Annotated in this window: 33 protein-coding genes; 12 read left to right on the top strand and 21 right to left on the bottom strand. The window is 70.1% G+C overall.

What is annotated here, in order from left to right:
* The first annotated feature begins 177 nt into the window (after positions 1 to 177).
* Entirely contained in the window at positions 178 to 855 is a 678-nt protein-coding gene (locus OXQ95_RS16770; RefSeq protein WP_267382636.1) for a response regulator transcription factor, read from the top strand.
* A gap of 7 nt (positions 856 to 862) precedes the next feature.
* Complete coding sequence (locus OXQ95_RS16775) at positions 863 to 2,161, top strand: HAMP domain-containing sensor histidine kinase (RefSeq protein ID WP_267382637.1); 1,299 nt, start codon at positions 863 to 865, stop codon at positions 2,159 to 2,161.
* Here OXQ95_RS16775 and OXQ95_RS16780 read toward each other — a convergent pair.
* The 7 genes from OXQ95_RS16780 to OXQ95_RS16810 all read right to left on the bottom strand — a co-directional run bounded on the left by OXQ95_RS16780 (position 2,139) and on the right by OXQ95_RS16810 (position 14,500).
* Entirely contained in the window at positions 2,139 to 5,204 is a 3,066-nt protein-coding gene (locus OXQ95_RS16780; RefSeq protein WP_267382638.1) for an efflux RND transporter permease subunit, read from the bottom strand. The genes OXQ95_RS16775 and OXQ95_RS16780 overlap by 23 nt on opposite strands.
* A complete protein-coding gene (locus OXQ95_RS16785) occupies positions 5,204 to 6,232 on the bottom strand; it encodes an efflux RND transporter periplasmic adaptor subunit (protein WP_267382639.1) in 1,029 nt (342 codons plus the stop codon). The genes OXQ95_RS16780 and OXQ95_RS16785 overlap by 1 nt, the downstream gene beginning before the upstream one ends.
* Positions 6,229 to 7,554, bottom strand: a complete 1,326-nt coding sequence (locus OXQ95_RS16790; protein WP_267382640.1) for a TolC family protein — start codon at positions 7,552 to 7,554, stop codon at positions 6,229 to 6,231. The genes OXQ95_RS16785 and OXQ95_RS16790 overlap by 4 nt, the downstream gene beginning before the upstream one ends.
* Before the next feature lie 112 nt (positions 7,555 to 7,666).
* A complete protein-coding gene (locus OXQ95_RS16795; RefSeq protein ID WP_267382641.1) occupies positions 7,667 to 9,541 on the bottom strand; it encodes a glycoside hydrolase family 2 TIM barrel-domain containing protein in 1,875 nt (624 codons plus the stop codon).
* A gap of 56 nt (positions 9,542 to 9,597) precedes the next feature.
* The gene (gene uxuA / locus OXQ95_RS16800) at positions 9,598 to 10,788 is read right to left on the bottom strand and encodes a mannonate dehydratase (RefSeq protein WP_267382642.1); all 1,191 of its coding nucleotides are present in this window, start codon (positions 10,786 to 10,788) and stop codon (positions 9,598 to 9,600) included.
* A gap of 8 nt (positions 10,789 to 10,796) precedes the next feature.
* The gene (locus OXQ95_RS16805) at positions 10,797 to 12,092 is read right to left on the bottom strand and encodes a dienelactone hydrolase (RefSeq protein WP_267382644.1); all 1,296 of its coding nucleotides are present in this window, start codon (positions 12,090 to 12,092) and stop codon (positions 10,797 to 10,799) included.
* A gap of 65 nt (positions 12,093 to 12,157) precedes the next feature.
* The gene (locus tag OXQ95_RS16810) at positions 12,158 to 14,500 is read right to left on the bottom strand and encodes a TonB-dependent receptor (RefSeq protein ID WP_267382645.1); all 2,343 of its coding nucleotides are present in this window, start codon (positions 14,498 to 14,500) and stop codon (positions 12,158 to 12,160) included.
* A 197-nt stretch (positions 14,501 to 14,697) separates the two neighbouring features.
* Here OXQ95_RS16810 and OXQ95_RS16815 point away from each other — a divergent pair, with 197 nt between their 5' ends.
* On the top strand, positions 14,698 to 15,483 hold the full coding sequence (locus OXQ95_RS16815) for a FadR/GntR family transcriptional regulator (protein WP_267382646.1): 786 nt from the start codon (positions 14,698 to 14,700) through the stop codon (positions 15,481 to 15,483).
* 155 nt (positions 15,484 to 15,638) lie between these two features.
* Here the strand turns inward: OXQ95_RS16815 and OXQ95_RS16820 are convergent, their stop codons facing one another.
* The 4 genes from OXQ95_RS16820 to glpD form a co-directional block, all read right to left on the bottom strand.
* Positions 15,639 to 18,032 (bottom strand): TIM-barrel domain-containing protein, encoded by a 2,394-nt coding sequence (locus tag OXQ95_RS16820; protein WP_267382647.1) that lies wholly within the window; start codon positions 18,030 to 18,032, stop codon positions 15,639 to 15,641.
* Positions 18,029 to 19,309, bottom strand: a complete 1,281-nt coding sequence (locus OXQ95_RS16825; protein ID WP_267382648.1) for an MFS transporter — start codon at positions 19,307 to 19,309, stop codon at positions 18,029 to 18,031. Before OXQ95_RS16825 ends, OXQ95_RS16820 begins: the two co-directional genes overlap by 4 nt.
* Positions 19,310 to 19,393: 84 nt before the next feature.
* Entirely contained in the window at positions 19,394 to 20,170 is a 777-nt protein-coding gene (locus OXQ95_RS16830; protein WP_267382649.1) for a DeoR/GlpR family DNA-binding transcription regulator, read from the bottom strand.
* A gap of 10 nt (positions 20,171 to 20,180) precedes the next feature.
* A complete protein-coding gene (gene glpD / locus OXQ95_RS16835; RefSeq protein WP_267382650.1) occupies positions 20,181 to 21,686 on the bottom strand; it encodes a glycerol-3-phosphate dehydrogenase in 1,506 nt (501 codons plus the stop codon).
* Positions 21,687 to 21,774: 88 nt separating this feature from the next.
* Here glpD and glpK point away from each other — a divergent pair, with 88 nt between their 5' ends.
* A complete protein-coding gene (gene glpK, locus OXQ95_RS16840) occupies positions 21,775 to 23,259 on the top strand; it encodes a glycerol kinase GlpK (protein WP_267382652.1) in 1,485 nt (494 codons plus the stop codon).
* Positions 23,260 to 23,385: 126 nt separating this feature from the next.
* Here glpK and OXQ95_RS16845 read toward each other — a convergent pair whose 3' ends face one another.
* Positions 23,386 to 24,306, bottom strand: a complete 921-nt coding sequence (locus tag OXQ95_RS16845; RefSeq protein ID WP_267382654.1) for a sugar kinase — start codon at positions 24,304 to 24,306, stop codon at positions 23,386 to 23,388.
* A 74-nt stretch (positions 24,307 to 24,380) separates the two neighbouring features.
* Here OXQ95_RS16845 and uxaC point away from each other — a divergent pair, with 74 nt between their 5' ends.
* The gene (gene uxaC / locus OXQ95_RS16850; protein ID WP_267382655.1) at positions 24,381 to 25,793 is read left to right on the top strand and encodes a glucuronate isomerase; all 1,413 of its coding nucleotides are present in this window, start codon (positions 24,381 to 24,383) and stop codon (positions 25,791 to 25,793) included.
* 2 nt (positions 25,794 to 25,795) lie between these two features.
* Positions 25,796 to 27,178, top strand: coding sequence for a mannitol dehydrogenase family protein (locus tag OXQ95_RS16855; RefSeq protein WP_267382657.1), 1,383 nt, complete (start codon positions 25,796 to 25,798; stop codon positions 27,176 to 27,178).
* 37 nt (positions 27,179 to 27,215) lie between these two features.
* Here OXQ95_RS16855 and OXQ95_RS16860 read toward each other — a convergent pair whose 3' ends face one another.
* The 5 genes from OXQ95_RS16860 to OXQ95_RS16880 form a co-directional block, all read right to left on the bottom strand.
* Positions 27,216 to 28,271, bottom strand: a complete 1,056-nt coding sequence (locus OXQ95_RS16860; protein WP_267382659.1) for an NAD(P)-dependent alcohol dehydrogenase — start codon at positions 28,269 to 28,271, stop codon at positions 27,216 to 27,218.
* Positions 28,272 to 28,345: 74 nt separating this feature from the next.
* Entirely contained in the window at positions 28,346 to 30,565 is a 2,220-nt protein-coding gene (paoC, locus tag OXQ95_RS16865) for an aldehyde oxidoreductase molybdenum-binding subunit PaoC (protein ID WP_267382661.1), read from the bottom strand.
* Positions 30,562 to 31,515 carry a xanthine dehydrogenase family protein subunit M gene (locus OXQ95_RS16870; protein WP_267382664.1) on the bottom strand — a complete coding sequence of 318 codons (954 nt, stop codon included), beginning with the start codon at positions 31,513 to 31,515 and terminating at the stop codon, positions 30,562 to 30,564. The genes paoC and OXQ95_RS16870 overlap by 4 nt, the downstream gene beginning before the upstream one ends.
* Entirely contained in the window at positions 31,512 to 32,147 is a 636-nt protein-coding gene (gene paoA, locus OXQ95_RS16875) for an aldehyde dehydrogenase iron-sulfur subunit PaoA (RefSeq protein WP_242098443.1), read from the bottom strand. The genes OXQ95_RS16870 and paoA overlap by 4 nt, the downstream gene beginning before the upstream one ends.
* Before the next feature lie 169 nt (positions 32,148 to 32,316).
* Entirely contained in the window at positions 32,317 to 32,697 is a 381-nt protein-coding gene (locus tag OXQ95_RS16880; protein WP_242098442.1) for a helix-turn-helix domain-containing protein, read from the bottom strand.
* A gap of 99 nt (positions 32,698 to 32,796) precedes the next feature.
* Here OXQ95_RS16880 and OXQ95_RS16885 point away from each other — a divergent pair, with 99 nt between their 5' ends.
* Positions 32,797 to 33,858 (top strand): SDR family oxidoreductase, encoded by a 1,062-nt coding sequence (locus tag OXQ95_RS16885; protein ID WP_267382667.1) that lies wholly within the window; start codon positions 32,797 to 32,799, stop codon positions 33,856 to 33,858.
* A gap of 16 nt (positions 33,859 to 33,874) precedes the next feature.
* On the opposite strand, the gene OXQ95_RS16890 is transcribed toward OXQ95_RS16885, so the two are convergent.
* On the bottom strand, positions 33,875 to 35,074 hold the full coding sequence (locus OXQ95_RS16890) for a multidrug effflux MFS transporter (RefSeq protein ID WP_242098475.1): 1,200 nt from the start codon (positions 35,072 to 35,074) through the stop codon (positions 33,875 to 33,877).
* Between the two features lie 135 nt (positions 35,075 to 35,209).
* On the opposite strand from OXQ95_RS16890, the gene OXQ95_RS16895 reads away from it, so the two are divergent.
* Entirely contained in the window at positions 35,210 to 37,603 is a 2,394-nt protein-coding gene (locus OXQ95_RS16895) for a glycoside hydrolase family 127 protein (protein WP_267382669.1), read from the top strand.
* Here the strand turns inward: OXQ95_RS16895 and OXQ95_RS16900 are convergent.
* Genes OXQ95_RS16900 through OXQ95_RS16910 form a run of 3 tightly spaced genes read right to left on the bottom strand, consistent with a single transcriptional unit; the run spans position 37,558 to position 40,567 of the window.
* On the bottom strand, positions 37,558 to 38,814 hold the full coding sequence (locus OXQ95_RS16900; RefSeq protein WP_267382672.1) for an adenosylmethionine--8-amino-7-oxononanoate transaminase: 1,257 nt from the start codon (positions 38,812 to 38,814) through the stop codon (positions 37,558 to 37,560). The two genes, OXQ95_RS16895 and OXQ95_RS16900, sit on opposite strands and share 46 nt — an antisense overlap.
* On the bottom strand, positions 38,811 to 39,437 hold the full coding sequence (gene bioD, locus OXQ95_RS16905) for a dethiobiotin synthase (protein WP_267382674.1): 627 nt from the start codon (positions 39,435 to 39,437) through the stop codon (positions 38,811 to 38,813). The genes OXQ95_RS16900 and bioD overlap by 4 nt, the downstream gene beginning before the upstream one ends.
* Positions 39,434 to 40,567 (bottom strand): 8-amino-7-oxononanoate synthase, encoded by a 1,134-nt coding sequence (locus OXQ95_RS16910; RefSeq protein ID WP_267382676.1) that lies wholly within the window; start codon positions 40,565 to 40,567, stop codon positions 39,434 to 39,436. The genes bioD and OXQ95_RS16910 overlap by 4 nt, the downstream gene beginning before the upstream one ends.
* A 212-nt stretch (positions 40,568 to 40,779) precedes the next feature.
* On the opposite strand from OXQ95_RS16910, the gene OXQ95_RS16915 reads away from it, so the two are divergent.
* From OXQ95_RS16915 to OXQ95_RS16930, 4 genes are all read left to right on the top strand, one after another.
* Positions 40,780 to 42,162, top strand: coding sequence for a diaminobutyrate--2-oxoglutarate transaminase (locus tag OXQ95_RS16915; RefSeq protein WP_267382678.1), 1,383 nt, complete (start codon positions 40,780 to 40,782; stop codon positions 42,160 to 42,162).
* Entirely contained in the window at positions 42,152 to 43,672 is a 1,521-nt protein-coding gene (locus tag OXQ95_RS16920; protein WP_267382680.1) for an aspartate aminotransferase family protein, read from the top strand. The genes OXQ95_RS16915 and OXQ95_RS16920 overlap by 11 nt, the downstream gene beginning before the upstream one ends.
* Positions 43,669 to 46,914 carry an Npt1/Npt2 family nucleotide transporter gene (locus OXQ95_RS16925; protein ID WP_267382683.1) on the top strand — a complete coding sequence of 1,082 codons (3,246 nt, stop codon included), beginning with the start codon at positions 43,669 to 43,671 and terminating at the stop codon, positions 46,912 to 46,914. The genes OXQ95_RS16920 and OXQ95_RS16925 overlap by 4 nt, the downstream gene beginning before the upstream one ends.
* A gap of 134 nt (positions 46,915 to 47,048) precedes the next feature.
* On the top strand, positions 47,049 to 50,534 hold a 3,486-nt coding region (locus OXQ95_RS16930; RefSeq protein ID WP_267382685.1), incomplete at its 3' end, for a filamentous hemagglutinin N-terminal domain-containing protein.

Below are 50,534 nucleotides of genomic sequence, written 5' to 3' on the forward strand. Positions count from 1 at the left end.
CGCATCGGACGACTCCGTGAGGCAATGCGCCGCCTTTGCGCGGTGCCTGCGCGCCGCACCAGCGCCGCGTGCGGACATTGGCGAAATACAATTCGAGCCGTCCGCGTCGACCGCGCATGCGTGGCTCGTTTGCGTCCGCGATCGGCGCTAGGGTGTCCGGCACGGGGGGCGGAGCCGATGCGTATTCTTCTGGCGGAAGACGATCCGGACATCGCGGCGTTCGTCGAGCGCGGCCTTCATGAGCGCGGCCATGCGGTGACGCGGGTGGCCGACGGTGAGGATGCCTGGCGTCTGGGCGTGCGCGAGACGTTCGACGCGGTGATCCTCGATCGCATGCTGCCGCGGATCGAGGGGCTCGACGTGCTGCGGCGGCTGCGTGCGGCGGACGTGCGCGTGCCGGTGCTGGTGCTGACGGCGAAGGGCGGCGTCGCCGATCGGGTCGACGGGCTCGATGCCGGTGCCGACGATTATCTGGTGAAGCCGTTCGCCATGACCGAGCTGGTCGCACGGCTGAACGCGCTCGCGCGGCGCCCGCCGATCAACGCGGTGGTGACGCGGCTGGAGGTGGGCGACATCACGCTCGACGTGCTGCGCCGCGAGGTGTCGCGCGCAGGGCGCACCGTGCATCTCCAGCCGCGCGAATATGCCCTGCTCGAACTGCTGATGCGCCATGCCGGGCGGATCGTCACCCGCACGATGTTCCTCGAGGAGGTCTGGGGCTTCCATTTCGACCCGCAGACCAACATCGTCGAAAGCCATCTCAGCCGGATGCGCGCGAAGCTGCGCGAATGTTCCGCCTTCGATCCGATCGAGACCGTCCGCGGCGCGGGCTATCGGATGCGGACCGATGGCTAGGCTGCGGATGAGCGCTGCCTACCGCATCGCGTTCACCTATGCGCTGGCGTTTGCGGCGGCGATCCTGCTGCTGGGCGTGGCGGTGTATTTCGCGGCGGATGCCGAGTTCCGCCGCCAGCGCGACGACCAGATCAGCGCCGAACTCGCCGATGTGGCGCGGCAGCCGGGCAGGATCGGCCGCGCGATCGCCGAGCGGGAGCGTGGCCGCACCACCGGCTCCTTCGCCTATGCGCTGTTCGATCCCCCGGGCCGCCGGATCGCCGGCCATCTGGATACGCCGCGCCCGCCCGTCGGCTTCGGCATGATCGTCTTCCAGGATCCTGACGAGGGCCCCGATAGCGCGCGTGCCAGGGCGGTGGACCTGCCGGGCGGCGACCGGCTGGTCGTCGCGGTCGATACCGAGACGATAGAGGCGATCGACGCGACGATCCTGACGCTGTTCGGCATCGCCTTTGCGGCTGTGCTGGTGATCGGATTCGTCGGCGCGCTGCTGCTGGGGCGTTATCTGCGGCAGCGGCTCGGCACGATCAGCCGCACCGCCAACGCGGTCGTGGCGGGCGACCTGCGGCTGCGCATGCCGGTCAGCGCCGATCTGGACGAGTTCGACGGCGTCGCGCTCGCGCTCAACGCCATGCTCGACCGGATCGCCGGACTGATGGAGAATCTGCGCCAGGTGTCGAGCGACGTGGCGCACGATCTGCGCACGCCGCTGCTGCGGCTGCGGGGGCGGCTGGAATCGGTGGGCGTGGTCGAGGGGGCGGCGGAACGGGCGATCGAGCAGGGCGACGCGATCCTGGCGCTGTTCGCCGCGATCCTGCGTATCGCCGAGGTCGAGGGCGGCGGACTGGCCGACGGCTTCGTCGCGGTCGATCTGTCCGCGCTGGTCGCGGATGTCGGCGACAGCTTCCTGCCCGCGCTCGGCGACAGCGGGCATCCGCTGTCCTGGCTGGTCGAGCCGGGGATCGTCGTGCGCGGCCATCGCGAGCTGCTCGCGCAGGCGATTGTCAATCTGCTCGACAATGCACGGGTGCACACGCCCGAAGGAACCGCCGTCGCGCTGACCCTGCGCGCCGATGCCGGACGCGCGCGGATCACCGTCTCGGACGACGGGCCGGGCGTGGACGCGGCGGAACGGGCCGCGATCCTGCGCCGCTTCTACCGCGCCGAGGCGAGCCGGACGACGCCGGGCAACGGCCTGGGCCTCAGTCTCGTCGCGGCGGTGGCGGCGGCGCACCGCGGCGACGTGACGGTCGCGGCGAACGATCCCGGCCTCGCGGTGACGATCACGCTGCCGCAGGGCGGCTGAGCCCGGGCGCGTCGCGCGGGAGGGTGAGCCGCACGAGGATCGGCATGGCGAGCAGCACGAGCGGATATTGCAGCAGCAGCCCGGCGATGATCGCGATGGCGAGCGGTTGCTGGATGCCGGACCCCGCGCCGATCGCGAGCGCCAGCGGGAGCAGGGTCAGGATCGTCGCGAGCGTCGTCATCGTGATCGGGCGGAGGCGGCTGCGACTCGCCGCGCGCGTCGCCTCGGCGGGCGGCATCGTGCGGCACAGTTCCTCGAACTCGGAGACGTAGAAGATCGCCATCTCGGTGCCGATGCCGATAATCATCGTCATGCCCATCAGTGCGGTGATGTTGAGATCGACGCCCGCCAGCCAGAGGGCGGTGAACACCGACGTGGTCGACAGCAGCGAACAGCCGATGATGATGACGGGCAGCCAGAAGCGGCGATAGAGGATCAGCAGCAGCGCCAGTTCGGCCACCAGCGCCGCGCCGAACACCTTGATGAGGCCGGCGAACGCGATCTGCTGCTGCTGGTAGAGGCCGCCCAGTTCGTAGCGGATGCCGGGGCCGAGCGTGCCGGGCCTGTCGAGAACCCGCTGCACGTCGCCGACCGCAGCGCCGATGCCGCGCCCCTGGATGCGGCCGGTGACGGCGACCATCGGCTCCAGATTGTCGCGCGCGATCTGCGGCTGGCCGGTCACCGTCTCCACGGTCGCGACGCGCGACAGGGCAAAGACATGGCCGTCGGTGGCGCGGATCGGCAATCGCGCGAGATCGGTCTGGCTCAGGGTCAGCGCATCGGGCAGCCGCACGCGCACGTCGACCGCCTTGGTCGCCTGCGCCAGCGTGGTCGCGACGCTGCCGGTCAGCGCGGTGGCGAGCTGCGCCTCGACATCGGCGGGTGCCACGCCCTCCAGCCCGGCGCGCACCGGATCGACATGCACGTCGAGCGCATCGCCCGCGAGCTGGACGCCGTCCTTCACCTCGACGACGCCGTCGATCCGCGCGATCAGCGCAGCGACCTTCTTCGCTTCGCCCTCCAGCACGGCGGGATCGGCGGCGTAGAGCTTCACCTCGATCGGCTGCGGCACCGCGGTCAGGTCGCCGATCAGATCCTCGATCAACTGCGCCACCTCGACCTGGACGCCGGGCACCTGCGCGGTCACCCGGTCGGCGACGGCGCTCGCGACGTCCTCGGTCGGCTTGTGGTGATCGGGCTTCAGCCGGACGAAATAATCGCCGTGATAGCTTTGCCCGAGATCGCCGCCGAGCCCGGTGCCGAGCCGCCGCGAGAAGGTCTCGACATCGGGATCGGCCTTCAGCATCGCGTCGATCTGGCCGATCTGGCGGCTGGACTCGTCGAGCGAGGTGCCGGGCGTGGTGTAATAGTCCATGATGAACCCGCCCTCGTCCACCTTGGGCATGAAGCCGCTCGGCACGTTCGAATAACCGACATAGCCGACGACGAGCAGCGGCACCGCGATCGCGGCGAGCAGCCAGGGCCGCGTCGACAGCGCGCCGAGCGCGCGATCATGCGCGCGCGCGGCGGCGCCCTGGCCGGGCTCGCCGGGATCGTGCCACGCGTCGAAATCGACCAGCCACCGCACCAGCACGGGCACGACGAACGCCGTCATCGCCCAGGAGATCGCAAGCGCCGTCGCCATCGTCAGCGACAGCGCTTTCGAGAAGGCGCCGGTCACGCCGCTGAGGAAGGACAGGGGGATGAACACGATCAGCGTGGCCAGACTCGATCCGGTGAGCGGCGCCATGAACTCGCGCGCGGCCGGGATGACCGCGGCATCGCCCACCGGCATGCCGTCCGCGCCCCGGGCGCCCGCGCGGCGGGCGATATGCTCGACCATCACGATCACGTCGTCGATCAACAGGCCGACCGCCGCGGCGATGCCCCCCAGCGTCATGATGTTGAAGCTCATGCCGAGGATGGCGAGCACCAGCACCGTCGTCGCCAGCGTCGCCGGCACGACGATGACGGCCACCAGCGTGACGCGCCAGCTGCGCAGGAACCACAGCAGCACGAGCCCGGCGAGGACGAGGCCGATCAGCACGGCATCGCGCACGCTCGCCACCGATTGCGTGACCAGCACGCTCTGGTCGTACCAGCACACCAGTTTCACGCCGGGCGGCAGGGCGACGCCGGCGAGCTTCTGTTGCACGGCCTCAGCGATCCGCACCGCGTTGCCGTCGGGCTGTTCGTAGATGTTGAACAGCACGGCTGGGCGGCCGTCCTCGACGATACGCTGCCACACCGGCACCGCGCCGCTCCGCACGGTCGCGACGTCGCGCACGCGCACCACGCCGGCCGGATCGGCGGCGACGACGATGTCGCCGACCTGCGCCGCGCTCCCCACGCTGCGATCGGCGATCACCAGCGACAGCCGCCCGCGATCCTGCACCTGGCCGACCGCGCTCAGCACGTTGCCGCCCCGGATCGCGGTCGCCAGGTCGCTCAGCGCGAGGCCGTGATCGGCCAGGCGGTGGGCGTCGGCCAGCACCTCGATCTCGCCCGTATCGCCGCCCTGCACGCCGACGCGGGCGAGGCCGGCGATCGAGGACAGCAGCGGCGTGATCTGATAGCGCGCGAAATCCTGCAGCGCGACGGGATCGGCGCGATCGGACACCAGCGCATAGGAGATGATCGGAAAGACCGTCGGGTCCATCCGCCGCACGCCATATTGGGTGCCGGCGGGCAGCGAGGGCAGGATGCGCGCGATCGCGGAATCGACCAGCAGCGTGCTCGCCACCATGTCGCGGCCCCAGCCGAAATCGATCGAGATCTGCGCCGAGCCCCGACTCGTCGCCGAACGGACGTCCTGCACGCCGGGGATCGCGCGGATCGCCTCCTCGACCGGGCGGGTGACGGTGAGCGCGGTCTGGTCGGCCGGGCGGCTGCCGGAATCGAGATCGACCACGACGCGCGGGAACGAGACCTGCGGGAACAGGCCGATCGGCAGCGACAGCGCCGCGAAGGCGCCCGCGATCGCCAGCGCCAGCGCGATGAGGACGAACGCGCGCGACTGTTCGCGCAGCAGCCGTTCGAGCATCAGCGCGACCGCCGCACGGCATCGCCGTCCTGCACCTGATAGGCGCCGTCGACGATCAGCGGCCGCTGCCGGTCGATCGCGCCGGTGACGACATCGCCGTCGTCGGAGGCGAGCGCGACCGCGACGGGCACCGCCTTGGCCTTGCCGCCGGCGATCTGGAAGACGTGCGCCGGGCCGCCGGCGGTGACCACCGCGCGGTGTGGCACCACCCAGCCCGACACCTGTCCGGTGGCGATCGCGACCCGCATGCCCTCGCCGGGCAGCAGGCTGCCGCGTGGAAAGGCGATGTCGACGTCCACCAGCCGCGTCTTCGCGTTGAGCGCGCTGTCGACGCGCAGCACATGTCCCGCGAGCGGTGCCCCCCCTGAGAGCCGCACCAGCGACGCGGGCTGGCCGACCGCGACCGCGCCGCGTTCGGACGGATCGATGCCCACCGTCACGACGACGCCGCCCGCCTTCACCAAAGTGAGGATCGCCGCGCCGGCCGGGGTGCGGTCGCCCTGCGCCACGGTGACGGCGGTGACGATGCCGTCGAACGGTGCGGTCAGCAGATGGCCGTCGGTCCCCGCCCCTTCGGCCCGCAGTGCGGCGAGCGCGGTCTGTGCGTCGGCGACCGCCCTGTCCGCCTGCACGAGCTGGTCCTGGGTGGCGAATTGCTGACCCAGCAATTGCGCGGTGGTGGCGCGTTGCTTCTGCGCGGCCTTCAGCGCGTCGACCGCCTGCGTGTAGCTGCTGCGCGCGGACGGCGCGGTGACGAAGCGCGCGAGCGCCTGCCCGGCATGCACCGCCGCGCCCGGCGTGACCATCAGCCGGGTCACTTGCCCCGGCTGCGCCTCGCTGAAGGTCCGCGTGCCGTCGAGTGCGGGCGCGACCGACCCGTAAGCGGTGACGGTGCGCGGCAGCGATCCCGGTATCGGCGCGGCGGTGGAGACGAGCACGCTGGGCGTCGGCGTCGGCGCGACATCGGGCGTCCCGCCGCCACATCCGCTTAGCAGGATCGTGGCGGCGAGCGCCGTCCGCGCCCTCATCGCGGCGCCACCGGCAGGTCGACGGTCGGCAGGCCGTCGCCGACCAGCGTCTGCAGCGCGATCCGCCGATCGAGCAACGCCAGTTCCAGCGTCATGATGTCCTGTTCCTTGGTGAAGCGGTTCGAGACGAGATCGATATAGCTGCGCTCGTCGATGTTGGACTGGCCGAACGCGGTTTGCGCGCGAGCGGCGGCGAGGCGCGCTGCGGGCAGGTCGCGGCGCTGCGCGGCGAGCTGCGCCGAGAGCTGCTCCATCTCGCGCAGCATCGCGCCGACCGTGCCCGTTGCTGTCGCCAGCCGCGCCGCATAATCGGCGTGGAGCTGCGCACGCGTCGCCTCGGCGATCGCGATATTGCTCCGGTTGCGATCGAACAGCGGCAGGCCGAGCGTCGCGCCGGGGCCGCCATTTACGACCTTCGAACTGTCGCTGGTGGCGCTGCCGCCCAGCACCAGATCGGGGAATTGCGAGAGGATCGCCTGCCGCACCTGCTCGTCGGCGGCGGCATAGCCCATCTGCAACGCGATCAGATCGGGCCGTCGGCTGGGCAGGGCGCCGAGCCCGGCGCGGATCGCAGCCGGATCGAACGGCGGCAGATCGGGCTCGGCGGCGAGCGGCACGACCACGTCGGGCGCAAGCCCCAGCAGCGCATCGAGTTGATGCATCGATGCCAGTTGCTTCTGGTCGAAAGCATCGAGCGCCGTGCGCGCGGCCTGCAGCGCGATCCGGTCAGGCGCGACGATCACCAGCGTGGTGTTGCGCGCGGCGAGCGCCTGTTCGAGCTTGGCGTTGCGATCGGCGAGCAGGCGATAGGCCGCCGCATAGCTGGGCCGGGTGCGGGCGCCGACGATCAGATCCGCCGCGATCTGCCGCGCCTGCCCCGCCACCTGCCACTCCTGCCAGACGATCTCGGCGGCCACCTGCTGCTCGCCATCGGCAGCGGCGCGGCGTTTCGACCGATAGGTGACGAGTGCCTTGATATCCTGGCCGATGCCGATGTTCCACGCCGGCACGGTGCCGGGGCCCGACAGCAGCGGCAGGAACGCGCCGGTCAGCGCCGGATTGGGGAGGATGCCGGCCTGCCGGGTACGCCCGGCGGCGACCGCGCGGTTGCGCCGCGCGGCCTGGAGATCGGGGTTGTTCGCCAGCGCGAGGCCGACCACCTGCGCGATCGACAGCGGCGTGCCCGGCGCCGCGGCGCCGGCCAGCGCATCGATGCGCGGGGCGAGCGGCGCGGCCGGTGCCAGCGGCAGCGCGCCGTAATGGGCGCACCCGCCGAGCAGAAGCGCGGCGAGCGCGCCGACCGCGTTCGGCAAGGTCTTCATGCCACGTCTCCCGAGCGGATCTGCTCCCCGTGCTGCGCCCGCCGCACTAGCTCGCCCCTCGGTGGTTGCGGAAATTATATATCCCCAACCCGCGACCGGCCGGGGCCCCGCTTCACCGGGGCGTCGCCTCCTTGCCGTGATAATAGGCCGCCAGCACGTCGAACGCGGCCTTGCGCTCGCCCGTTTCGGAGATCAGCCCCTTGCGGTTCCAGCCCTGCTGGAAATCGGGGTTCTGCCGGCGCGGCGAGCGGAAATCCTTCAGGATCCAGGGCGACAGGCCCCGCAGCGTCGGCAGCCGGTCCGCCATGGCCAGCGTGGCGCGGTAATAATCCGCCTGGAACTCCTCGGAGAATTTCTGTTCGTGAACGGGATCGTGGAAGCCCGCGCGCGCGTCCGCGCCCAGCTCGGAAAAGATCAGCGGCCGGTTCGGGGGCACGTGCCAGATGCTCCCCGGCAGATCGGCGAGGCGATCCTGCGTGTACCAGCCATTATAAGTGTTGATCGCCAGCACATCGAGCGAGTCGGCGAGCGGATCGGCCAGCGTCATCACCGGATGGCCGCCCGCGTCCGATCCCTCCACCAGCAGGGCGGCGCTGACGAGCCGCGTGTCGTCGAGCCGGCGGGCATCGGCCACCAGCGTGCGCAGGAACGCGTTGCGCGCGTCCGTCACCGGCGTTTCGTTGGCCACGCTCCAGATCGCCACCGCCGCGCGGTTGCGATCGCGCAGGATGTTTTCGGCCAGCATCGTCCGCGCGCGCGCCAGCGTCGCCGGGTTCGACCAGGCGACGCGCCAATAGACCGGCACCTCGCTCCAGACGAGCAGGCCCATCTCGTCGGCGAGGCGCAGTGTCACCTCGCTGTGCGGGTAATGCGCCAGGCGGACGTAATTGCCGTGCAGCCCGTCCTTGATCTCGCCGAGCAGCGCGCGCGCGGCGGCGGGCGTCATCGCGCGCGTCGGATCGACGCCCAGCTCCTCCTCGTGCATCGAGATGCCGCGCAGGAAGATCGGGCGGCCGTTGAGCAGGATGTCCGACCCGCGCACCGCCAGCGTGCGAAAGCCGATCCGGTCGCGCCAGCGATCCGCGCCCGCGCTGACCGCGACGTCGTAGAGCCGCGGCCGATCGGGCGACCAGCGGACCAGCGCGCGCGGCGCGGCGATCGTCGCGTGCCAGTCGCCCCGCGCATCCGTCACCCCGGCGCGGTCCAGCTTCAGGTCGGCGATGTGCAGCGCAACCGGATGGTTCGCCGCCTGCGGCCCGTCGAGATGCACGTCGACCGCCAGGGTGCCGTCGCGCGCCAGCCGCACCCAAGCATCGTCGACATAGGTGTCGGGCGTGGCGATCAGCCGGACGGGGCGCGTGATCCCGCCGTAATTCTCCCAGTCGGTGACGGGCGGCGGCACGGTCGCCTCGTTCGCCTGCGAATCGACGCCGATGGTGATCTGGTTGTCGCCATCGCGCAGCAACCGCGTCACGTCGAACGCGAAGGGGGTGAAGCCGCCCTCGTGCCGGCCGACTTCGCGGCCGTTGAGATAGACGATCGTCGCATAGTTCGCCGCGCCGAAGCGCAGGAAATAGCGCCCCCGGCGCGCGACCGGCGCGGGGAAGCTGCGCTGATACCACATCAGCCCGTCATAATGGCGCAGCTCGGGCGCTTCGGTCAGCCAGGAGGAGGGCAGGGTCGTCAGCGGCGAATGCGCGAGATCGAATTCGTAGAGCACCCGGCTGTCGCTCGCCATCGCCTGGCGGACATCGACGTCGCGCCAGCGCTGCTGGCCGGAATCGGGCGCGCCGCCGTGAAAGCCGGCGATCCCCGAACGGAACGGATCGATCGAATAATGCCATGCGCCCGACAGATCGGTGCCGTCGCGCAGGTCGGCGGCGACCAGCAGCGGAGCCGGGCGCGGCGGCGGCTCCTGAGCGGCGAGCGGCGTGGCCGCCAGCATCAGCGTCATCGCGATCGCGCGTGTCCAGCCCGGTATCGTCATCGCGTCTCTCCTGTCGCGCGGGGCCTCGGCGGGCACCGCGTCATGTTCGTCCAGCCTTAACCCCGCGCCGCCTGCGCCACGCCGCGCTCCAGCCCGCGCAGCTCGGCCAGGCCGCGCATCCGGCCGAGCAGCGAATAGCCCGGATTGGTGCGCCGGGTCAGGTCGTCGAGCATCTGGTGGCCATGGTCGGGGCGCATCGGCAAGGCGCGGCCGGTGCGCTGTTGCAGGCGGTGCACCGCGGCCATCACCGCCGGCATGCCCGCATCGCCCTCGAGATGCGCCGCTTCGTGGAACGCGCCGTCCGCTTCGCGCCGGACGGAGCGGAGATGGAGAAAGCCGATCCGGTCGCCCAGCCGCTCGACCATGCCGGGCAGGTCGTTGTCGGCGCGGACGCCGAACGACCCGGTGCACAGGCACAGCCCGTTCGACGCCGCCGGCACCCGGCGGAACAGTTCGGCCACATCCGCCTCGGTGCTGACGACGCGCGGCAGGCCGAAGATCGGGAAGGGCGGATCGTCGGGATGGACGACCAGCGCCAGCCCCAGCGCGTCGGCGACCGGGCAGACGGCCTCGAGAAAGGCGACATGGTTCGCGCGCAGCCCGTCGGCGTCGAGCCCGTCATAGAGCGTCATCGCCTGGCGGAACGCGTCGAGCGTGAAGCTCTCCTCGCTGCCCGGCAGGCCGGCGATGATCGTCCGCTCCAGCCGGTGCCGCGCGGCGTCGTCCATCGCGGCGAAGCGGCGTTCGGCGGCCGCCAGCGTCTCGGCGGTATAGTCGGCCGCCGCGCGCGGCCGCTTCAGCAGGAACAGATCGAAGGCCGCGACGGCGGTCAGTTCGAAACGGAGTGCCAGCGCCCCGTCGGGCAGGGGCCAGGCCAGATCGGTCCGCGTCCAGTCGAGCAGCGGCATGAAATTATAGGTGACGGTGCGGATGCCGTTCGCCGCGAGATGGCGCAGGCTTTCGGTATAGGCGGCGATCAGCCGGTCCCAATCCCGGCCGCGCACCTTGATCCCCTCGTCCACCGGCAGGCTTTCGACCACCGTCCAGTCGAGCCCGGCGGCGCGGATCATCGCCTTGCGCGCGGCGATCGCCTCGTGCGGCCACACCGCGCCGTTGGGCAGTTCGTGCAGCGCGGTGACGATCCCCGTCGCGCCCGCCTGGCGGATATCGCGCAGCGCCACCGGATCGGCGGGGCCGAACCAGCGCATCGTCGGCGTCATCCATACGGGGCCGGTCCTATCGTCCATCGTCGCGTTCATCGTGCAGGCTTGGTCTCGAACATCATGCCCGTGGCGCGGCTCGGCTGGAATCCCTTCCAGGTCGTCGCGGCGGGCGGCCCCGGGCTGTAACCGGCATAGCGGCCGATCGGTGCCGTGGCCCAGCGGCCGGAATCGGAATCGGCGACGAGACCGTCGAGATAGGCGTCCCTGCTCGCGTCGCCCTTCACATGGCGGTCAAGAAAGGCGGTGATGAAATGCGCCTCCACCGGCAGCAGCCGGTCCTTGCGCCACACCGCGTCCTCGAACCAGTCGAGATCCCAGAAGCTGTGGCGCATCGCAGGCGGGGCGCCGACCAGCGCGATGCTGTGCGCCGCCTCCTTGAACGTCAGCAGATAGCGTGGCGCGCGGACCGCGCCGTCGAACAGCGCCCGGACCGCCGGATAGCCGACGACATGGTCCTGCCCGCCGACGACGAACAAGGTCGGCGTGGTGATCGCGGCGAGACCTGCGCCCGACCAGATCGCCGCGTCGCCGAACCGGTTGGCCGGCGAGATCGCGACGACCGCCTTGAGCCCCGCGACCCGGAGGTCGGTCGCCTTCGCGCCACCAGCGGCGTAAGGCGAAAGCACGCCGCGCGTCATGTCGCCGAGCGCCGGGTTTAGCGGCGCACCCGCCGCGGTCAGGACGCCGTAGCCGCCCATCGAATAGCCGATCAGCGCGGTGCGATCAGCATCCGCGGCGGCAAAGAGGCCTTCGCCCGCCCGCGCGCGACGCTGCGCCTCCGCCGCGACGAACGCGATGTCGAGCGGCCGGCGCGCGATCGGGCCGCTGTGCGCCTGGGCGGTTCGGATGCTGATCGGCGGATCGCGGAACGCGGGCGCGACGACGACATATCCCTTGCTCGCCAGATTTTCGCCGAGCCATGACAGGACCTCGGGCGTGTTCCCATAACCGTGCGCGAGGATGACGAGCGGAAATCGCCCGGTCGCGGCGGCAAGGCCGGGGGTGGCGAGCCCGGGTACGTCGAACGGTATGTCGACGCCGTTTTCGCCCGAAAGCGCGGTGTGATAGGTCGTGCCGGGGCCGGCAGCCGCGGCCGGATACCAGATCTTGAGCGGCAGGACGCGGTCCGTCACCACGGGCGCGGTCGCGCCCTGCGTCGGATCGGCCTGACGAGGCTGGACGAACTGCGCATCCGCCACGCCGATCGGATGAGCGCCCAGTTTCGCTAGCTCGGGCGCGTCGACGGGCGGACGGGCGGGTGCATCCTGCAAGGTTTGCGCGATGCCGCCCGTCGTCACCGTCGCCAGCGCGGCCCCGGCGAGCGCCACGATCCTTGTCCTCAAACCCATTACCCGTCTCCGCTTGCGTGCCGCCGCCCGAACCGCCGACCCCGTCAGTAGTTCAGCGCGACCCTCAGCCCCGCATAACGACGGAAATCACGGGGCAGCAGCGCCTGCGTCGCCACGATCTGGTTCGCCGCGTTCCCGCCGAAATTGCCGGCGGTGTTCACCAGCGAGGCGTAATATTGCTGGTCGAACACGTTGTTCACGAACGCGACCACCTCCCAGCGACGATCCGCGTCGCGGACGCCCAGGCCCAGGTTGACGATATGGAAGGCGGGTTGGAACGTCTGTGGATCGTCGATCGCGTAGTTTACGCTGCTCTGATACTGCCAGTTGACCTGCCCGACGCCGCGCAGATTGTGGCCGAGCGACGGCGAATAATCGCCGCTGATCGTGAACTTCCATTCCGGCGCCTGCGCCACGCGCATCCCGGTCAGGTTCTGTCGGGCCGGCGTGCCGATGCAGCCCTGCGCCACGGTCTGCAGCGGATAGCATTGCCCGACCGGGTAATCGCTGTACTTGGCATCGAGATACGTCACCGACCCGCCGACGTTCAGATCCGCGCCGAGACGGGCCGAGGTCTCCAGCTCGACGCCCCTGGTGGTCAGCCCGCCGACATTGGTCAGCCGGTAATTCTGCGTCCCGTCCGCCAGCGTCTCGATCGATTGCGCCTGCAGGTCGCGATAATGCGTGTCGAACAGCGTGACGTTGAAGGTCAGGTGCCGGTCGAACAGCTGTGTACGCGCGCCCAGTTCCCAGTCGCCCGAATGCTCGGGCCGGATCGGACCCGCCGCCGCGCGATTCTGGTTGAAACCGGTGCTGAGATCGTAGGTCTGGCCCTTATATCCCGTCGCCCGCGTGCCGAAGACCATGAAGTCGGGGCTGAATTCGTAGCGCAGGCTCGCCTTGTACGTGACCGCGGTGTCCTCCGCATTGCCGCTGTAGAAGGCGTTGTTCGCGGCCCGATCGAGGAAGCTGTAGGCGACATGCTCGTTCTGCACCCGTCCGCCGCCGGTCAGCGTCAGCTTGGGCAGGAATTCCCAGTCCGCCTGCGCGAACCCCGCGACCTGCGCGGACTTGGACGTGGCATACCAGTTGGCGATCGAGAATTGCGGGCCGCGCGAGAACGGCCGGTTGAAATCCGTCTCCGCGAAATAGCCGCCGATCGTGTAGCGGAACGGCTTCTGGCTGGAGGATTGCAGTCGCACCTCCTGCGTCACCTGCTTGGAATTGAAGGCGCCGACCTGGTTGTTGTTGCCATAGGGACCGGGTGCCGAGGTGTCGTCCTGATCCAGATAATCGTCGAGGTGGAAGACGTCGTAGGAGGTCAGCGAGATCAGGTTGGCATCCTTCAGGACGCCGAGCTCGATGCGCAGATATCCCCCGCCGCCATGATATTTGGTGCGCGCATCCAGATTGTTGCTGACATTCTGGTTCTGCGCGTTGAGCGTGATGCCGGGGAAATCCACCGCGGGGGTGAGGCCCGGCTGGCCGCGCAGCAGCGCGATGGGCGAGACGTTGATGAACGGGCGTCCCACCGTGGTGTTGCCGTTCACATAATTGCCCGACAGCGTGACCGCGGAATTGTCCGTCGGCGTCCAGCGGAGCTTGCCGCGCAGGTTGATCGATTCGCGGCCGTTCACTTCCTTGTTGTCGAAGACGTTGCGGACGTTGCCGCTCCAGTAATTATAGGCGGCCGAGACGACATAGCCTACCTGCGGCGAGATCGGTCCCGAGATGCTGACATTGCCGCCATGTTCGTCGTCGGTCGTCACCGCGGCATTGGCGCGCACGCGCAGTTCATCGGTCGGGGCGCGGGTGATGATGTTGATGAGACCCGCCGAGGCCGATTTGCCGTACAGCGTGCTTTGCGGCCCGCGCAGCACCTCGATCCGCTCGACATCGGGCAGATCGGTGAAGGCGCGCGCCTGGAACGCCAGCGGAACCTCGTCGACCAGCACCGCGACGCTCGATTCGACGCCGATGCCGAACGCGAAGGTGCCCACGCCGCGCAGCGACACGTTGGAATTCTGCGGCTGCTCGGCGGGGCGCACGACGAGCGAGGGCGAGATCTTGCTGAGATCCTGGAAGTTGCGCACGCCGGCCGCGGCGAGCTGCGCGGGCGCCACCACCGAAACGGCGAGCGGCACGCGCTGGATGTTTTCCGCGCGCTTGTTGGCGGTGACGATGATCTCGCCCGTGGTGGTGGCGCTGTCGACGTTGGAGGTGGGGCCGCCGGGCGCGCTCTGGGCGGGATCGGTCAACTGGCCCGAAGCCTGGGGGGTGACGGGGTCGGGCGCGGCGGGCGGCGTCTGCGCCAGCGCGGGCGCGGCACCCGCGATCAGCGCTATGGCCAGCGCCGTCCTGGCGACCGAGTTCCGGAAAACCATCATATGCCCTCTCCCTTGTAGTCGCGGCCGATCGTCGTCGGCCGTCATCCATTCGAGTGGCATATCAAATGGCCTTACCAATTGCAACGTGCCGTTGAGTATGGCGACGAAGTGGTCAGAACGGACCAGCGCGGGCGCGACGCCGATTGCCGATCAAGGCAAGCGTCTGTAGAGCAGGGGATCGTCATGCCGATAGCCTCGTGATCCGACCAATCCGCCCCGCACCGTCCATCCGCCAGGCGGGGGGACGCAAGCTGTACCAGCAGGCCGCCGCCGCGATCGCGGCGCTGATCCAGCGCGGCGATTATCGGCCGGGGCAGCGCATCCCGTCGGAACGCGAGCTGGCCGAGGAGCACAAGGTCAGCCGGCCGACGATCCGCGAGGCGCTGATCGCGCTGGAGGTGACCGGGCTGATCCGCTCGCGGCACGGCTCGGGCATCTTCGTGGTCGACAATCCGCCCGCCGATGCGCTGATGCTCAGCCTCGACATCGGCGCCTTCGAGCTGACCGAAGCGCGGCGGCTGTTCGAGGGCGAGGCCGCCGCGCTGGCGGCGGTGCTGATCGCCGATGCGGATCTGGAGCAGCTCGAGGCGCTGATTGCCGACATGGAGCGCGAAAATCGCGAGCAGGTCAGCGGCGAACATGCCGATCGCGAATTCCATCTGGTGATCGCGCGCGCGACGCAGAATTCGGCAATCGCGGGCGTGATCGAGACCTTGTGGGACGCGCGCTACAGCTCGCCGCTGTGCGCGCACATGCTGGAGCGCGCGCGCAGCGTCGGCGTGCAGCCGCGGATCGACGAGCATCAGGTGATCCTGAAGGCGCTGCGCGCGCGCGATCCGGCGGCGGCGCGCACTGCGATGCGCGACCATCTCGCCCGCGTGATCGAGGGCCTGCTGAAAGCGACCGAGATCGACACGATGGAACGCGCCCGTGCCGAGGTGGAGGGCAAGCGCAGCGAACTGGCGCGCCGCGCCGCCGTCTAGGGCGGGAGGACGTTGGTTGATCCAGCCACGCAATCCGTTCGTGCTGAGCTTGTCGAAGCACGCTCCCACAATCGGGCGTTGCATGTGGTGCCCGCCCTTCGACGAGCTCAGGGGGAACGGGTTGAGGTAATTTCATCGAACTGCGGGACGTCGCGCTACACGGCGAGCGTCACGCCGATCCGTCCCTCCAGTGTCGCCGCATCCCCCGCGCCGCCTTCGACGATCAGCGTTCGCCCGTCGCCCGGCGGGAGGAGCAAGGTGACGCGGTCGTCACCCCAGACGCCCGGCCCATCGCGCGTGACGGCGATGGTGACGCGGGCGGCATCGGCATGGCCGCTCACGCGCCAGCGATCGATCGGCCCGTCGCCATCGCCGGCATCCTCCACTGCGCTCCAGGCGAAGTCGCCGATCGCGGGCGGGAAGAGCCAGATGCCGCGGCGATAAGCGCCGGGCTGCCAGCCGCCGCGCGCCAGATCGACCAGCATCGCCGAGCCCGCGCGGGCGAGCAGCGGCGGCGGCCCGTCGAGCGGGGCGGCCAGCGTGACGGTGTCCCCACCCGCGATCCGCTCGCCGGTCCACACCGCGATCCAGTCGGCTCCCGCCGGTGGCCGCACCACGCGCGTCGTCGCACCGGACTCTACGACGGGCGCGACCAGCAGGTCGGGGCCGAGCAGATGGTCGTCGCTCTCCGCCCAGGCGCCCGGATCGTCGGGGAAGTCGAGCCAGGTGGGGCGCACCATCGGTTCGCAATCGGCATGATAGCGGTGAAGCCGATCGTAGAAGAACGGGATCAGCGTCTGGCGCAGCGCCATCAGCCGGCGGATCGCGGGCAGCGCCTCGGGATACATCCAGGGTTCGTTGACGGTGCGGTCGTCGTTCCAGCTATGGATGCTGAAGCGCGGCATCATCACGCCCGCCTGCACCCAGCGCACCAGCAGCTCGGGCGAGGGCGCCGGGCCCGAAAAGCCGCCCACATCGTGGCCGCTGTTCGATACGCCGGACAGCGCGAGGCCGATCGCCTGGCGGCCATTGTAGCGCAAGGTCTTCCATTCGGTGCGATTGTCGCCCGTCCAGGTCTGCGCGTAACGCTGGAGGCCGGCCATGCCCGACCGCGTGACGACATAAGGCCGGTCGGCCGGACGTGCCTCGACCTGCGCCCGCCTGGAGGCGCGCATCATCAGCATCGGCTGGACGGGCCGCATCGCCGCCGCCGGCCGGTCCTCGCCGAAGCCCGCGAAGCGCGCGCGGGCGTCCCACAGCTCATATTCGTTGTTGTCGTTCCACGTTGCCGCAATGCCCGTATCGAGCAATGCCGCGGTCACCTGCTCGCGCCACCAGCACGCCGCGTCGGGTTTGGTGAAGTCGATATAGCTGCCGACCTCGTCCCAGAATTGCGCCTCGACCGGCACGCCGTCCGCATCGGCCACGAAGAACCCGGCGGCAGCCACCGCGTCGTAATGTGGATGGCTGCGCAGCAGGGCGGGCTTGATGTTGGGGACGAGCTGCACGCCCGCGGCGGCATAGCCCGCGACGAATGCGGCGGGGTCGGGAAACTTGTCGCGGTTCCAGTGGAAGACATAGCGTTTGTCGCCGATCGAGGTGTAGCCCGACGACAGATGGAACGAGGTGCAGCCGAGATCATGGTCGGCGCAGCGTTCGAGGAACCCCGCCATCTGTACCGCCGCGTCGGGCGCGTCGGTATAGGTCATGGTCGAGCCCGAATAGCCGAGCGACCAGCGCGGCATCAGCGCGGGGCGACCGGTCAGCCAAGTGAAGCGCCGCGTGACCGCCAGCGGATCGGGGCCGGCGATCATCCACAGATCGACATCGCCCGCATCGGCGACGACGTGGCGGTAGAGCCCGTGATAATTGTCGAGCTCGCGGCCGAGGTCCACGGTCACGTCGGCGACGCTGTCGTAGAATTCGCCGTGGCAGCGCCCCGCGGCGTCGGCGACGAGCAGATAGGGCATGGATTTGTAGAGCGGATCGCTGGATTCGGCGTCGAAGCCCATCGGATCGACATTGGTCAGGCGAAAGCGGCGGCCGGCGCGATCGGTGTCGCCGGTGCGGTCGCCGAGGCCGTGGAAGCGCTCGCCCGCGCTCCGCGCGAGATAATGGTGCGCGCGGCCGTCCCACCAGCCGAAATCATAGGCCTGGGTGGGGCGATCGGCCGCCATCGGCACCCAGTCGGCGCCCGCGCGCTGCTCCCAGGTGCAGTGCAGGCCGTGCAGCCGCACGGTCAGCCGCAGTGCCGCCGTTCGGATCGTCAGCGTCTCCGCGGTCTGCTCGCACGCGAAATCGGGGCAGGCGAAGCCGTCCACGGCCATCCGGTCGCGGCCCGGCTCGGCGATGTCGGCCTGGCCCGGCGCGATCGCCCAGCTTGGGGGGCTCGTCACCCGGCCGTCCACAAGCAGCAGCAGCCGCATCACGTCCTCCTCCAGCACGAAGAGGTGCGCGACCGCGCCGGTGTCGGCGATGAGCGTCACGCGCCCGTGCGCGCGCTCGGTGCACGCGAAGCGCGGCGGGTTGGAGAGGGTGGCGCGTCTCATCGGCTGGGCTCCGGCAGCGGGGTTCGGGGCGGCGGGGTTCGGGGCAGCGTGAGCCGGCCCATGAACAGGATCAGGACGGCGGCGCCGATCAGGTCGAACACGCCCAGCAGCCCGAACAGCGGCGCATAGCCGAAGCCGTCGGCGAGCTGGCCGATCAGCAGAGAGAAGATCAGCCCGCCGATCCAGCCCGCCTGACCGATGAATCCGTTCGCGGTGCCAACCTCGGCGGGCGCGAAGACGTCGGCCGATAGCGTGTTGATGAGCCCCGAGATCATCTGGTGCGCAAAGCCGCCGACGCAGAACAGCGCGATCGCCGCATAGGGGCTGGCGGCGAGGCCGATGCACCCCGGTGCGATCATCAGCACCGCGCCGAGCGCGATGCCTGCCACGCGCGAGGGGATCAGCGCGACGCCGCGGCGCATCAGCCAGGGCGAGAGATAGCCGCCGAGGATGCCGCCCGCATCGGCGGCGAGGAAGGGCAGCCAGGCGAACAGCGCGATCTGCTGCAGGTTCATGCCGCGTTCGGTGGCGAGATAGAGCGGGATCCAGAAGCTGAAAGTCTGCCAGGCGGGCTCGGCGAGGAAGCGCGGCACCGCGATGATCCAGAAACGCTCCGACCCCAGGATCTCGCGCGCGGCCACCCGCTTGGTCGTCGCCGGCGGGCGATCGGTTGCGATCATCGCGCGCTCCTCGGCCGTGATCGACGGGTGAGTCTCGGGCGTGCGGTAGCAGGCGTACCAGGCGGCGGCCCAGACGATCCCGATCGCGCCGGTGACGACGAAGGCCCAACGCCAGCTTGCCCAGATGGTGACCGCCGCGACGATCGGCGGCGCGATCAGCGCGCCGAGCGACGTGCCCGCGTTGAACCAGCCGACCGCGACGGATCGCTCGCGCGGCGGAAACCATTCGGCCACCGCCTTGATCCCCGACGGGATCGCCGCCGCCTCGGCGAGGCCCAGCAACCCGCGATAGAAGGCGAGGCTGACCCACCCGATCGCCAGCGCGTGGAGCATGTTGGCCGCCGACCAGGCAAGGCCGAACAGCGCGAAGCCAGCGCGCAGGCCGAACCGGTCGACCAGCACGCCGGCGATCGGCTGCATCACCGTATAGGCGAGCTGAAACGCGCCGACGACATAGCTGTACTGTTTGGTCGTCATGGTCAGCGCGGATTTGAGTTCGGGCGCGAGCACGCCGAGCGAGTTGCGCGCGAGATAGTTCGCCATGGTGCCGGCGCAGATCAGCGCGACCATCCACCAGCGGAGATTCCTGATCCGCACGCCCGTCCTCCCCGTCGCGCCGTATCCGGCGTCTGGATATGGTCTAGCCGTTCGTCATTGGCCTGTCCAGATTGGCTTGGCCACTCAGCTGCCGGTTTCGACGACGGCGGTGCCCGCCTCGGCGCAGATGCCGGCGAGCGCGGCGCTGTCGAGCCGGTCGGTGATAAAATGGTCGATCGCCGCCATGTCGGCGATGCGGACCGGTGCCGGCCGGCCGATCTTGGTCCGATCGGCGGCGAGGATGACGGTGCGTGCCTGCGCGATGATGGTCTGCGACACGCGCACCTCGTCCACGTCGAAATCGAGCAGCGCGCCGTCCTCGTCGATCGCCGAGGCGCCGATCAGCGCGTAATCGACCTTGAAGCCGCGGATGAAGTCCATCGCCAGCGCGCCGACGATCGCGCGGTCGCTCGGCCGCACCCGCCCGCCCGCGGCGATCACCGCGATCGTCGGGCGGTCGGCGAGGATGTCGACGACGTTCAGGTTGTTGGTTACGACGAGCAGATCGCGATGATCGACCAGCGCGCGCGCGATCGCCTCGGTGGTTGTGCCGATGTTGATGAACAGGCTCGCGCCGTTCGGCACCAGCGCCGCCGCCGCCGCGCCGATTGCAGTCTTGGCGGCGGCGGCCACCTGCCGGCGTGCCTCGCGGTCGAGATTGTCGGTGCCCGAGGTGACGACTGCGCCGCCATGCACGCGCGACAGCATGGCGCGGCTGGCGAGCAGGTTGAGGTCGCGACGGATCGTCTGCGGCGTCACCGCGAGCGCGGCGGCGAGCGCATCGACGCCGACGCTGCCGGTGTGCCGCGCGAGTTCGAGGATGCGCGTATGGCGCCGGGCGATCGTGTCGGCGTTTTCCATTCTTGCGGTTTCAGCCTGCCGGGGCGGTGGCGGCGAGATGGCGTTCGAGCCGCTCAGCGGTGCCCGGCGGCACATGGAGGCCGAGCTTGCTCCGCCGGTAGAGGATGTCCTCGGCGGTCCGCGCCCATTCGCGCGTCACGAGCCACGCCACCTCGGCGGTCGTGAGGCCACCGCCCAGATCCTCGCCCAGATCGGCGATCGTCCGCGCCTCGCCGAGCAGCGCGCGCACCCCGGTGCCATAGGCGCGCGCCAGCCGGCGGAGCAGCGCCGGGGCGAAACCCGGCCGTTCGGCGACGAGCGTCGTCAGGAATGCATCGAAATCGGCCATGTCGCCGCCGGGCAGCGTGGCGCCCGCCGTCCACGCCGGGCCGGCTTTCGGGAAATGCGGCGCCAGTTCGCGCAGCGCATGTTCGGCGAGCTTGCGATAGGTGGTGATCTTGCCGCCGAAGACGCTCAGCATCGGCGCCCCGCCGTCGCCGCCGGTTTCCACGTCGAGCACGTAATCGCGCGTCACCGCGGATGCGCTGCCCGCCTGATCGTCGTAGAGCGGGCGGATGCCGGCATAGCTCCACGCGATGTCCGCCTCGCCGATCCGGCGCGCGAAATAGCGGTTGGCGGTGTCGAGCAGATAGCGCGTCTCGCCGTCGCTGATCTGCGCCTTGGCGGGGGCGCCCTGCCACGGCTCGTCGGTCGTGCCGATCAGCGTGAATCGTCCCTCATAAGGGATGGCGAAGACGATCCGCCGATCGGGATTCTGGAGCATGAAGGCGTGGTCGCCCTCGTACAGTCGTGGCACGACGAGGTGGCTGCCCTTGACGAGCCGAACGCCGCGCTTCGTCTGCGTCTCGCCCGTCGCACGCAGTATCTCGGCGACCCAGGGGCCCGCCGCGTTGACGAGCGCGCGGGCGCGCACCGTCCGTTCGCCGGACGCGTCCGCGATGGTCGCGCGCCAGCCGCCCGGTTCGCGCTGCGCCGAGAGGAGGCGCGTCCGCGTCCGTATGTCGGCGCCGCGATCGGCGGCATCGCGCGCGTTCAGCACGACGAGGCGGCTGTCCTCCACCCAGCAGTCGGAATAGACGAACGCCCGCCCGCCACGCGCCGCCAGCCCGTCGCCGCACGGCGATCGGTCGAGCGCGATCGTCTCGGTGCCGGGCAGCTGCTTGCGGCCGCCCAGATGGTCGTAGAGGAACAGCCCCAGCCGTACCATCCAGGCCGGGCGCGGCGACTGGGTCTGCGGCAGCACGAAGCGCAGCGGCCAGATGATGTGCGGCGCCATGCCCCAGAGCCGCTCGCGCTCGATCAGCGCCTCGCGCACCAGCCGGAACTCGCCATATTCCAGATAGCGCAGGCCGCCATGGATCAGCTTGGTCGAGGCCGACGAGGTGTGGCCGGCCAGATCGTCCTGCTCGACCAGCAGCACCGACAGCCCGCGCCCGGCCGCGTCGCGCGCGATCCCCGTGCCGTTGATGCCGCCGCCGACGATCAGCAGGTCGACCATCTCGTTCGTTGCGTCCATGATCCCCGTTATCACGTCGCGCGCAAAACCGAAAGCGTTGACGCGCGAACGAAAACGAACGAGCATCGAAACGAAAAGGAGAGGACGCGTGGCGGCTACCCATATTCTGGCGATCGATCAGGGTACGACCTCGACCCGCAGCATCGTGTTCGATCGCGCCGCGCGGCGCGTGGCGGCCGCGCAGGCCGAATTCGCGCAACATTATCCCGCCCCCGGCTGGGTGGAGCACGATCCCGAGGACATCTGGCGCGACGTGCTGGCCACCGCGCGCGAGGCGATCGCGCTGAGCGGGGTGGGGGCGGACGGCATCGCCGCGATCGGCATCACCAACCAGCGCGAGACGACGCTCGTGTGGGACCGCGCGACCGGCGCGCCGATCCACCGCGCGATCGTGTGGCAGGACCGGCGCACGGCAGCGGCGTGCGAGGCGTTGCGCGCGGACGGCGTGGAGGACGCGGTGCGCGCACGCACCGGCCTGTTGATCGACCCCTATTTCAGCGCGACCAAGATCGGCTGGATCCTCGACCATGTGGAGGGCGCGCGCGTGCGGGCGGAGCGGGGCGAGCTCGCGTTCGGGACGATCGACTGTTTCCTGCTGTGGCGGCTGACCGGCGGCGCGGTGCACGCCACCGACGTCACCAACGCGTCGCGCACCTTGCTGTGGAACATCCACGACAATCGCTGGGATGCGGACCTGTGCGCGCGGCTCGACATCCCGATGGCGATGCTGCCCGCGGTGCACGACAATGCGCACCGCTACGGCACCACCGCGCCCGGCCTGTTCGATGCCGAGATCCCGATCGCGGGCATCGCCGGCGACCAGCAGGCGGCGCTGATCGGCCAAGCCTGTTTCCGGCGCGGCACCGCCAAGGCGACCTATGGCACCGGCTGTTTCCTGCTGCTCAACACCGGCGAACGCGCGGTCGCATCAGCCAACCGGCTGCTCACCACGCCCGCCTATCGGCTGGACGGCGTCACGACCTATGCGCTGGAAGGATCGATCTTCGTCGCCGGCGCCGCGGTGAAATGGCTGCGCGACGGCATCGGCGTGATCGCCCATGCGCGCGAGACCGACGGCATGGCGACGCGCGTGCCCGACAGCCACGGCGTCTATATGGTGCCCGCGTTCGTCGGACTGGGCGCGCCGCACTGGGATCCCGGTGCACGCGGCGCGATCTTCGGGCTGACGCTCGGCTCCACCCAGGCGCATCTCGCGCGCGCGGCGCTGGAGGCGGTCGGCTATCAGACGCGCGATCTGGTCGAGGCGATGGTGGCGGACGGCGCGCGGCGCCCGGCGGCCTTGCGCGTCGATGGCGGAATGGCGGGGAACGACTGGCTGTGCGGCTTTCTCGCCGACCTGCTCGAAGTGGCGGTGGAGCGGCCGCACGAGCTGGAGACGACCGCACGCGGGGCGGCGTTTCTGGCCGGGCTGGCGACGGGCCTGTGGTCGGGGCTGGACGAGATCGAAGCGCTCTGGTCGCGCGAGCGATGTTTCGAGCCGGCGATGGCGCCCGACCACCGCGCGACCCTGGTGGCGGGCTGGCAGGATGCGCTACGCCGCACGTTGGGATAGCGCCGGCTACCGTCAGGTTGTCCGCCTGCATCCGTTCGTGCTGAGCGTACCGGTGCATGCGGCACAGGCCCTTCGACACGCTCAGCGCGAACGGACCAAGGCAACGTCGCCGAACGCCAGCGCGGCTCAGCCGCCGCGGGCGAGCGACGCATAGGGTGCGTCGGCGGTGCGGGCGGGCACGGCGCCGCGGTTCATCACCACCCATCCCGCCAGCCGGTGCCCCGCGAGCGCCGCCACCGCCGGCGGATCGCCCGCGAGCCGCGCGTGGAGATAGCCGGCGTTGAACGCGTCGCCCGCGCCGCTCGTGTCGCGCGGCACCAGCGCTTCGGGCGGCGGCACGGCGATACCGTCGGCCAGGCAGCCCGCCGCGCCCAGCTTCACGACCGTTTCGCCCACGCCTGCGGCGCGCCAGGCGGCAAGGACGGCGGCGGCCTCGCCCGTCCCGGTCAGCGCGGCCTCGTCCTCCAGCGTCGGCAGGCCGATATCGGTGAGCGCGATCGCCTCGGCATGCGCGGCCAGCGCGTCGTCGCGGTCGTGCCACAATGCCGGGCGGTAGTTGGTGTCGAACGCCACGCGCCCGCCCCGGCGGCGAACGCGCGCGGCCAGGGCGAACAGCGCGCGGCGGCCCTCGGGCGGCAGGATCGCCAGCGAGATCATCGAGAAGACGAGCAGGTCGGCGCGTTCGGCCTCGACCAGTGCGGCGTCGATCCCCGGCAGCGCGAACAGCCCGCGTGCCGCGCTTTCGCCGCGCCAATAGGTGAAGTGGCGCTCGCCATCGGGATCGTTGGTGATCGCATAGAGGCCGGGCCGACGCCGCGGATCGGTGAGGATCATGGTGGTGTCGATCCCCTCCGCCGCCCAGGCGCCCAGCAGGTCGCGGCTGAACGGATCGTCGCCAAGCGCGGTGAGATAGGCGACGTCGCCGCCGAGCCGCGCGAGATGGACCGCGCTGTTCAGCGTGTCGCCGCCATGGCCCAGCCGCCAGCCACCGGCGCCGTCCCCCGCCAGCTCGATCATGCCCTCGCCAACCACCACGATCTTCGCCATGCCGATCCTCTCGCCGCTTGCCTTACCAATTCACGCCCGCTGGTAAAACAAATAACCGGCGCTAGACTGCACGCATGACGCGCCCCCTCCTTCTCGACGACGACCGGCTGCTGCCAAGCGATCCGGTTCAGCGCCCGATCGCCCGTGCGCTCTACGCCTCGGTCGCCGGCCTGCCGATCGTCTCGCCGCACGGCCATACCGATCCGCGCTGGTTCGCCACGAACGAACCCTGGCGCGACGCGACCGAATTGCTCCTCGCGCCCGATCATTATATCTTCCGCATGCTCTACAGCCAGGGCGTTCCGCTCGACGCGCTCGGCGTTCCCGCGCGCGGGGGTCCCTGCGTGGGCGATCCACGCGAGGCGTGGCGGCTCTTCGCCGCGCATTACCATCTTTTCCGCGGCACGCCGTCGCGGCTGTGGCTCGATCATGCGTTCGCCACCGTGCTCGGCATGGACGTCCGGCTGGAGGCGGAGACCGCCGATCTCTATTACGACCGGATCGGTGAGCAGCTCGCGACGCCGGCCTTCCGCCCGCGCGCGCTGTTCGACCGGTTCGGGATCGAATTGCTGGCGACGACCGAGGGCGCGGAGGCGGATCTGTCCGCGCACCACGCGATCCGCGCCTCGGGATGGGGCGGGCGGGTCGTCACCACCTATCGCCCCGACGGCGTGATCGACGTGGAGCATGAGGGCTTCGCCGCGGCGATGGCGCGCTTTGCGGAGCTGACCGGCGAGGATGTGTGGTCGTGGCGCGGCTATCTCGCCGCGCACCGCCGCCGCCGCGCCGATTTCCGCGCCGCGGGTGCGACCGCCACCGATCACGGCCACCCCTCCGCGCGCACCGCGAACCTGTCGGATGCCGAGGCGGCGGCGCTGTTCGCGCGCGTTACCCGGCCCGGCTGGACGGCGGATGAGGCCGATCTGTTCCGCGCGCAGATGCTGACCGAGATGGCGCGGATGAGCGTGGAGGACGGCATGGTGATGCAGCTCCACCCCGGCTCGTTCCGCAACCACAATGCAGCGCTGTTCGCCAGCCACGGCCGCGACAAGGGCGCCGACCTGCCGGTCCGCGTCGATTATGTGGCGGCGCTGAAGCCCTTGCTCGACGTCGTGGGCAACGAACGCGATTTCACGCTGATCCTCTTCACGCTCGACGAATCGACCTATGCGCGCGAGCTGGCGCCGCTCGCCGGCCATTATCCCTGCCTGCGGCTCGGGCCCGCCTGGTGGTTCCACGATTCGCCCGAGGGCATGCGCCGCTACCGCGAGATGACGACGGAGACGGCGGGCTTCTACAACACGGTGGGTTTCAACGACGACACGCGCGCGTTCCTGTCGATCCCCGCGCGGCACGACGTGGCGCGGCGGGTCGATTGCGGCTTTCTCGCGCGGCTCGTCGCCGAACACCGGCTGGAGGATTGGGAGGCGGCCGATCTGGCGCAGGAACTCGCGGTCGGGCTGGCGCGCCGGGCCTATCGGCTGTGAGCGTGCGGCTGGCCCCGGCCACCGCCGACCGGCTCGACCCCGCGGTCGCGCGCGCCGGCTATGACCGCGCGGCGCAGGCGGTGGGCATCGTCCATCTCGGTCTGGGCGCATTCCACCGCGCGCATCAGGCGGTCTATACCGAGGCGGCGATGGCCGGTGGCGACCGCGACTGGGGGATCGCCGGCGTCTCGCTCCGCTCGGCCGGGGTGCGCGACGCGCTCGCGCCGCAGGACGGGCTGTTCACCGTCACCGAACGCGATCCCGGCGGCGACCGAGTCGCACTGGTCGGCGCGCTGCGCGAGACGCTGGTCGCGCCCGAGCGGCCGGAGGCCGTGACCGCACGGCTCGCCGATCCCGGCGTCCACATCGTGACGCTGACCGTCACCGAGAAAGCCTATCATCGCGCCGCCGATGGCGGGCTCGACATCCCCGCCGTCGAGGCAGCGGGGGGCACGATCTATCATCATCTGGCGCAGGGCCTGGCGGCGCGGCGCGCGCGGGGACTGGCCGGCCTGACGCTGGTGAGTTGCGACAATCTCGCCGACAATGGCGGGGTGCTGGCATGCGCGCTCGCGGCATGGCTCGACCGGGTCGATCCGGCGCTCGCCCGCTGGTTCGAAGCCGAATGCGCGTGCCCGGCGACGATGGTCGACCGGATCGTGCCGGCGATGACCGCCGCCGATCTCGACGCCGTCGAAGCGGCGATCGGCCTGCGCGACGAGGCCGCGGTGGTGACCGAGCGCTTTCGCCAATGGGTGATCGAGGACCGGTTCGCAGGTCCCCGGCCGCGATGGGAGCGCGGCGGCGCGCAGTTCGTGGCGGATGTCGCGCCGTTCGAGGCGGCGAAGCTCCGGATGCTCAACGGCGCGCATTCGGCGCTCGCCTATCTGGGGCTGCCGGCGGGCCATGACTTCGTGCACCAGGCGATCGCCGATCCCGCCATAGGGGCCACCGTCGACCGGCTGATGCGGCACGAGGCGGCGGCGAGCGTCGATCCCGCACCGGGGCAGGATCTCGCCGCCTATGCCGATGCGTTGATCGCCCGCTTCCGCAACGCGGCGCTCCCCCATCGTCTGGCGCAGATCGCGACCGACGGATCGCAGAAGATCGCGCAGCGCTGGCTGGAGCCGATGGCGATCAACGCCGCGCAGGGGCGCCGCTCGCCGGCGACGCTGCGCGCGCTCGCGGCATGGATGCGGCATGTCCGGGGCGGCGGCGCGGTCAACGATCCGCTCGCCGTACCGCTCGCCGCGGCATGGCGGACGGCGGGCACGGCCGGGATCGTCGATGCGCTGTTCGCGCCCGGCGGCCTGATCCCGGGGCACTGGGACCCCGATGCCGAGGACCGCGCGCGGCTGGAGGCCGAGCTGGCCGCCGCCGGCTGATCGCGCGGCCGGCACGCAGCCGGCCGCGCGGTGCGGCTCAGCCCCCCAGCGTCGCGTTGTCGATCACGAAGCGGTACTTTACATCACTGCGCTGCATCCGGTCATAGGCCTCGTCGATCTGCTCGATGCGGATCATCTCGATATCGGCCACCACGCCATGTTCGGCGCAGAAATCGAGCATCTCCTGCGTCTCGGCGATGCCGCCGATCAGCGAGCCGGCGATCGTGCGCCGCTTGAAGATCAGGTTGCCGACATTGGGCGAGGGATGCGGATGTTCGGGCACGCCCACCAGCGTCATCGTGCCGTCGCGCTTCAGCAGGCCGGTGAACGCGTCGAGATCGTGGCTGGCGGCGACGGTGTTGAGGATGAAGTCGAAGCTGTTGGCGTGCGCGCCCATCTCCTCGGCATTGCGCGAGTTGATGACCTCGTCCGCGCCCAGCGCCTTCGCGTCCTCGCGCTTGCTTTCCGACGTGGTGAACGCGACGACGTGCGCGCCCATCGCATGCGCGATCTTGACGCCCATATGGCCGAGGCCGCCGATCCCGACGATGCCCACCTTCTTGCCGGGGCCGGCATTCCAGTGGCGCAGCGGCGAATAGGTGGTGATGCCGGCGCAGAGCAGCGGCGCGACCGCGGCCAGCTGGTCCTCGGCATGGCCGATCTTCAGCACGAACTTGTCGTCGACGACGATGCTCTCGGCATAGCCGCCCATGGTGTGGCCGGGCGCGTCGTCAGTCGCGCCGTTATAGGTGCCGACGAAGCCCGTTCCGCTGCAATATTGCTCCAGCCCCTCGTCGCATTCGGGGCAGTGCTGGCAACTGCCGACCATGCAGCCGACGCCCACCACTTCGCCGACCTGGAATTTCGTGACCTCACCGCCGACCGCGGTGACATGGCCGACGATCTCATGGCCGGGCACGCACGGATAGAGCGTGCCGCCCCATTCGGAGCGAACGGTGTGGAGATCGGAATGGCAGACGCCGCAATAGGCGATCGCGATCTGCACGTCATGCGCGCCGGGTGCGCGCCGCTCGATCGTCATCGGTTGGAGCGGGGTGTCGGCGGCGGTGGCTCCATAAGCTTTGGTCGTCATGAAAACATCCTCACATCGATGCGCACCGCGCATAGTTCGTTGAAACGGGGGGAGACCATGCGCGCGCATGGTCGTCACGCCACGGCGGGCAGGCGATCGATATGCTTGTCGAGCGTCAGCGGATAATCGCGGATGCGCACGCCCGTGGCGTTGTACACCGCGTTCGCCACCGCGGCGCCCACGCCGCACAGCCCCAGCTCGCCGATGCCCTTGGCCTTCATCGGCGATACCGTCGGGTCGGGCTCGTCGAGGAAGATCACCTCCTGGTGCGGGATGTCGGCATGCACCGGCACCTCATAGCCTGCGAGGTCGTGGTTGACGAAGAAGCCGAAACGCTTGTCGACCGCCAGCTCCTCCATCAGCGCGCCGCCCACGCCCATCGTCATCGCGCCGATCACCTGGCTGCGTGCGGTCTTGGGGTTGAGGATGCGCCCCGCCGCGCCCACCGCCAGCATCCGGCGCACGCGGATTTCGCCGGTGAAGCGATCCACACCCACCTCGACGAAATGCGCCCCGAAGGTCGATTGCTGCATCTGCTTGGCCAGATCGCCCCATTGCATCACGTCCTCGGCGACGATCTCGCCACCGCGTGCGGCCTCGGCGAGCGCCGCGGTACGGTTGCCCGCGCGCACCTTGCCGCCCGCGAACTCGACATCCGCCGAATTGAAGCCGAGCTTCTGCGCCACCGCCTCGCGCAATTTCACGCACGCCGCATAGACGCCCGAGGTCGAGCTGTTGGCGCCGAACTGGCCGCCCGATCCCGACGACACCGGGAAGGCGGAATCGCCCAGCCTCACCACGACGCGCTCGAGCCCCACGCCCATCATCTCGGCCGCGGTCTGCGCGATGATCGTGTAGCTGCCGGTGCCGATATCGGTCATGTCGGTCTCGACCGTCACGATCCCGTCGGTGCCGAGGCGCACGCGCGCGGCGGAGGTGATGTTCAGATTGTTGCGGAACGCCGCGGCCACGCCCATCCCCACCAGCCAGCGCCCGTCGCGGACCTGCGCGGGCGTCGCGTTGCGGGCGTTCCAGCCGAACTTGGTCGCGCCCTCGCGCAGGCAGCGCACCAGCTGGCGCTGGCTGAACTTGCGGCCGGGCTTTTCGGGATCGACCTGCGTGTCGTTGACGATGCGGAATTCGACCGGGTCCATCGCCAGCTTTTCCGCCATCTCGTCCATGGCGATTTCCAGCGCCATCAGCCCGGACGCCTCGCCCGGCGCGCGCATCGCATTGCCCTCGGGCAGGTCGAGCACCGCAAGGCGCTGCGCGATCAGGCGGTTCGCGCCGGCATAGAGCAGCTTGGTCTGCGACGTGGCGGTTTCGGGCGAGCCGCCGGGCAGGTTGCCCGAGCTGCACTCGTGCGCGATCGCGAGCAGCTTGCCCGATCGGTCGGCGCCCAGCCGGATGCGCTGGATCGTCGCCGGACGGTGGGTGGCGTTGTTGAACATCATCGGCCGCGTCATCGCGAGCTTCACCGGGCGGGCCGCCGCCTTCGCGCCCAGCGCCGCCATCACCGCATCGGCGCGCAGGAACAGCTTCCCGCCGAATCCACCGCCGATATAGGGCGAATCGACGCGGATATGATCCTCCGGGATGCCCAAGGTTTTGGCGAGATCCTGATGCGTCCAGTGGATCATCTGGTTCGACGTCCAGATCGTCAGCCGGTCGCCCTGCCAGGCGGCGATGGTGGCGAACGGCTCCATCATCGCGTGGTTCTCGTCGGGCGTCGTATAGGTCGCGTCGAGCGTTACCGGGGCGGCGGCGAACGCCGTCTCGAAATTGCCGACGCGGTCCACCTTGGGCGCCTTCGATCCCTCGCCGCTCGATCCGCCGACCAGAGGCGCGGTCTGTGCCTGCGCGGCGAGATCGAACTTGCCCGGCGTGCGGACATAGTTCACCCGCACGAGCGCGGCGGCGGCGCGCGCCTGTTCGAACGTCTCGGCGACGACGATCGCCACCGCCTGATGGTAATGCTCGACCTCGGGCCCGGCGAGCAGGCGCGCGGTGTTCTTGCTGCCCTTGCCGATCGGTCCGGCATTTTCGTGGCTGACGATCGCCAGCACGCCGGGCGACGCCTTGGCGTCGGCGGTGTCGATGCTCGCGATCCGGCCCTTGGCGATCGCCGCGCCGATCACGAAGCCATAGGCCTGGTTGGGCGCCACGTCGTGGCGTTCATAGGCATAGGGCGCGGTGCCCGTCGTCTTCAGCGGGCCATCGATCCGGTCGTGCGCACGGCCGATCACCAGGCCGCGATCGATCGGGTTCTGCCCGGCGGGGGTATCGAACTTCATGCGGATCGGGCCTCGGCAAGGGCGGCCGCGAGCGTGCGGGTCGCAAGGGGGAGCTTGAAGGCGTTGTCGTGCGTGGGCTTCGCGCCGGCAAAGGCCTGGGCGGTCACCGCGGCAGCGCCCTGCGGCATCGCCGCTTCGGCCGCCTCGACGCGCCACGGCTTGTGCGCCACGCCGCCGAACGCGGCGCGGCCGGTGCCGTCCTTCTGGATCACCGCCGCCACCGACACGAGCGCGAAGGCATAGGAGGCGCGGTCGCGCACCTTCTGGTAGAGATGCGTGCCGCCGAGCGGGCGCGGCAGCGTGACCGCGGTGATGAGCTCGCCCGTGCCCAGGACGTTGTCGATCTGCGGCGTGTCGCCGGGCAGCCGGTGGAAATCGGCGATCGGGATCGCGCGGGTGGTGCCGTCGGGCTTCACCGTCTCGACCGTCGCGTCCAGCACGCGCATCGCCACCGCCATGTCGCCGGGATAGGTGGCGATGCAGGCGTCGCTCGAACCGATCACCGCCAGTTGCCGCGAATAGCCGCCGATCGCGGCGCAGCCCGAGCCCGGCCGGCGCTTGTTGCACGGCTGGTTGGTGTCGTAGAAATAGGGGCAGCGCGTGCGTTGCAGCAGATTGCCCGCGGTGGTCGCCTTGTTGCGAAGCTGGCCCGAGGCGCCCGCCTGGATCGCGCGCGTCAGCACGCCGTAATCGCGGCGCACATGCGGATCCGCCGACAGCGCGGTGTTGCTGACGAACGCGCCGATGCGCAGGCCGCCGTCGCCGGTCTTCTCGATCCGGTCGAGCTTCAGATCCTGTATGTCGACGAGGTGGGTCGGCGTCTCGATCTCCAGTTTCATCAGGTCGAGCAGGTTGGTGCCGCCGGCGAGAAACTTCGCGCCGGGCCGCGCCGCCACGGCCTTCGCCGCCTCCGCCGGGCTGTGCGCGCGTTCGTAGGTGAAGCTCTTCATGCCCGGTTCCCCGCCACGTCCGCCATGGCCTCGGCGATGTTCGAATAGGCGCCGCACCGGCAGATATTGCCGCTCATCCGCTCGCGCATCTCCATGTTCGTCGGCTTGGCCGTTGTGGTGATGTCCGCCTGGACGTGGCTCGGCACCCCGCGCTTGATCTCGTCGAGCACCGACACCGCCGAGCAGATCTGGCCGGGCGTGCAATAGCCGCATTGATAGCCGTCATGCGCGATGAAGGCGGCCTGCATCGGGTGCAGGCGATCGGGCGTGCCCAGCCCCTCGATCGTCGTCACCTTGTCGCCCTGGTGCTGGACGGCGAGGCTGAGGCAGGAATTGATCCGCTCGCCGTTGACGATCACCGTGCACGCGCCGCACTGGCCGTGATCGCAGCCCTTCTTGGTGCCGGTCAGCCGGAGATGCTCGCGCAGCGTGTCGAGCAAGGTGGTCCGCGTGTCGAGCTGAAGCGTGTGGCGCTTGCCGTTCACCTCGATCGACACGGGCATCACGCTCGGCGCCGCGGCGGGCACCGCCGCCTGCGCCTCGGCGAAGGGCACCGCACTCACCGCGGCGGACGCGGCTCCGGCCGCGAGCACGCCCCGGCGCGACAGGTGAAGATCATTGGCAGCGTCCATGAATGCGTCGTCCTCAGAAAGACGGGGAGCGGAATATTGCGTGCTTCAACCCGGATGGGCTGCAAGACTCGCGTTGGGGAACGGATGGTTTGCTGCCCTAACGCACCGGCAGGCGAAACGTGGCATCGCTGCCGCCCGTCGTCGCAATGTTTTTCGCATCGCCAAGCGGTTAGGCGCGCCGCGAGCCGGGGCGGGCGGCAAGCGCGTCCAGCGCGTCGGCATTGTCTCGGCCCCAGCCATAGAGCAATTCGACCGGCTCGACGAACCGCCGCCCGAGCGGCGTCAGCCGATAGTCCACCGCGGGCGGCACGCTGCCCTGCACATGGCGCGAGACGAGCCCGGTGCTTTCGAGGTTGCGCAGCGTCTGGGTGAGCATCTTCTTCGAAATGCCGGGCAGGCTGCGGTGGAGTACGCCGGTTCGCGCCGCACCCGCATGGCGGGCGTGGAGCGTGTGCAGGATCATGCTCGTCCATTTGGTCGCGAACAGTTCGAGCACGCGCCGGGGCGCGCAATCCTCGCGCCATTCCTCCTCGGGCGTTCCGGGCGTCATCCATGGTCTCCTTTTGGTGCCTATGACCCCAAAAGGTGCCGTCTGGAAGCGCGCGATGGCCGTGCCTAGCTCGGACACGAACGACGATGGAGCAGGAACATGGCCGGTACGGCATTGGTGGTGGGCGCAAGCGGGATCGTCGGCGGCGCGACGGCGGCGCTGCTGGCGGAGCAGGGATGGACGGTCCACGGCCTCGCCCGGCGCCCCGTCGCGCAGGCGGGCGTGACGCCGGTCGCGGCCGATCTCCAGGATGCGGCGGGCACCGCGGCGGCGCTCGCGGAGCTTCATCCCGACGCGGTGTTCATCACCACATGGCTGCGCCAGGACAGCGAGGCGGAGAATATCCGCGTTAATGCGGCGATGGTGCGCCACCTGCTCGACGGCTTGCCCAGGCCCCGGGGTCCGCGTCACGTCGCGCTGGTGACCGGCCTGAAACATTATCTCGGGCCGTTCGAGGCTTACGGGAAAGGCACGCTTCCGCAGACCCCGTTCCGCGAGGAGCAGGGCCGGCTGGACGTCGAGAATTTCTATTATGCGCAGGAGGACGAGGTGTTCGCCGCCGCGGCGCGCGACGGCTTTACCTGGAGCGTCCACCGGCCGCATACCGTGATCGGCAAGGCAGTCGGCAATGCGATGAACATGGGCACCACGCTCGCCGTCTATGCCACGCTGTGCCGCGAGACGGGGCGCCCCTTCACCTTTCCCGGCTCCGCGGCGCAGTGGAACGGGCTGACCGACATGACCGATGCGCGGCAGCTCGCCCGTCACATGCTGTGGGCGGCGACCACGCCCGCCGCCGCGGACGAGGCGTTCAACGTGGTGAACGGTGACGTCTTCCGCTGGAGCTGGATGTGGGGCCGCATCGCCCAGTGGTTCGGGATCGCGGCGGCGCCGTTCGACGGCACCGTGCGGCCGCTGGAAGCGCAGATGGCGGACGATGCGGGTGTCTGGCGCGAGATCGCCGCGCGCCACGGCTTGGCGGAGGCGGAGCTCGCCCGCCTCGCGTCGCCCTGGCATACCGATGCCGATCTCGGCCGGCCGATCGAGGTGGTGACCGATATGTCCAAGAGCCGGCGGCTGGGCTTCGGCGCCTATCAGCCGACCGACGATGCGTTCTTGGCCCTGTTCGAACGGCTGCGGGCCGATCGCCTGATTCCCTGAACCCCGAACCGGCGCGCTATTCGTCCGCCATTCGCGGGCGGAACAACGCGCCGCCCTCGATCGCATAGACCAGGGCCAGCACGATCAGGCCGATGGCGAGATAGCCGATCGCCAGCGGCAGCGTGGTGCCGTTGTAGGATTGGCCGATCGCCGATCCGACGATCACCGCGCCGACGCTGGTGATGAAGCCCTGGAGCGAGGAGGCGGTGCCGGCGATATGCCCCACCGGCTCCATCGCCATTGCGCCGAAATTGGATCCGCACAGGCCGATGCACGTCATGCTGAGCGCCTGGAACGCGATATAGGTGACGAGCGATTCACGGCCGGTGCCGATCACCGCGAGGTGGAGCAGCGACAGGCCGATCAGCGCGAAGACCGCGGATTGCGAGATCAGCCGCGTGCCGAGCCGCTCCACCAGCCGGCTGTTGGCGAACGCCGCGCAGCCCATGAAGAAGGCGCAGAGCGCGAACAGCAGCGTGAACCGGTCGCCGGCGTGAAATTCGTCGACGAAGATCTGCTGCGCCGACGAGACGAAGGCGATGATCGCGCCGAACGTCAGCGAGGCGGCGACCGCATAGCCGACCGAATAGCGGTTCGTCAGCGTCAGCCGATAGGCGGATTCGAGCATCACGAACGACAGCGCGCGCCGCCGGGCACGCGGCAGCGTCTCGGGCAGGCGGACGAGCGTCCAGGCGAGCACGAACGACGCAAAGCCCGCGAGCGCATAGAAGATGATCCGCCACGGCCCGAACAGCAACAGCCCCTGGCCCAGCGTCGGCGCCACGATCGGCACCAGGAAGAAGATCATCTGCGCCACCGACAGCGTGCGCGCCATCTGGCGCCCGGAAAACCCGTCGCGCACGATCGCGACCGCCAGCACGCGCGTGCTGGCGGACATCAGTCCCTGCAGCACGCGCGCGCCGAGCAGCGCCGCGAACGTCTGCGAACTCGCGGCGAAGATGCTCGCCGCCACGAAGCCGATCAGCGTGATGACGAGGATGGGCTTGCGGCCGAACCGGTCGGTGAGCGGCCCATAGACGAGCTGGCCGACCCCGAAGCCCAGCATATAGGCGGTGACGATCCATTGCCGGTGATTGGCCGCGGTGACCGCCAGCCGGCGGCCGATATCCGCGAGCGCGGGCAGCATCATGTCGACGCCCAAGGCATTCACCGCCATCAACGCGGCGACGAAGGCCACGAATTCGTGGCGATGCATGGCGATGCCGGGCGATTCGCTGGTCATCGGCCCCGCCTAACGGCTGGGGTGGCCGAGCGCCATGCATGACGGTCCGCCGATTGACGCTGCGGAGCCATGCCCTTAATTGGTATACGATATTCCGGGAGGGGCCTCATGTCGTTCGTCGAATCCAGCCGTCGCGAGCTCCTGATCGGCGCCGCCGCCATCGCGCTGGTCGCACACACCGGTACGGGCCGCGCCGCCACCACGCTGCTGGCGGGGGCTGCGAAGCCGCTGCCGCTGACCGCGGTGCGGCTCCGCCCCTCGGACTATGCCACCGCGGTGGCGGTCAACCGTACCTATCTGCTGCGGCTCGATCCCGATCGGCTGCTGCACAATTTCCGCCGCTATGCCGGCCTGGCGCCCAAGGCGGCGATCTACGGCGGCTGGGAAAGCGATACGATCGCGGGCCATACGCTCGGCCATTATCTCTCCGCGCTGGTGCTCACCTGGCAGCAGACCGGCGATGCCGAGATGCGCCGCCGCGCCGATTATGTCGTGGCCCAACTGGCGGAGGCGCAGGCCAGGCGCGGCACCGGCTATGTCGGCGCGCTCGGCCGCAAGCGGAAGGACGGGACGATCGTCGATGGCGAGGAGATCTTTCCCGAAATCATGAAGGGCGACATCCGCTCGGGCGGGTTCGACCTGAACGGCGCATGGTCGCCGCTCTACACCGTGCACAAGCTGTTCGCGGGGCTGCTCGACGTGAACGGGGCCTGGGGCAACACGCAGGCGCTGGCGGTAACGACGGGGCTCGCCGGCTATTTCGAGCGCGTGTTCGCCGCGCTGACGCCCGAACAGGTGCAGCAGGTGCTGGCCTGCGAATATGGCGGGCTGAACGAAAGCTATGCGGAGCTGTATGCGCGCACCCGCAACGCGCGCTGGCTGCGGATGGCGCGGCTGATCCATGACGACCGCGTGCTGGATCCGCTGGCGCGCGGCGAGGACCGGCTGGCCAATCTCCACGCGAACACGCAGGTGCCCAAGCTGATCGGTCTCGCGCGGCTGCACGAGCTGACCGGCGATGCCGCACCAGCGGCGGCGGCGCGCACCTTCTGGGACGCGGTGACCGCGCATCACAGCTATGTCGTCGGCGGCAATGCGGACCGCGAATATTTCGCCGCGCCCGACACGATCGCCGACCATATCACCGAACAGACCTGCGAGCATTGCAACACCTACAACATGCTGAAGCTCACGCGGCATCTCTGGTCGTGGCAGCCCGACGGCGCGCTGTTCGACTATTACGAGCGCGCGCATCTCAACCACGTCATGGCCGCGCAGGACCCCGCGACCGGCGGCTTCACCTATATGACGCCGCTGATGACGGGCGCGAACCGCGACTATTCGACCAGGGACGACGACGCCTTCTGGTGCTGCGTCGGGTCGGGCATGGAAAGCCATGCCAAGCATGGCGAATCGATCTTCTGGGAAGGCGATCGCGGCGCGCTCTACGTCAATCTCTACATCCCGGCCGAGGCCGAATGGGCGGCGCGCGGCGCATCGATGGCGCTCGAGACCGCCTATCCGTTCGAGCCCGTCTCGACGCTGCGTTTCACCCGGCTGCGCGGTGGGCGCTTCCCGGTGGCGTTGCGCGTGCCCGGCTGGGCGCACGGGCGCGCCGCGGTCAGCGTCAACGGCACGGCGGTGACGCCGGTGTACGAGCGGGGCTATGCGGTGGTGGAGCGCAACTGGCGCACGGGTGACCGGATCGCCATCACGCTGCCGCTCGACTTGCGGATCGAGCCGACGCCGGGCGCGCCGCAGACGGTGGCGGTGCTGCGCGGGCCGATGGTGCTCGCCGCCGATCTGGGCGATACCGGGGCCAAGTGGACCGGCGCCGATCCCGCGCTGGTCGGCAGCGACCTGCTGGGCGCGTTTTCGGCGACCGATGCGGCGCGCGGTCTCTATGCGACGCGCGGCGTGGTGCGGCCGGCGGACCTGCCGTTCGTGCCCTTCTACCGCCAGTATCGGCGGCGCAGCGCGGTATATTTCAAGACCTTTTCCGAAAGCGGCTGGCAATCGGAACAGGCGGCGTTCGCCGCGGATCAGGCGCGGCGGCAGGATGTCGCGGCGCGCTCGGTCGACGTGATGTTCCTCGGCGAAATGCAGCCCGAGCGCGACCATGCGCTGGCCAGCGAGCAATCCTATCCGCTCACCTATCGCGGGCGGCAGGGGCGCGACGTGCGCTCGGGCGGCTATCTCGAATTCGGCATGGCGGTGAAGCCGGGGCCGCTGCTGCTGCAGGCGACCTATTGGGGCGGCGAGCGCGCGCGCGATTTCGACATTCTGGTCGACGACGTGAAGATCGCCACGCAGCATCTGGACGAGGATCGGCCGGGCCAGTTCTTCGACGTCGAATATCCGCTTCCCGTGGCGCTCACCAACGGCAAGAGCCGCGTGCGCGTCCGCTTCGTGCCGCATGACGGATCGACCGCGGGGCCGATCTTCGGCGTGCGCCTCTACCGCGCCAAGCCGGCGCCCGGCGCCTCGCCGATCGCGGCATAGACCGCGTCCAGATCGTCGTCGCCGATCGCATAGGGCGGCATGACATAGACGGTGTTGCCGAGCGGCCGCAGCAGGATGTCGTGGTCCCGGAAATGCGCCATCAGCCGCGGCCCGAGATCGGAGAGATAGCCGCCCGCGTCGCGGCCCAGCTCCAGGGCGGTGATCGTGCCGAGCTGCCGGGTGCCGTGCACACCCGGCCGGTCGGCGAGCGCCGCCAGCCGCGTCGCCTGTCGCGCCGCCAGATCCGCCACGCGCGCGCGCACCGGCTCGTCGCGCCAGATCGCCAGATTTGCCGCCGCCGCCGCGCAGGCGATCGGGTTGGCGGTGTAGCTGGAGGAGTGGAAGAACATCCGCGCGCGATCGCTCGACAGGTGCGCGGCATAGATGTCCTCGCTCGCCAGCGTGACCGCAAGCGGCACCGCGCCCCCGGTCAGCCCCTTGGACAGGCACAGGATGTCGGGCACCACCTCCGCCTGCTCGCACGCCGTGAGCGTGCCGGTGCGGCCCCAGCCGGTCATCACCTCGTCGGCGATGAAGAGCACGCCCGCCTGCGCGCAGATTCGCCGCATCTCGGCCAATACCCATGCGGGATAGATCTTCATGCCGCCGGCACCCAGGATCAGCGGCTCGACGATCAGCGCCGCCGCCTCGTCGGCACAGGCGCGTTCTAGCGCGTCGAGCGTGTCCTGCTCGCGCCCAGGCTCGGGAAAGGGGATGGTGCCCACGTCGAACAGCAGCGGCGCATAGGCGCGGTTGAACGCGCCGCGCGCGCCGACCGACATCGTGCCGATCGTGTCGCCGTGATAGCCATGCTCCATCACCAGGATGCGGTGGCGCGGCGCGCCGCGGTTGAGCCAATAGCCGAGCGCCATCTTCAGCGCGACCTCGACGCTGGTCGATCCGGAATCGGAAAAGAACACGCGGGTGAGCGCGGGCGGCAGGATGGCGAGCAGCCCGCGTGCGACCGTCTCGGCGGGTTCGTGGGTCCAGCCGGCGAAGATGATCTGATCGAGCGCCTGCGCCTGATCCGCGATCGCCGCCATGATCCGCGGGTGGCGATGGCCGTGCGTCGTCACCCACCAGGACGAAATCGCATCGACGATCCGCCGCCCGTCCGCGGTGTGCAGCACCGCGCCCTCGGCATGCGTCACCAGCGGGATCGGCTCGCCCAGGCCATGTTGCGTGAACGGGTGCCAGATCGGCGAGGTCATGCAAAATCCCCGAGGTCGAAATGCGCGGCGAAGGCGGCGGCGAGCGTTTCGGCATCGAGCGGATCGACGCGCGGCAGCCGCCCGAGCCGCCGCACGCCGCCGATCCGCGCGATCGTCGCCTCGCTGTCCTCCTGCGCCTCGCCGACGAACGCGACGCCCAGGATGGGCACGCCGCGCGCGCGCAGCGCCGCGATCGACAACAGGCTGTGGTTGATCGTGCCGAGCGCGGTGCGCGCGACGAGTATGACCGGCGCCGCCCAGCGCGCGAACAGATCGGCGAAGAGCAGATCGTCCGCCAGCGGCACGAGCACGCCGCCCGCGCCCTCCACCACCAGCGGCCCCTCGACTACCGGCAGGGCGAGCCGTGCGGGATCGATCGTCACGCCGTCGATCGCGGCGGCGCGGTGCGGCGAACAGGGCGTGGCGAGCCGGTACGCCTCGGGCAGCGTGGCGCGCAGCCGGGGCCCGGCGAGCGCGGCCACGCGCGCGCGATCGGTGCCGTCATCGGTGCCGGCCTGCACCGGCTTCCAATAGGTCGCGCCGAGTGCCCCGGCGAGCGCGGCGGCGAAGACCGTCTTGCCGATCTCGGTATCGGTGCCGGTGACGATCAGCGTGGCGGTCATGCGGCCAGTGCCCCCGAATCTTTCATTGCATCGGCCAGCGCGTCGATCTGCGCGGGCGTGACGTTCAGCGTGATCGACAGCCGCAGCCGCGCGGTGCCGGGCGGCACGGTCGGCGGCCGGATGCCGCGCACGTCGAACCCCGCCGCGCGGATCGCCGACGCCATCCGCATCGTCGCGGCGTCGTCGCCGATCACCAGCGGCAGGATCTGCGATCCCGTGGCCGCCACGCCCACCCGCGCCAGCGCGGTTTCGGCATGCGCGACGCGCTGCCACAGCGCCGTCCGCCGCTCGGGTTCGTCGGCAAGGCAGCGCAGCGCCTCGCGCGCGGCGGCGGCCATCAGCGGCGAGGGCGCGGTGGAAAAGACGAAGGACCGCGCGCGGTTGACGAGGATGTCGCGTAGCACGCGCGGCAAGCAGACCAGCGCGCCCTCGCAGCCCAGCGCCTTGCCCAAGGTGTGCAGCGTCACGACGTCGTCGCGACCGTGAAGCCCGTCGGCCAGGCCGCACCCGCCGGTGCCGAACACGCCCGTCGCATGCGCCTCGTCCACGATCAGCATCGCCCCCTCACGCGCGGCGAGCGCGGCCAGGTCGGCGAGCGGCGCCCGGTCGCCGTCCATGCTGTAGAGGCTTTCGACCGCGATCCAGGGCCGGCCCGTATGTCCCCCGCGGCGCCACGCGGCGATCGTATCGGCAAAGGCGTCGACATCGTTGTGCGCGGCGGCGACGCGTTCGGCGCGGCCGAGCCGCATCCCGTCATGCGCGCTCGCATGGATCAGCGCATCGTAGACGACGAGATCGCCGCGGGCGGGCAGGCTGGCGAAGATCGCGAGATTGGCGGCATAGCCGCTCGACACGAACAGCGCCGCCTGTGCGCCGAACGCGCGCGCCGCCTCGTCTTCCAGCGCCTCGTGCTCGGGATCGTTGCCGCGCAGCAGCCGCGATCCGCCCGAGCCGACCGACACGCCGCGGGCCAGCGCCGCGGCCACCGCGTCGCGCATCCGCGGGGCACCGGCGAGCGCGAGATAGTCGTTGGACGCGAAATCGGCCCCGGCCCGCGGCGTCAGCGCGCGCAGCCGGTCGATCGCGGCGAGACGGTCGAGATCCTCACGATAGGCGTGCAGGGCGGACATGGCGCCGCTCTAGCCGTTTCGGCCGCGCATGCCAGCACCGGAACGGCGGAGACCGGTCGCACGTGTCGCCGCGTGCCGCGGTGCGACGATATTTGTACCAAAAAAGCACGAACGCTCTGCGGCGCGGCGACTCAATCTTCCCAATATCGTGAGATTGGTCTACGTGCGCGGCGCGGCCGAAGGGGATCGGCCGATGGGGGAATGTCGGCGTTATGGTGCTCGCACAGGAGCGTGTCGAGGAGGCGCGCGGCAACAGCTATTATCTCGCCAACCAGGACGAACGCGAATCCTCCGCGCGCACCTATGCGCGCAAGTTCCGGCTGGCGGTGGCCAAGGCGTCGGGCATCACGCTGACCGACACCGACGGCCGCGTGTATTACGACTGCCTCGCCGGTGCCGGCACCTTCCCGATCGGCCATAACCACCCGCATGTGATCGAGGCGGTGCGCCGTCAGCTCGACAGCGGCATGCCGTTCCAGACGCTCGACCTGACGACGCCGGTGAAGGACGCCTATACCGCCGCGCTGTTCGACACGCTGCCGCCCGAATTCGCCAAGCGTGCGAAGATCCAGTTCTGCGGCCCCACCGGCGCGGACGCGAACGAGGCCGCGGTGAAGCTGGTGCGCACCGCGACGAAGCGTTCGACCATGCTGACGTTCCGCGGCGCTTATCACGGGATGACGGTAGGCACGCTCGGCCTGTCGGGCAATCTGTCGCCCAAGACGAACCTGCCCGGCGTCAGCAACGATTCGCAGTTCCTGCCCTATCCCGACCAATATCGCTGCCCCTTCGGCATCGGCGGCGAGGCGGGGCTGCGCGCGAACACGCATCTGATCCGCACGCTGCTGGAGGATCCGGAATCGGGCGTGATCCCGGCGGGCATCATCCTCGAGGCGGTTCAGGGCGAGGGCGGCGTGATCCCCGCCGACAACCGCTGGATGACCGACCTGCGCGCGCTGACCCGGGAACACGCGCTGCCGATGATCGTCGACGAGGTGCAGAGCGGCTGGGGCCGCACTGGGCGCCTCTATGCGTTCGAACATTCGGGCGCGATCCCCGACGTGCTCGTGCTGTCCAAGGCGATCGGCGGCGGCCTGCCGATGTCGGTGGTGATCTATGACGAGAGCCTCGATCTGTGGGGCCCGGGCGCGCATGCCGGCACGTTCCGCGGCAACCAGATGGCGATGGCGGCCGGGCTCGCCACGCTCGAGGTGATCCGCCGCGAACGGCTGCCCGAACATGCCGAGGCGGTGGGCGCGTATCTGGTGGAGCGGCTGCGCGCCATCCAGGCCGAGACCGGCCTGATCGGCGACGTGCGCGGTCGGGGCCTGATGATCGGCGCCGAGGTGGTCGATCCTGACGGCCGGCCCGACGCGCTCGGCCATCCGCCGCAGGACGGCCGGACGGCGGCGGCGATTCAGCAGCATTGCCTCAAGCGCGGCCTCATCATCGAACTGGGCGGGCGCTTCGGCGCGGTGGTTCGCTTCCTGCCGCCGCTGATCGTCACTCGCGCCGACATCGATGCGATCTGCGACATCTTCGCCGACGCGGTCCGCGCCGCCGCCGCCGAGCGGAGCCGCCCCGTTGCCGTCTGATCGCTTCGACGCCGATTTCCTGACGCGCGCGCCCGCGGGCACCGCTGCCTTCCGTGCTGCCGTCACTGCCAGCACCGAGGCGCTGATCGACAGCCATGCCGGCACCGGACGCTGCTTTTCGGGCGCGACGCCGCAGGACATCGCCGCCGCGATCGCCGCGATCGAGGTGTGTCCCGACGAGGGGATCGGGATCGAGGCGGCGATCGCGCGCGTCGCCGATCTGGTGCTCAGCCAGTCGGTGGTGGTGAGCGATCCCGATTGCCTCGGCCATCTCCACTGCCCGCCGCTGATCCCCGGCATCGCCGCCGAGCTGATGATCGGCGCCACCAACCAGTCGATGGACAGTTGGGACCAGGCGCCCGCCGCCACCTATCTCGAACAGCATGTGATCGAATGGCTTGCCGCGCTCGCCGGCATGGGCGACGAAGCCGACGGCATCTTCACCAGCGGCGGCACGCAATCGAACTTCATGGCGCTGCTGCTCGCGCGCAACCTGTTCGGCCAGGCGCAGGGCTGGCGCATCCGCCGCGAGGGCATGCCCGCCGATGCGCAGCGGCTGCGCATCCTGTGTTCGGACGTCGCGCATTTCTCGGTGCAGCAGTCCGCCGCGATTCTGGGGCTCGGCGAACGCGCGGTGGTGACGGTGCCGACCGACGCGCGCAAGCGGATGGATCCGGCGGCGCTGGCCGCCACCATCGCGGCGCTGCGCGCCGACGGCCTGCTCCCGTTCCTGGTGGTCGCGACCGCGGGTACGACCGATTTCGGCAGCATCGATCCGATCGCGGCGATCGCCGACATCTGCGCGGACGAGACGTTGTGGCTGCACGTCGATGCGGCGTTCGGCGGCGGGCTGTTGCTGAGCGATCGGCACCGGCATCTGCTCGACGGGATCGGCCGCGCCGATTCGGTCACCGTGGATTTCCACAAACTCTTCTATCAGCCGATCAGTTGCGCCACCTTCCTGGTGCGGCGGCGCGGCGATTTCGACGCGATCCACCTCCATGCGGATTATCTCAATCCGGAAGAGAATGTAGAGGCGGGCGTGCTCGATCTGGTCGGCAAGTCGATCCAGACGACGCGGCGCTTCGACGGGTTGAAGCCGTTCCTGACGATGCAGGCGCTGGGCCGCCGGCATCTGGCGGCGATGATCGACACCACGATCGCGCTCGCCGCCGAGGTCGCGACGATGATCGAGGGCGACGACGCGCTCGAACTCGTCGCCGCGCCCACGATCAACGCGCTCGTCTTCCGCTTCGCGCCCGCCGGCGCGGATGCGGACGCGCTCGATCACGCCAATCGCGAGATCCGCCGCCGGCTGCTCCATCAGGGCCGCGTGCTGCTGGCGGGCACCAAGGTGGACGGGCGCAGCTATCTGAAATTGACGATGCTCAATCCGCGCACGCAGCCGGAGGGCGTCCGCGCCATCCTCGATGCGGTGACCGGGATGGGCCATGGGCTGCTGCGCGGGGACGGCGCCGCACAGGAACTCCGGGGGGAGACGATCGCATGAGCATGGCCGAAACCCAGACATTGCCCGCGCCGAGCGCGGGCTGGGCGGCGCGGATGACGCCCGAGATCAAGCTCACCATCCTGCTGTTCTTCTTCTCGTTCTTCATCGCCGGCGTGCCGCGCGTCTTCACCCAGAACGCGTCCTACAGCCTGTTCATCGCCGCGTACGGCGCCAAGGCGGTGCCCTATGCCTATATCGCGCAGGCGATCTGCGTGCCGATCGGCGGCTGGATCTACCTGATGGGCGAGCATCGGCTGAAGCTGCGCACGCTCATCCTGACGACCTTGTGCGTCAACGCCTCGGTGCTCGTCCTCTTCCGCATCGGCCTGTATCTGCAGGTGCCGCTGGTCGCGGGCGCGACGATGGTGTGGTTCGAGATCGAATTCGTGCTCTCCAGCCTGTTGCTGTGGGGCCTTGCCAACCAGCTCATGACGCTGCGCCAGGGCAAGCGCCTGTTCGGCTTCATCGTGGCGGGCGAGCCGGTCGCGGTGATCGTCTGCGGCCTCGGCACGTCGCTGCTGATGCGCTTCCTGACCACGCCCGACCTGTTCCTGCTGTCGGCGGCGGGCGCGATCATCGGCTTCTTCCTCGTGCTCTACATCACCGCCAACTACGCGCCGCCGGCCGATGCGGCGGGCGGCGAGGAGGAGCATGCCCCGGCCGAGGGCGAGCCCGCTGCCAAGGCGTGGTGGAAGGAAAGCTATATCCTGGTGATGATCGGGATGATCGTCGCGTCGCAGCTGATCTTCTTCTTCAACGACGAAACCTTCTACATCGCGGTCGACGAGCGCTATCACAACGAAGAGGCGATCGCGAGTTTCCTCGGCGTCTATTCGGCGGTGATGGGCAGCATCAGCCTGGCGGTCAGCCTGTTCGTGGCGGGGCCGCTGGTGCGGCGCTTCGGCGTGCGCGGCGGCCTCATCACATTGCCCGCCTTGCTGTTCGTCGGCGCGATCGTCGCGGTGGTGACCGGGCAGATGTTCGGCGTCGCCACTGCGCTGTTCTTCGTGCTGGTAACCAACAAGGTGATCGACCAGTCGTTCCGCTACACGCTCGACAAGACGACGACGATCACGCTCTATCAGCCGCTGCCCGCCGCCAAGCGGATGAAGCTGCAGGCCGCGCTGGAATCGATGATCGAGCCGGTGACGGGCGGCGTCGCGGGCCTGTTGCTGTCGTTCATGATCCATGTGCTGGGCTTCAGCGCGATCGGCGTCAGCGCGGTGATGGCGGCGATCCTCGCGGCGTGGCTCGGCACCGTGTTCGTGGTGTCAAAAGGCTATACCGACGTGCTACGCCGCGCGGTGGCGGGGCGGCAGTTCGATTTCGATCCCGATGCCGCGCTGTCTGGCGATGCGCTCGTTGCGATCCGCCAGGGACTGGCCAGCCGGCACGTCGGCGAGGTGCTCTATGCGCTCCACGTGCTGGGCGGCCGGCCCGAGGGGCTGGCGGTGGCGGACGTCGCGCCGCTGCTCGCGCATGCCGAACCCGCGGTGCGGATCGAGGCGGCGCAGTGGTTCGAGGCGCGGCAGGACGCCGGCGGCCTCGCGCTCGTGTCCGGGCGGCTCGCACAGGAGCGGCTGCCTTCGGTGCGCGGCGCGCTGATCGCGGCGATCGCGGGCAGCGCGGGCGAGGACGCGGTCGAGCATGTGCTGCCCTATCTCGATGCGGAGACCGAGGCCGAGCAGGTCGGCGCCTATCAGGGGCTGATCCGCCACGGCGGCATCGAGGGCGTGATCGCCGCGGGCAATCGCCTGATCGCGGATATCCAGAGCACCGATGCCAATCGGCGCCAGCTCGCCGCCGACGTGATGCAGCGGGTCGGCTCGCACCTCTTCTATCGCCCGCTGCTGCGGCTGCTCGACGATCCGAACGAGGAGGTGCGCGCCGCGGCGCTGGCGGCGGCGGGGGCGATCCACGCGCCGCAGCTCTGGCCCGCGATCCTCGACAGCCTGAAATCCGCGCGGCTGACGCAGCCGGCGATCGCGGCGATCGGGATGATCGGCGACGACATGCTCGAGCCGCTGGCCGCGCTCTATGCCGATCCGGCGACGGTGCGCGCGACGCGCCGCGCCGCGATCGCCGCGGCGGGGGTGATCGGCACGCCGGCCGCGGCGACCTGGCTGATGACGCTGATCGAGGAAGGCGAGCGCGTGCTGCGCCATGCCGCCCTCGCCGCCCTCTGGCGGATCGGGCACAAGGCGACGCCCGCCGAGCGGCCGCGCGTCAAGGCGCAGCTCCATGCCGAGGTGGACACCGCGGCCTGGATGCTCGCCGCCTGGGCCGATTGCGCGCATGACGACGAGGGCCAGGCGCTGGTCGCGCGCGCGCTCTCGGACGAGATCGACAATACGCAGGAGGCGATCTTCCACCTGCTCGGGCTGCTGGTCGACAAGGTCGACATGCACGAGGCGCGGCTCCGCTTCGTCTCGGGCGGCGCGACGCAGCGCAGCTATGTGCTCGAGATGCTCGACAATTCGCTCGACATGGACGTGAAGCCCGCGGTGCTGCCGTTCCTCGAGCCGGAAACGCTCGAGGGGCGCAACCTCTCGCTCGGCAAGCGCAGCACGTCGGGCGGCCTCGCGGGCGTGGGCGGCGTCGCCGAGACGTCGGAGGCGCGGCTCGGCGCCTGGGCACCGGCCAGCGCGCTTTATGCGCTGGCGCTGATCGGATCGGAGGCGGCCGAAGAGGCGGTCTCGGCCGCACGGATGGTCGAGGACGCGGTGCTGCGCGAAACGGCGGAATGGATCGCGGGGGGCAAGACCCGGGTAGGGGAAGGACGGACCATGTTGTTGACGATCGAAAAGGTACTCATCCTGCGCAGCGTCGGCATCTTCTCGCATGTGCGCGAGAGTTCGCTGACGCAGGCCGCGCAATCGGTGCGCGAAGTGCCGGTGAAGGCCGGGCAGACGGTGTTCGCGCAAGGCGATTTCGGCGACGCGCTCTATATCGTCGCGAGCGGCCGGCTGCGGGTGCATATCGGCGACAAGCAGCTCGCCGAGATCGGCGAGCGCCAGGTCGTGGGTGAGATGGCGGCGCTCGATCCCGAGCCGCGCTCGGCCTCGGTCACCGCGATCGAGGACAGCCTGTTGCTGCGCATGTCGAGCGACAATCTGGAACGGCTGATCGGCGACGACATCCGCGTCGCGCGCGGCATCATCCACGAATTGTGCGACCGGCTGCGCAAGGCGAACACGGCGCCCGCCGCGGCTCCGGTGGCGCTGGCCGCCGAGCCAGCCTGAGCCGCCATGTCGTTGTGTTTGCCCCATGTCTTGCGATCATGTAGGGCACCGTTCGGGCGCCTTTCCGATCGAGCGATCGCGAAAGCGGCGACATGCATCGGCGTGGTCGCGTTCGTCCCCGGGATAGCCACGCGATGATCCTCGACACGCCCGCCCGCGCGTTCTCCGTCATGGCGCGCACCAGCTTTCGCGCCTGCACTAGCTTCGCGCTGATCCACCTGCTGGCGACGACGCCGGCCGCGGCGCAATCGATCGCCGGCCCGCAGGTGAGCGCGGGGGCCGCGAGCGTGGCGGGCGTGGGCACGACGAACGTCGTCGTCACCCAGACGACCGACAAGGCGGTGATCGACTGGCGCGCCTTCTCGGTCGACAACGGCACCAGCGTGGCGTTCCGCCAGCCCGGCGCGGGGTCGATCGCGCTCAACCGCATCACGGGTTCGGGCCAGACGCGGATCGACGGTTCGCTCGTCGCCAACGGGCAGGTGTGGCTGCTGAACCCCAACGGCGTGCTGATCGGCGCGGGCGGGCAGGTGAACGCGGCGGGCTTCCTGGCGTCCACGCACGCGATGAGCAACGCCGATTTCCTGGGCGGCAACTACACGCTCACCGGCGACGGATCGGCGGCGGGCGTGACCAACCTCGGCGCGATCGTCGCGGCCGATGGCGGCTATGCGGTGCTGGCGGGCAACCATGTCGCCAATGCCGGGCTCGTCCAGGCGCGGCTCGGCACCGTGGCGCTGGGCGCGGGCAAGACGATGGTGCTCGACGTGGTCGGCGACAAATTGCTGTCCTTCGCGGTCACCGCGCCGCTGAGCGTCGTCGCCACCGGCGGCGCGCTGGTCGACAATGCGGGCACGCTGTCGGCCAGGGGCGGCCAGGTGCTGATGACCGCGCGCGCGGCGGCGGGCGTCGTTAGCGGCGTCGTCAACACCACGGGGCTGATCGACGCCACCGCGGTGAGCCGGCAGGGCGGCACGATCGTGCTCGACGGCGGCGACGCGGGGCTCGTCTATGCGGCCGGCACGCTGGATGCGAGCGGCAAGGGCGCGGGGCAGACCGGCGGCTCGGTCGGCGTGTTCGGCGACACCGTGGTGGCGGGCGCTGGTGCGACGCTCGATGCCAGCGGCTATGCGGGCGGCGGTACGATCGCGGTGGGCGGCGGCTGGCAGGGTGCGAGCGTCGGCGGCCATGCGAGCGCGGTACGCGCGGGGCTGGCGGCAAGCGCGACGCTGGACGCCAGCGCGCTCTCGAACGGCGACGGCGGCACGGTCACCGTGTGGTCCGACGTCACGAACGCGGCATCGCAGACGCTGGCTTACGGCACGATCCTCGCACGCGGTGGCGTCGGCGGGGGCAATGGCGGCCGGATCGAGACGTCGGGCCATGATCTCGACACCGCCGGCGTGCGCGGGTCGGCCGCGGCACCGTTCGGCGCGGCGGGGCTGTGGCTGTTCGATCCGTATAATGTGGAGATCGTGGCGGCGGGAACCAATTCACCGACCATCCTCAATCCGGGTTTCGCGACCGGCGACACGAGCGGATGGACGCAGATCATCGCGGGCGGCACCGCCGCGGTCGTCACCAGCGCGAATTCCTCGTCGAACGTGACGTACAAGTCGCAGATCGCGGGTGACAATTATTTCCTGCTCGCGGGCGGCGGTACGGTCAGCCAGGGTAATGGCGTCAAGCAAAGCTTCACGGCAACGGCAGGGCAGACCTTCACGCTCTATGCCCTGTTCCTGGGTGCGGAGAGCGCCAATTATGGCAGCTTCAACGACAACGGGATCGTCACGCTAAAGCTGCCCGACAACACGACGCAAACGCTCTATTCCCAGTCCATGTCGACCGCTGGATCCAGCGCGACCGTGCCTTGGCAGAGCAAGCTCGTCACCCTGACGCAAACCGGCAATTATACCATCACGGCCACCAGCGCCAACATCGGCGACAGTTCCGTACCGTCGCATCTGGGGTTCGAACTGGCCTTGTCGAATGCCAGCTCAAGCGGTGCCTTCGCAACCACCGCTTTCGGCCAGACCTGGACGCCCACTGCTACCGCCTCCAAGGTCGACGTCTCGCAGATTACCGGCTTCCTGAACGCCGGCACCAACGTCCAGATCACCACCGGGGCCGCGAATCAGGGCGGCGAAGCCGGCAACATCACCGTCAACGCCGCGATCGCCAAAACCGCGGGCGGCGCCGCGACGCTCCGGCTGGATGCGGCCAACGCCATCGTCGTGAACCAGACGATCGGCTCGACCAGCAATGCGCTGAACCTCGTGCTGAACGCGGGCGCCGGCGGCATCGCGCTCAACGCGGGCGTGGGCACCAATGGCGGCAGCCTCGCGCTCAGCACCACGGGCGCGGCGACCCAGACCGCGGCGCTCACCGCCGGCGCGCTGACGCTGAACGGCACCGGCGGCAGCTACACGCTCACCAATGCCGCCAATAACTTCCAGACGCTCGGCGGCAACACCGGCACGATCGCGGTCGCCAACGCCGCCACCGCGACGACGCTCGCCGCGCTCGCGACCAGTGGCACGCTCGCCATCACGGCCGCCGGCACCGTGACGCAGACGGGCGCACTCACCGCGCCGACGCTGTCGCTGTCGGGTGGCAGCTACACGCTGACCAACGCGGCGAACGCAGTTGGCACGCTCACTGGCACGGCCGCCGCGGCGACACTGACCGACGGCGCGGCGGTCACCATCACGGGGTTCGCGAGCACGGGCGCCTTCGCGCTGACGGGCGGCGGCGCGGTTACGCTGGCGGGCAACGACGGTTTCGGCGCCGATGCGACCGTGTCGAGCCCGGGCGCGATCACGCTCGCCAGCGGGGCGCGGCTGACGAGCGCCGGTACGCTCGCGCTGCGCGCCGGCACCAATTTCACCAACCAGGCCGGTGCGTCGGCGATCGCCACCACCGGCAGCGGCCGCTGGCTGATCTATTCGCAGGCGCCGTCGGGCGATCAGTTCGGCGGCCTCGCCAGCGGCAACGCGGCGCTGCTCGGGCGCGCGGCCGGTGCCACCGTCACCGAAGCGGGCAACCGCTATGTCTTCGCGGTCACGCCGACGATCACCGTCACGCCCGCCGGCACGCACAAGACCTATGGCGACACGCTGACCGCCGCGGGCGTCCCTTACGCCGCGACCGGGCTGATCGACGCGAGCGCCTATGGCAACGTCTTCACCCAGGACGTGCTGTCGGGCGCGCCCGGCGTCGATCCAAGCTATGGCGGATTGGCCGCGACCGCCTATGCCGGCACCTATCAGCTCCATGCGACGCAGGGCAGCCTCTCCGCGCCGCAGGGCTATGGCTTCGCCTTCGGCGCGGCGACGCTGACGGTCGACCCCCGCACCCTCGTGCTCGCGGCCGTGACCGACAGCCGGGTGTACGACGGATCCACCGCATCGGCCGCGACGCCGATCGTCACCGGCCTGGTGAACGGCGACACGGTGAGCGGCGCGGCGCAAAGCTTCGACAGCCGCAATGCCGGCACCCGCACGCTGAGCGTCGGCGCCGTGACCGTCAACGATGGCGCCAACGGCTACAACTACACCATCACCCGCCAGACCGCCGGCGGCAGCATAACCGCCAAGGCGCTGACGGCCTCGCTGACGGGC

Source organism: Sphingomonas sp. GC_Shp_6, assembly GCF_026540835.1.
Lineage (GTDB): Bacteria > Pseudomonadota > Alphaproteobacteria > Sphingomonadales > Sphingomonadaceae > Sphingomonas.

Coding starts and splice junctions, on each gene's coding strand:
- OXQ95_RS16770 (WP_267382636.1), top strand. CDS start 178: ATGCGTATTCTTCTGGCGGAAGACGATCCGGACATCGCGGCGTTCGTC.
- OXQ95_RS16775 (WP_267382637.1), top strand. CDS start 863: ATGAGCGCTGCCTACCGCATCGCGTTCACCTATGCGCTGGCGTTTGCG.
- OXQ95_RS16780 (WP_267382638.1), bottom strand. CDS start 5,204: ATGCTCGAACGGCTGCTGCGCGAACAGTCGCGCGCGTTCGTCCTCATC.
- OXQ95_RS16785 (WP_267382639.1), bottom strand. CDS start 6,232: ATGAGGGCGCGGACGGCGCTCGCCGCCACGATCCTGCTAAGCGGATGT.
- OXQ95_RS16790 (WP_267382640.1), bottom strand. CDS start 7,554: ATGAAGACCTTGCCGAACGCGGTCGGCGCGCTCGCCGCGCTTCTGCTC.
- OXQ95_RS16795 (WP_267382641.1), bottom strand. CDS start 9,541: ATGACGATACCGGGCTGGACACGCGCGATCGCGATGACGCTGATGCTG.
- uxuA (WP_267382642.1), bottom strand. CDS start 10,788: ATGGACGATAGGACCGGCCCCGTATGGATGACGCCGACGATGCGCTGG.
- OXQ95_RS16810 (WP_267382645.1), bottom strand. CDS start 14,500: ATGATGGTTTTCCGGAACTCGGTCGCCAGGACGGCGCTGGCCATAGCG.
- OXQ95_RS16820 (WP_267382647.1), bottom strand. CDS start 18,032: ATGAGACGCGCCACCCTCTCCAACCCGCCGCGCTTCGCGTGCACCGAG.
- OXQ95_RS16830 (WP_267382649.1), bottom strand. CDS start 20,170: ATGGAAAACGCCGACACGATCGCCCGGCGCCATACGCGCATCCTCGAA.
- glpD (WP_267382650.1), bottom strand. CDS start 21,686: ATGGACGCAACGAACGAGATGGTCGACCTGCTGATCGTCGGCGGCGGC.
- OXQ95_RS16845 (WP_267382654.1), bottom strand. CDS start 24,306: ATGGCGAAGATCGTGGTGGTTGGCGAGGGCATGATCGAGCTGGCGGGG.
- uxaC (WP_267382655.1), top strand. CDS start 24,381: ATGACGCGCCCCCTCCTTCTCGACGACGACCGGCTGCTGCCAAGCGAT.
- OXQ95_RS16860 (WP_267382659.1), bottom strand. CDS start 28,271: ATGACGACCAAAGCTTATGGAGCCACCGCCGCCGACACCCCGCTCCAA.
- paoC (WP_267382661.1), bottom strand. CDS start 30,565: ATGAAGTTCGATACCCCCGCCGGGCAGAACCCGATCGATCGCGGCCTG.
- OXQ95_RS16870 (WP_267382664.1), bottom strand. CDS start 31,515: ATGAAGAGCTTCACCTACGAACGCGCGCACAGCCCGGCGGAGGCGGCG.
- paoA (WP_242098443.1), bottom strand. CDS start 32,147: ATGGACGCTGCCAATGATCTTCACCTGTCGCGCCGGGGCGTGCTCGCG.
- OXQ95_RS16880 (WP_242098442.1), bottom strand. CDS start 32,697: ATGACGCCCGGAACGCCCGAGGAGGAATGGCGCGAGGATTGCGCGCCC.
- OXQ95_RS16885 (WP_267382667.1), top strand. CDS start 32,797: ATGGCCGGTACGGCATTGGTGGTGGGCGCAAGCGGGATCGTCGGCGGC.
- OXQ95_RS16890 (WP_242098475.1), bottom strand. CDS start 35,074: ATGCATCGCCACGAATTCGTGGCCTTCGTCGCCGCGTTGATGGCGGTG.
- OXQ95_RS16895 (WP_267382669.1), top strand. CDS start 35,210: ATGTCGTTCGTCGAATCCAGCCGTCGCGAGCTCCTGATCGGCGCCGCC.
- OXQ95_RS16900 (WP_267382672.1), bottom strand. CDS start 38,814: ATGACCTCGCCGATCTGGCACCCGTTCACGCAACATGGCCTGGGCGAG.
- bioD (WP_267382674.1), bottom strand. CDS start 39,437: ATGACCGCCACGCTGATCGTCACCGGCACCGATACCGAGATCGGCAAG.
- OXQ95_RS16910 (WP_267382676.1), bottom strand. CDS start 40,567: ATGTCCGCCCTGCACGCCTATCGTGAGGATCTCGACCGTCTCGCCGCG.
- OXQ95_RS16915 (WP_267382678.1), top strand. CDS start 40,780: ATGGTGCTCGCACAGGAGCGTGTCGAGGAGGCGCGCGGCAACAGCTAT.
- OXQ95_RS16925 (WP_267382683.1), top strand. CDS start 43,669: ATGAGCATGGCCGAAACCCAGACATTGCCCGCGCCGAGCGCGGGCTGG.